Origin of the sequence: Nonomuraea sp. NPDC049637 (genome assembly GCF_040675235.1) — a bacterium.
GTDB lineage: Bacteria > Actinomycetota > Actinomycetes > Streptosporangiales > Streptosporangiaceae > Nonomuraea.
Map to the genome: position 1 here is coordinate 508,036 of NZ_JBFAOM010000001.1, position 51,347 is coordinate 559,382.

General features: G+C 74.1%; 32 protein-coding genes (1 of these 32 running past the window's edge). 19 read left to right on the plus strand and 13 right to left on the minus strand.

Going from position 1 to position 51,347, the window contains the following annotated elements; translation table 11 throughout:
- The 4 genes in view from AB0J71_RS02250 to AB0J71_RS02265 are tightly spaced (at most 35 nt apart) and all read right to left on the minus strand, a layout consistent with a single transcriptional unit that may run on beyond the window.
- Window positions 1-3,289, minus strand: partial view of a DUF5682 family protein gene (locus AB0J71_RS02250; RefSeq protein WP_364412116.1) — the 5' portion only. The gene continues 386 nt to the left of window position 1, outside the view; 3,289 of the gene's 3,675 nt are visible here — the first part of the coding sequence; its start codon is at window positions 3,287-3,289; the stop codon falls past the left edge of the window.
- Window positions 3,286-4,437, minus strand: a complete 1,152-nt coding sequence (locus tag AB0J71_RS02255; protein ID WP_352323711.1) for an AAA family ATPase — start codon at window positions 4,435-4,437, stop codon at window positions 3,286-3,288. Before AB0J71_RS02255 ends, AB0J71_RS02250 begins: the two co-directional genes overlap by 4 nt.
- Window positions 4,438-4,472: 35 nt before the next feature.
- The gene (locus AB0J71_RS02260; protein WP_364412119.1) at window positions 4,473-9,332 is read right to left on the minus strand and encodes a DNA-binding protein; all 4,860 of its coding nucleotides are present in this window, start codon (window positions 9,330-9,332) and stop codon (window positions 4,473-4,475) included.
- Complete coding sequence (locus AB0J71_RS02265) at window positions 9,329-10,228, minus strand: DUF4132 domain-containing protein (RefSeq protein WP_364390873.1); 900 nt, start codon at window positions 10,226-10,228, stop codon at window positions 9,329-9,331. The genes AB0J71_RS02260 and AB0J71_RS02265 overlap by 4 nt, the downstream gene beginning before the upstream one ends.
- A 314-nt stretch (window positions 10,229-10,542) precedes the next feature.
- Between AB0J71_RS02265 and AB0J71_RS02270 the strand changes: the two genes are divergently transcribed.
- The 7 genes from AB0J71_RS02270 (at window position 10,543) to kstD (ending at window position 23,575) form a co-directional block, all read left to right on the plus strand.
- Window positions 10,543-12,138 (plus strand): FAD-dependent oxidoreductase, encoded by a 1,596-nt coding sequence (locus AB0J71_RS02270; RefSeq protein ID WP_364412122.1) that lies wholly within the window; start codon window positions 10,543-10,545, stop codon window positions 12,136-12,138.
- 33 nt (window positions 12,139-12,171) lie between these two features.
- Window positions 12,172-13,383 (plus strand): cytochrome P450, encoded by a 1,212-nt coding sequence (locus AB0J71_RS02275; protein WP_352326854.1) that lies wholly within the window; start codon window positions 12,172-12,174, stop codon window positions 13,381-13,383.
- 79 nt (window positions 13,384-13,462) lie between these two features.
- Window positions 13,463-16,303: an AAA family ATPase gene (locus tag AB0J71_RS02280; protein ID WP_364412125.1), complete on the plus strand. Its 2,841-nt coding sequence runs from the start codon at window positions 13,463-13,465 to the stop codon at window positions 16,301-16,303.
- 73 nt (window positions 16,304-16,376) lie between these two features.
- The gene (locus tag AB0J71_RS02285; RefSeq protein WP_352326856.1) at window positions 16,377-16,499 is read left to right on the plus strand and encodes a hypothetical protein; all 123 of its coding nucleotides are present in this window, start codon (window positions 16,377-16,379) and stop codon (window positions 16,497-16,499) included.
- A gap of 136 nt (window positions 16,500-16,635) precedes the next feature.
- Window positions 16,636-20,685: a S8 family serine peptidase gene (locus tag AB0J71_RS02290; protein ID WP_364412128.1), complete on the plus strand. Its 4,050-nt coding sequence runs from the start codon at window positions 16,636-16,638 to the stop codon at window positions 20,683-20,685.
- A gap of 167 nt (window positions 20,686-20,852) precedes the next feature.
- Complete coding sequence (locus AB0J71_RS02295; RefSeq protein WP_364390878.1) at window positions 20,853-21,743, plus strand: YihY/virulence factor BrkB family protein; 891 nt, start codon at window positions 20,853-20,855, stop codon at window positions 21,741-21,743.
- Window positions 21,744-21,817: 74 nt separating this feature from the next.
- On the plus strand, window positions 21,818-23,575 hold the full coding sequence (gene kstD, locus AB0J71_RS02300; protein WP_364412131.1) for a 3-oxosteroid 1-dehydrogenase: 1,758 nt from the start codon (window positions 21,818-21,820) through the stop codon (window positions 23,573-23,575).
- Between the two features lie 3 nt (window positions 23,576-23,578).
- Here kstD and AB0J71_RS02305 read toward each other — a convergent pair whose 3' ends face one another.
- Window positions 23,579-24,208: a hypothetical protein gene (locus tag AB0J71_RS02305; protein ID WP_352323759.1), complete on the minus strand. Its 630-nt coding sequence runs from the start codon at window positions 24,206-24,208 to the stop codon at window positions 23,579-23,581.
- Between the two features lie 286 nt (window positions 24,209-24,494).
- Between AB0J71_RS02305 and AB0J71_RS02310 the strand changes: the two genes are divergently transcribed.
- Together AB0J71_RS02310 and AB0J71_RS02315 are read left to right on the plus strand one after the other, a co-directional pair.
- On the plus strand, window positions 24,495-25,895 hold the full coding sequence (locus AB0J71_RS02310; RefSeq protein ID WP_352323758.1) for an APC family permease: 1,401 nt from the start codon (window positions 24,495-24,497) through the stop codon (window positions 25,893-25,895).
- A gap of 77 nt (window positions 25,896-25,972) precedes the next feature.
- Entirely contained in the window at window positions 25,973-26,536 is a 564-nt protein-coding gene (locus AB0J71_RS02315; protein ID WP_364412134.1) for a dihydrofolate reductase family protein, read from the plus strand.
- 165 nt (window positions 26,537-26,701) lie between these two features.
- On the opposite strand, the gene AB0J71_RS02320 is transcribed toward AB0J71_RS02315, so the two are convergent.
- The 5 genes from AB0J71_RS02320 to AB0J71_RS02340 all read right to left on the minus strand — a co-directional run bounded on the left by AB0J71_RS02320 (window position 26,702) and on the right by AB0J71_RS02340 (window position 33,188).
- On the minus strand, window positions 26,702-28,654 hold the full coding sequence (locus AB0J71_RS02320) for an ABC transporter ATP-binding protein (protein ID WP_364412136.1): 1,953 nt from the start codon (window positions 28,652-28,654) through the stop codon (window positions 26,702-26,704).
- Window positions 28,651-30,387 (minus strand): ABC transporter ATP-binding protein, encoded by a 1,737-nt coding sequence (locus tag AB0J71_RS02325; protein ID WP_352323755.1) that lies wholly within the window; start codon window positions 30,385-30,387, stop codon window positions 28,651-28,653. The genes AB0J71_RS02320 and AB0J71_RS02325 overlap by 4 nt, the downstream gene beginning before the upstream one ends.
- On the minus strand, window positions 30,387-31,010 hold the full coding sequence (locus tag AB0J71_RS02330; protein ID WP_352323754.1) for a helix-turn-helix domain-containing protein: 624 nt from the start codon (window positions 31,008-31,010) through the stop codon (window positions 30,387-30,389). Before AB0J71_RS02330 ends, AB0J71_RS02325 begins: the two co-directional genes overlap by 1 nt.
- Before the next feature lie 69 nt (window positions 31,011-31,079).
- Window positions 31,080-32,777: an MFS transporter gene (locus AB0J71_RS02335; RefSeq protein WP_364412139.1), complete on the minus strand. Its 1,698-nt coding sequence runs from the start codon at window positions 32,775-32,777 to the stop codon at window positions 31,080-31,082.
- A gap of 108 nt (window positions 32,778-32,885) precedes the next feature.
- Window positions 32,886-33,188, minus strand: coding sequence for a 4a-hydroxytetrahydrobiopterin dehydratase (locus tag AB0J71_RS02340; RefSeq protein WP_364412142.1), 303 nt, complete (start codon window positions 33,186-33,188; stop codon window positions 32,886-32,888).
- A 115-nt stretch (window positions 33,189-33,303) separates the two neighbouring features.
- Between AB0J71_RS02340 and AB0J71_RS02345 the strand changes: the two genes are divergently transcribed.
- The 8 genes from AB0J71_RS02345 (at window position 33,304) to AB0J71_RS02380 (ending at window position 44,499) form a co-directional block, all read left to right on the plus strand.
- Window positions 33,304-34,440, plus strand: coding sequence for an NAD(P)/FAD-dependent oxidoreductase (locus tag AB0J71_RS02345; protein ID WP_352323750.1), 1,137 nt, complete (start codon window positions 33,304-33,306; stop codon window positions 34,438-34,440).
- A gap of 228 nt (window positions 34,441-34,668) precedes the next feature.
- Complete coding sequence (locus AB0J71_RS02350) at window positions 34,669-35,775, plus strand: FAD-binding oxidoreductase (RefSeq protein ID WP_364412145.1); 1,107 nt, start codon at window positions 34,669-34,671, stop codon at window positions 35,773-35,775.
- Window positions 35,776-35,845: 70 nt separating this feature from the next.
- Window positions 35,846-38,884 (plus strand): amino acid adenylation domain-containing protein, encoded by a 3,039-nt coding sequence (locus tag AB0J71_RS02355; RefSeq protein ID WP_352323748.1) that lies wholly within the window; start codon window positions 35,846-35,848, stop codon window positions 38,882-38,884.
- Between the two features lie 16 nt (window positions 38,885-38,900).
- Window positions 38,901-39,884 carry an aldo/keto reductase gene (locus tag AB0J71_RS02360; protein ID WP_352323747.1) on the plus strand — a complete coding sequence of 328 codons (984 nt, stop codon included), beginning with the start codon at window positions 38,901-38,903 and terminating at the stop codon, window positions 39,882-39,884.
- Complete coding sequence (locus tag AB0J71_RS02365; protein ID WP_364412148.1) at window positions 39,869-40,603, plus strand: sulfotransferase family protein; 735 nt, start codon at window positions 39,869-39,871, stop codon at window positions 40,601-40,603. The genes AB0J71_RS02360 and AB0J71_RS02365 overlap by 16 nt, the downstream gene beginning before the upstream one ends.
- Window positions 40,604-40,612: 9 nt before the next feature.
- Window positions 40,613-41,452: a family 3 encapsulin nanocompartment shell protein gene (locus AB0J71_RS02370; RefSeq protein ID WP_352323745.1), complete on the plus strand. Its 840-nt coding sequence runs from the start codon at window positions 40,613-40,615 to the stop codon at window positions 41,450-41,452.
- Between the two features lie 37 nt (window positions 41,453-41,489).
- Window positions 41,490-43,115, plus strand: coding sequence for an AMP-binding protein (locus tag AB0J71_RS02375; RefSeq protein WP_364412151.1), 1,626 nt, complete (start codon window positions 41,490-41,492; stop codon window positions 43,113-43,115).
- A gap of 1 nt (window position 43,116) precedes the next feature.
- Entirely contained in the window at window positions 43,117-44,499 is a 1,383-nt protein-coding gene (locus AB0J71_RS02380) for a DHA2 family efflux MFS transporter permease subunit (RefSeq protein ID WP_352323742.1), read from the plus strand.
- A 34-nt stretch (window positions 44,500-44,533) separates the two neighbouring features.
- Here AB0J71_RS02380 and AB0J71_RS02385 read toward each other — a convergent pair whose 3' ends face one another.
- Entirely contained in the window at window positions 44,534-45,142 is a 609-nt protein-coding gene (locus tag AB0J71_RS02385; protein ID WP_352323740.1) for a GntR family transcriptional regulator, read from the minus strand.
- Window positions 45,143-45,190: 48 nt separating this feature from the next.
- Between AB0J71_RS02385 and aceE the strand changes: the two genes are divergently transcribed.
- Together aceE and AB0J71_RS02395 are read left to right on the plus strand one after the other, a co-directional pair.
- A complete protein-coding gene (aceE, locus tag AB0J71_RS02390; protein WP_364412154.1) occupies window positions 45,191-47,638 on the plus strand; it encodes a pyruvate dehydrogenase (acetyl-transferring), homodimeric type in 2,448 nt (815 codons plus the stop codon).
- A 102-nt stretch (window positions 47,639-47,740) separates the two neighbouring features.
- On the plus strand, window positions 47,741-49,096 hold the full coding sequence (locus AB0J71_RS02395; RefSeq protein ID WP_352323738.1) for a HAMP domain-containing sensor histidine kinase: 1,356 nt from the start codon (window positions 47,741-47,743) through the stop codon (window positions 49,094-49,096).
- Window positions 49,097-49,118: 22 nt separating this feature from the next.
- Here AB0J71_RS02395 and AB0J71_RS02400 read toward each other — a convergent pair whose 3' ends face one another.
- Entirely contained in the window at window positions 49,119-50,741 is a 1,623-nt protein-coding gene (locus AB0J71_RS02400; protein WP_364412157.1) for a protein kinase, read from the minus strand.
- Between the two features lie 96 nt (window positions 50,742-50,837).
- Window positions 50,838-51,347 (minus strand): aldehyde dehydrogenase family protein (locus AB0J71_RS02405; RefSeq protein ID WP_364412160.1); only part of this gene is annotated, 510 nt, incomplete at its 5' end.

Consider the following 51,347-nt stretch of genomic DNA (forward strand, 5'->3'; position numbering starts at 1 on the left):
ACGTCAGGAAGTGCGTCGAGAGCGTCGGCACGCCCGCGAGGACGGCGGCCGTCAGCGCGGACCACACGACCGAGGCCTCCATCGAGCCCGACACGTCGACCACGAGGATCAGCCGCCAGTCGGCCTCCTTCCTGGCCCGCGTGCTGAACACCGGGCGTTCCGGCACCACCACGAGCCGCCCGTCATCGAGACGGCGGGTGTGGGCCAGGTTGGCGCGCAGCGTGCGCGGCAGGTCGAGCCGTCCGCCGGGCCTCCTGGTCGGACGCGGGTTCGCCAGGCCGGTCAGCGCGGGTCTCAGCCGGGTCGCCAGCTCACGGGTCAGCTCGGCGACCAGGCGGCGGACGAGCGGCCTGAGCTTGGCGACCTGCTGCTCGGGCAGCCCGCCGGCCAGCGACAGCACGGACGTCAGCAGCTCGACCGACGGCCGCACGGCGGCGGGGTCCAGCTCGGCGAGCACGTCGTGCCGTCCGGCGTCGGCGGCCCTGGCCAGCACTTCCTCGCGTACGTCGCCGCCGAACAGGGACTCCAGCTCCTCGGCCCATTCGCGGGCCGTGGGGAACGGGTCGCCCTGGCCTCCGGTGTCGCCCTGCTGCCCGAAGTCGTCGGCGCCCTCGCCGCGGCCGGCGCCGTAGAGCTCGTCCAGGGCGCGGGCGTACGGGCGGGCGCCGGCGGGCAGCCGTTCGCGCTCCCGGCCGAGCAGCAGCCGCCACCGGTCGGCGGGGCCGATCCGCGTCCCGCCCTCCGCCCGGCGCGTGGACACCGACGGCGCCGGACCGTCATACGGGGCCGGACCGTCATACGGGGCCGGACCAGCTTGTGAGGGCAGATCTTCCTGCGGGGCCGGGTCGTCGTGCGGGGTGAGGAGGCCGAGGGTGCGCAGGGCCGTCAGGCCGGCCAGGTCGGCGGAGGTCCAGGCGGCCAGCAGGTCGGGCGGCGCGTCCAGCGTCAGGTCCGGACGGTCCCCGAGCCGTTCGGACACCGCCGCCAGCAGCCGGCCGCGCGCCGCCGGGGCGAGCGTGTCGAACCCGCCGCGCAGGGCGGGCAGCCGGTCGAGGAACTCCTTGTCCGCCAGCTCGTCCACCCGGTCCATCAGCGGGCCGAGCGCGGCGGGCGCCGCCTGGAGCAGCGGTCCGGCGGCCGTGAGCACGCCGGTCAGCAGGAGGCTGAGCCGGCGGCGGCCGTCCGGGGTGGTGGCGGTGTCGATCCAGCCGGCCGCCCGCGCGCCCAGGAGCTCGGGGCCGTCCAGGTCGAGCAGCACGCGGGCGGCCAGCGCGGCCCCCTGGACGAGCGGCGCCCCGGTACGCGCGAGCGCGCCCAGCGCGTCGTCCAGCCGCAGGCCCAGCCGCTCGTCCCCGGCCCGCGTGGCGAGCGCGACCAGCGCGACCGCGTCCTCGGGCCGGTCGCTGCCGGCGAGTCCGGGCAGCGACCGGACCGCGGCCTCCAGCAGCGTGACGGCCAGCTCGCCCGCCTGCTCGCGGCCCTCCGGCGTGGTGCCGGGAAGGTGCTCGCGGCGCAGCGCCTCCAGCAGGTCGAGGGCGTCGAGCAGCTCGGGGAGGGTGGCCGTGGCGGGCAGCGTGCCGGCGGCGTCGGCCAGCCGCTGCCCGACCAGGTCCGGCAGGTCGCAGCGGGCGGCGGCGCGCAGCCCGTCGAGGATGGTGCGGCAGGTGGGCCCGCCGTCCGCGGACTCGCGGCGGTAGGTCTCGCGCAGCGTGCCCGCCGCCGCCTGGGCCGCGGTCACGCCCCGGACGCCGGCCAGGTCGAGCAGCGCGGGGACGGCGGGCGTCCAGGACAGGCGCCACTTGGTGGTGAGCGCGGTGGCGTCGCCGGTGCCCGCCACCTGGATCGGCTCGCCGTAGCCGACGCCGCACACGTGCAGCCGCCGCAGCAGCACCTCCCGGCGCGCGTCCAGGTCGGAGCGGAGCGGGTCGAGGCGTACCTCGCGCGGCTCGGGGTCGTCCGGGCAGGGCAGCCTGAGCGCGGCCAGCTCCTCCTCGACGGCGGGGCCGAGCCCCGAGCGGGGGGTGCCGGGGGCGGTGCGGCCCCTGGCCGTCCCGACGAGCACCGTGTCGAGCGCCTTGGCCAGCGCGCGTCCGCGGCCCAGGGGTTCGCCCTGGCCGAGGACGGTCGTCACCGCCTCCAGCAGCTCGCCGCGGCCGGGGGCGGGCAGGCCGCGCAGGCGGGCGAGGTCGCACGCCAGGCGCAGCGTCTCGACGGCCTCGCCGGTGCCCGCCGTGTGCCCGGCGGCCCGCAGCTCCCTGCACAGGTCGGTGATCGCGCGGGCGGCGCCGTCCCTGACCCGGTCCGGTACGCCGTCCGCCTCGAACACCGCCTGCTGCCAGCGCGGGTCGCGGATCCCGGCCGGGTAGCCGGACCGGGAGTCGAGCAGGTCGAAGGCGTACGGCACCAGCGAAGTGACGGCCTGCGCCCCGACGGACGCAGACCCGGCGGGCGCAGAGTCGGAGGCAGAGGGGGCGGGGGCGGGGGCGGGGGTCTCGTCGGTGGTGAGCAGGGCGGGGGCGTGGAAGGCGCCCACGACCGCGGCGACCCGGCGTCCACCGGCCGCGGCGGCGGACACCACGCGCCGCATGTGCGCCTCCCGCGCCAGGTCCCTGGCCGGGACGCCGCCGCCCGTCGCCGCGTCGCGCCGCAGCGCCCAGCCGACGCCGAGCGCGGCCCGGCGGACGGCCTCCGGCTCGCAGCCCGGCGCCAGGACCTCGACGGCCCGGTCCCACATGTCGTCCCCCGCCCGCCCGGTGCCCGAAGCGGCCAGCGCGTCGGCGAAGCGGGGCCCGCCGTCGGCCTCAGCCTGGGGCTCGGGCGCTGGTCCGGGCTCGGGCGCTGGTCCGGCGGCCTGTCGGCTCGGGTCCGACAGCGGGAGGTCGCAGCACAGCACCTCCACGCCGCGCTTGACCGCCCACCGGATCGCCACCAGCTCGGGGGAGAAGTCGGCGAACGGGTAGAAACCGAGCCCGTCCGCGCCGTTCCCGGCCAGGGCGACCGGGGCGACGGTGGCCGGGTCGGCCAGATGGGGCAGCCACTGCTGGAAGTCGGCGGGCAGCTCGACGCACACCGTCTCCGGGTCGGCCGCCTCCAGCAACTCGGGCAGCACCACGGCCAGGGCCGGGCTGTGGTGCCGCACCCCCACCAGGTACGGCCGGGTCGCGGCGGCCAGCCCGGCCACCACCACCCGCGGATCGGCCGGGTCGAGAGACGCCGCCGGGTCGGGCGGGCCCGCTGGGTCGAAGGGGCCTGCCGGGTCCGTCAGGTCGGCCCGCGTGTGGGGTGTCAACGGAGGTTCTCCCGCAGGTCCCAGAGGCGGCGCCACATGGCGGAGCCGTCCTCGGCGCGCCGCCGCACCGGCCCGTCCCAGTAGCCGAGCAGCCGTCCGTGGTCGGCGGGGTCGTCCTTGCGCACGACGCCCAGCAGGTGGCCGGGCACCAGGTCGAGGACGTCGCCGCCCGGCAGGTACGCGGCCGCGACGCCGAGCGAGGCCGCCACCTGCACCGCCTCGGCGGTGGACATCACGGTGCCCGGCCGCTCGACGTCCCAGCCCTCGCCGGACCGTCCGGTGCGCAGGTCGCGGAAGACCGTGACCAGCGCCTCCAGCACCGCGTCGTCCACGGCGAACCCGGCGCCGGCGCGCTGGACGACCGCCGTGGCCTGCCGCCGCACCAGGGACGTCTCGGCCGCGGCGTCGGAGATGGGATCGACGGTCTCGAAGTTGAAGCGCCGCTTGAGCGCGGCCGACATCTCCGACACGCCGCGGTCGCGCAGGTTGGCCGTGGCGATCACCGTGAACCCGGGGACGGCGGCCACCTGCGCGTCGTCGGTGCCGGCCAGCTCGGGGACGCTGACCCGCCGGTCGGACAGGATGGACACCAGCGCGTCCTGCACCTCGGGCAGGCAGCGGGTGATCTCCTCGACCCTGGCCACCCGCCCCGACCGCATGGCGGTCAGCACCGGGGAGTCCACCAGCGCGCCCCGGCTCGGCCCCTGGGCCAGCAGCAGCGCGTAGTTCCAGCCGTAGCGGAAGGCGTCCTCGGTGGTGCCGGCGGTGCCCTGGACGGTGAGCGCGCTGGTGCCGCAGACCGCCGCGGCCAGCAGCTCCGACAACATCGACTTGGCCGTGCCGGGCTCGCCGACCAGCAGCAGGCCGCGCTCGCCGGCGAGCGTCACGACGCAGCGCTCGACCAGCGCGCGTTCGCCGACGAACTTGGGCGCCACCTTGAGCTTGGACGGCAGGCCGTCGCGGGCGGGCAGGGAGAGGGTCTCCTCGCCGCTGCCGCAGATGAAGGTCACGACGGCCCGCGGCGTCAGCAGCCAGCCGGGCGGGCGCGGGCCGTCGTCGTGGGCGGCGAGGAAGGCCAGTTCGGTGGCGTACCGCTGCTCGGCGGAGACCACCTGCGTGGCGGGGGTCGCCTCGTCGGTGAGGGTCATGGGGTTTCGTGTCCTTCGTGTGGTGATGACAGGGGTCAGCGGCGGCGGCCGCGCTTGACGTCGAGCTGCCCGAACCGGGGCACGTCGCCGTCCTGGACGCGCCGCCAGGCCCTGGCGTACAGGTCGGCCGCGGGTTCGCCGGGCACGATGAGGCCGCCGAGGCCCGCGTCCGGGCTGAACATCGGGAGCTTCCACTGCTCCAGCGGGAGCCGCGGCGTGCGCTCCTCCGACCAGCCGCCGGTCAGGAACAACGAGCGTCCGGCACGGGCGCGCACGGCCTGGACGACCAGGTCGGTGCGGGCCAGCTCGGCCCGCGCGGCCTTGAGCCTGGCCGGCTTCCAGCCGGTCCACCGGGCGGTGTTGCGGTCGGTGGGGTCGGGCATGGCCAGCAGCATCAGGTAGACGGCGGCGGCGTCCTCGCCGAGGCCGTGCGCCTTGGCGACGTCCACCACCAGGTCGGGCACCGAGCGGGTCGGGTCCTGCGGCCACCAGGTGCCGTCGGCGTCCCGGGCGCCCTGGACGGGGTCGCCGGGGTCGGCAAGCAGCGCCGCGAAGCGCGGGTCGAGGACGGTGCGCAGCGCGGACACGGCGGGGAACGAGCCGTTGAGCCCGATCAGGGCCCGCAGGTAGGGGTCGTCGCCGGCCGGGTCGAGCAGGTGGGGGCGGAGCGCGGGCGAGGGCTGGCTGTCGTAGGTGGCCATGACGACCGCGCCGTACCGCTCGTAGCCGTCGCCGAGCTCGGTCGGCGTGCCCGCGACCTTCTTGAACGCGGGCAGGCCGACGTACTCGTCGAGGTCGATCAGCAGCCCGGGGTGGGCGAGCCGGTCGCGGACCGCCGACAGGGCGGCGGGCAGCGCGGCGCGCAGCGGATCCCCGGCCGGCAGCCGGTGGGCCAGCCACGCGGCCGTGGCGACGGCCGTGACCAGCGACCGCCCGCCGAACCCGGTGCCCTGGCCGACGGGGTGGACGCGGTCGCCGCGCACCTCCCACTCCAGGTCCACGCTCAGCTCGGGAGCGGCGGCCGGGTCGAGCACCGCGCGCAGGGCGTGCGCCGGGTCGTCCCCGACGGTGCGCAGCGCGCGGGCGGCCTCGCCGAGCAGCCATTCGGGCAGGGCGAGCCGCCGCCCGACGCGCTCGTTCCACACCCGCGCGGCGGCGGCCGCGTCAGGGCCGTCGGTCCACAGGCGGGCCGGGTCGGCGGGCAGCAGGGCCGCCGTGACGGCCCGCCGCACGCCGGCGCCGAGGGCGCGCAGCTCGTCCTTGGCGACGGCGGCCTCGGCCACCTTCACGCCGATCGTCGCGCGGGCCTCCTTGTCGAGGAAGGTCCGCTCGTAGGTGTCCACCTGCGGGAACCCGGCCACGACCAGCCGCGCTGCGGTCCGGGAGACCCCGGTGAGCCGGGCGAACTCCTCGGCGGCGGCGTCGTGCCAGGGGGCCGGGCCGCGCGCGGCCAGCTCGGCGAGGAACGCCGCGAGCCAACTCGCCTCCCGGTCCCCGCCGACGGGCGAGGTGTCGCGGACGGTGTAGGGCGCGGGCACCTCGAACGCCCCGGCGGGATCGTGGCACAGCGCCGTCCATTCGAGGCCGTCGACGTCGGTCTCCCGCAGGTCGAGGAAGGCGACGAACGCGCCGCCGCCCAGCGGCAGCACGCCCGAGAGCGAGCCGTCCGCCGGGGCGCCGTCCGCGCCCACCAGGTGCTCGCGCCTGAGCGTCACCGTCATGCGGCGCCAGCGGGACGAGCCGGCCGCGACCGGCAGGCCGCCGTCGCGCAGCTCGTCCAGCAGCACGCCCAGCGCGTCCCGGTGCTCGGCCGGGGTGGTCGGCGCCGCGCACCGGTACGCCACGGCGGCGCAGTGGTCGAGCAGGCGCTCCCACCGCAGGCCGGAGGCGGGCAGTCCGGGCAGGCGGAGGTGGTTGGCCACCTGCGGGCGGTCCTGCCCGGCGGTGACGGCCCGGCCCACCGCGCGGATCTGCTGGACGGCGGCGTCGGCGTTGTGGCGGTGGTAGCCGCGGCCGTCGCCGATGCCGTTGAGCGCCTCGTCCAGCAGCTGGTCGGCAGGCCCGGACGGCCCCCGCTCGGCGGCCGGGTCGCCGGCCAGCGCGCGGTTGAGGTTGGCCACGACGGTGCGCACCGCGTCCTGCTGGGTGGCGGCGAAGCCGACGATCCCGGCCACGCCCTTGACCAGCGCCTCGTGGGTGATGCCCGGCAGCAGCGCCCGGACGGCCGCCGCCAGGTCGGCGCCCTGGGACGCGGCCGCTTCGAGCAGGGCCGCGGCGGTCTCGCGGTCCGCGCGGCGCAGCGCCGCCGAGCCTTGGAGGTCGCGGGGGCGCAGGCAGTACCAGTAGCGCTCGGGCGGCAGGATGGGCGTGCCCGCGCCGAAGGCGCCCGGCTTGGCGTCGGTCCGGTACTCGGCCAGGACGACGCCGTCGGCGTCCACGAGGCTGATCCGGTAGCTGCCGCGCACGACGGCGCAGGCCCGATCCGTGCCGGGGAACGTCAGCACCCGCACCGGCACTCCGGCGCCCGGCGGCAGCGTCACCGAGATGCCGGACAGGTCCTCGGCGCGGTGGGAGCCGTCGGGCAGCTCGGCCACGCGCAGGCCGTACAGGCCGGCCACGGGGGCGCCGACCGGGGTGGGCTCGTCGGAGGGCGCGGGCAGCAGCCAGCCCTCGCCGGGGCGGACGTCCGGGGTGCCGGCGAGGAAGCCGGGCAGCGACTTCCTGCCGACGCCGCCGCCGGCGGGGTCGAACTCGTACCAGCCGCTGTCGTGCTCCGACCCCGACCAGATCCACGTCCAGAACGACGTGCCGTCGGTGAGCAGGTGCCGCTCGTCGGGGACGGCCGTGTCACCGGCGTGCAGCACGCCGTACCCGGTGGTGCGGCCGCCACCGGGGACGGCCAGGCTGACCGGGTCGTCGCCCTGGTAGTAGTCCAGCCGCGTGCCCCGGCTCCGGTCTGTCCCGTCCAGGTCGCGCACCCGGTCGGCGGAGGTGTGCCAGTAGCCGCGCAGGCCGTTGGCGCGGTCGCGGGAGTCCCAGTAGACGAGCAGCTCGCCGTCCACGTAGTGGAAGCCGGGATCGCTCCAGGTGTCGTCCCTGGGGACGCGCAGGTCGTGGGTGAGCAGGACGCCGTCGGCCGAGAGCACCCGGGCCTGCGCGGTGCCCGCGACGACCAGATGGGGCCAGGCGTCGCAGACGACGAGGTCGTCGATGTCCTTCTCCGGCACGAGCTCGGTGGCGGCCTGCTCGAAGGCGGGCCAGCCCAGCTCGTCGATGACGCCGGAGCGCAGGGAGCGGGCCAGCACCCCGGCCACGTCGGCGTCGCTCACCGCCTGGCGCACCTCGTCCTCGGCCAGGGCCAGGGCCTCGCCGGGCAGCCAGGACAGGCGGCGCAGGGCGTCGGGCAGGTTGGGCAGGCCGGCGGCGGCCGAACGGCGGGCGACCAGGCGTACCCACTCGGTCAGCAGCGGACGCCCGCCCGGCGAGGCGGCCAGGGAGCGGACGGTGGCCCGGCCGACGTCGTCGGCGTCGAGGTAGTCGGCGCCGTGCCGGAAGGCGGTGTGGAAGCGGCCGTCGGCGGCCAGGGCGAGCAGGTCGCGCCGGTCGTCCTGCTCCGCCCAGTGCGTCAGCCGGAGCCGGGCGCCGGGGCCGGGGCCGGCCAGGGGGATGCCGAGGGCGAGCAGCAGGTCGATCAGGTCGGCGTCGTCGTCGACCGCGATCGTCTCGCCGGTCGCGGTCAGCTCGGCGCGCAGCCGGTCGGCCATGCGCTCGATCAGGGCGTGCAGCGCGGGCAGGTGCGGCGCGACGCCCCAGGCCCGCTGCCGCGCGGCGAGGAACCTGCGCAGCCAGCCGGCGGCGCCGTCGGCCGAGCGTTCCGGCTCGGGCACGTCGGTGTGCAGGCCGGCGGTCGCGCCCGCGCTCTGCAGGATGTCGAGCCAGATGCCCGGCAGCTCCCGGTCGCGGCTGTCGGGGATGACGTTCAGCAGCGTGCCCCGCAGCTCGGGCCGCTGCCTGGCCAGCGCCGCGACGGCCGGGGCGTGGGACTTCCACCAGCCGGTCGGGGCCTGCATGGCGGCCGGCAGCGCCAGCACCTCGGCCAGGTAGTCCTGCTCGGCCGCCGCGGCGTCCACGCCGGCGGCTCTGGCGAGCCTGCGGATGTCGGCGGCCATCTGCGCGGAGGGGGCGAGGCCGCCGGCGGTCCTGCGCACGCACAGCCGCGCGTACCTGTTCAGCGCCTCCTCGGCAGGCAGGCGGGCGGTCAGCTCCTTGGCGTACCCGGACAGCGCCTTGACCGGCAGCGCCCCGGCCAGCGCGAACTCCAGGAACACCGCGTCGAGCCGGTCGTCGTCCACGGCGAGGCCGTGCTGGGCCTCGGCCCGGCGGGCGGCGGAGAACAGCTGCCCGGCGTACTGGGCGTTGTCGGCCGCGGCGAACACGCGGGCGGCCTGCTCGTAGAAGGTCGGCAGGAAGTGCGGGACGGCCGCGGCGAGCTGCCCGGCCAGGCGCTGGTAGGCGTCGAGCGCCATCTTGGGCTTGGTCCTGGCCTGCCGGGCGACGCGCTCCAGCTCCGGCACGACGGCCAGGGCGTGGTGCCCGTCCTGCGGGTGGTGGACCAGCACCCATTCGGGGAAGCCGAGCGAGCGCCGCAGGCCCAGGCCGACCACCGCGGCCTCGCCCTCGGGGACCAGTCCGAGGAAGCCGCCCACCGCGTCCTCGGCGGCGCTCAGCTCCTCGGTGACCAGGCGGACGATCACCCGGTCGTCGAGGCCGGGGTGCCGGTAGGCGCGGGCGACCAGCGGCACGGCCCGCTCCCCCGCGCCCTCGGTGCCGGGCGGCAGCACCGCGCCGGCGTCGAGCAGTTCCTGTGCCTCGGCGTTCCGCGAGATGCCGGTCATGCGCCCTTCCCCTCTTCGACCTGGCGGCCGGCGTGCAGCGCGGCGGCCATCCTCATGCCTTCCGACCAGGCGACCGGGCCGACCTCGCGCAGCGTGAGCGTCCTGCCGTCCTGGTCGCGCCAGGTGAGATCGCCCGTGGACGTCTCGCTGTCCCAGTAGGGCTCGCCGATCCAGACGGCGGCCTCGGTGAGCCGGCCGGCGTCGCGCACCTGGCAGGTGGCGAAGCCGCCGGAGACGCGGTAGCCGAGCTGGGTGGCGCGGGCCGCCACGCCGAACCTGGAGGCGTACGTGCCGCCCGCGAAGTCCTTCACCTGGCGCACCCCTTCGCCCTGGTCGGCGGGCTTGCGCCAGATGGCCCGGTGGATCTGCTCGACCTTCTGCGTGATGCCCAGCTCGGCGGCGAACTCGCGCAGGTCGTCGAGGTCGGGCAGGAGCACCGGGTGCGGCAGCGTCACCGTGCGCGGGGCCAGCCTGACGGTCTCGCCGTCGAGGTTGACCATGCGCAGCTCGCCGGAGGCGGTCGCGTCGCGCAGGAAGCCCACCTCGTCGGGGTCGTCGCCGACGACCGCCACGTCACGCAGCGCCGTCTGCCACGCCTCGTCCGGCCACACCCGGGCGATCAGCTCGGTCGGGACGGGCAGCGAGGACACCATCCAGGCGTCCACGTGCGCCACGCAGGACGCGGCGTGCCGGTCGAGCCATTCGGCGAAGCGGCGCAGCCGGTCCGCCTCGGGGTGCTCGCGCACCGCCTTCGGCAGCGTCTTCAGCTGCCGCCCGGCCGAGCGGCCGGACGTGGCCCTGGCCGTGACCCGGCCCTCTATCAGGGCGACCTCGTACGCGTCGCCCGCCGCCAGCCAACCCAATTGCCGCCGCCTCTCCTCGTGCCGCCATGGCATGCGGCCATGCCGTCAGGCCATGGGAATGTGTCGTGGCGCGGATCTCCCGCCGCCACGTTGCGCGGAACGTTATCGGCGATCACTGACAAATGCCTACCGACTGCCCGACGGCCCGGTTACGGCGCCGGGTCTCCCCGGGGATCGGGGATGCGGTGATTTGCGTGCCTACCGCCTAAGGACCGTCCGCACCGCCTAAAGAGCAGGGCAGGATCGCCGCGCGCAGGCTACGGGCGCGGGCGGCGGGGGTAGGCCACTCCGGGCCGGGGCGCCGACCGGGGAGCGGGCGCGCGGCTCGCTCGACGGGGGGATGGCCGGTGAAAGTCGTCGTCGATCTGACGCGTTGCCAGGGGTACGGCCAGTGTGCCTTCCTCGCGCCCGACGTCTTCACCATGCGCGAGGAGTCCCTGCTGTACGACCTCGACCCCGCCGACGAGCGGCGCGAGCACGTGCTGCGCGCGGCGGCGGCCTGCCCCGTCCAGGCCATCCACCTCGACTGGACGGCCACCCGGCTCACGCCCGAGCCGCCCGGCCCGCCGGCGCGCGGGATGACCGACGGCCGCATCGTCATCGTCGGCGCGTCCCTGGCCGGGGCGCGGGCCGCCGGCGTGCTCAGGCGGGAGGGCTTCACCGGGTCGCTGACGGTGATCGGCGACGAACCCGCCGAGCCGTACGACCGGCCGCCGCTGTCCAAGCAGGTGCTCATGGGGCAGGTGGCCCCCGACCACGTCATGCTGCCCCACCTGCGCGAGGTCGAGGCCGAATGGTTGTGGGGCACCCGGGCGACCGGCCTGGACGTGGCCGGCAAGCGCGTCCTGCTGGCCGACGGCCGCGAGGTGGGCTTCGACCGGGTGCTGCTGGCCACCGGCACCCGCGCCCGGCCCTGGCCGCACGAGGACGAGGCCCGGCTGGCGGGCGTCCACACGCTGCGCTCGATACGGGACGCCGCCGGCCTGCGGGAGGCGCTGGCCGCCCGCCCCAACCGGGTGCTCATCCTGGGCGCCGGGTTCACCGGCAGCGAGATCGCCTCGGTCTGCCGCGAGCTGGACCTGCCCGTGACGGTCGTCGAACGCGGCCCGGCCCCGCTCGTCAACGCCCTCGGCGGCGTGATCGGCGACGTCGCCGCGCAGCTCCACCGCGAGCACGGCGTGGACCTGCGATGCGGCACCACGGTCACCTCGCTGGAGGGCGACGGGCAGGGGCGGCTGCGCGCCGCCCATCTGTCGGACGGCAGCACCATCGAGGCCGAGGTCGCCGTCGTCGCGCTCGGCTCGGTGCGCAACGTCGAGTGGCTGCTCGACTCGGGGCTGGCCGCCGGCGTGTGGGGCGTGGCCTGCGACGCCGGCTGCCGCGCCGTGGACACCAACGGCCTGGTGACCGACGACGTCTTCGTCGCCGGCGACATCGCCCGCTTCCCGCACCCGCTGTACCAGTACCAGTTCATGACGCTGGAGCACTGGGGGAACGCCGTCACCCAGGCCGAGATCGCGGCCCACAACATGGTCAGCGACCAGACCCACCGCTGGCCGCACCTGTCGGTGCCGGTGTTCTGGTCCAGCCAGTTCGGGGTCAACATCAAGTCGGTGGGCGTGCCCACCTTCGCCGACGAGCTCGTCGTCACCCAGGGCTCGACGGACGAGCGCCGCTTCGTCGCCGTCTACGGCTACAAGGGCCGGATCACCGCCGCGGTCACCTTCGACCAGGGCATGTGGCTGGAGTTCTACCAGCGGCTGATCGAGCGGGCCACGCCCTTCCCGCCCGCCTTCCGGCACGTGGACATGCGGGGGGAGGCGCGGCCCGTACCGGCCCGGGTGCCCGAGCGGCTGGTCGCGGCCGAGGGGGCGACGGTCGTGGTGACCGGGCACGACCCGGCCGAGCGGCGCGCCTCGCTGCTGCACGCGCCGCAGAGCTGACCCGGCAGGAACCCAAGGACAGGAGTGCAGGAGATGACCTCGGACGCCGCCATGCAGCGCATCCTCGACCCGGCCGGCCGCGCCGACCCCTACCCGTTCCTCGGGGAGCTGCGCCGCAACCCGGTGACGCGGCTGGCGGACGGCTCGTACGTCGTCAGCACGTACCGGGAGATCGTCGAGCTGCTGCACGACCCGCGGGTCAGCTCCGACCGGCGCAACCTGGCCGACGCGCCGGAGGAGCCGGAGCACGCGCCCGCCTTCATCAGGCTCGACCCGCCCGAGCACGACCGGCTGCGCCGCCTGACCATGCGCCACTTCGGCCCGCCGCACTCGCCGGGCGTGGTGGACGGCCTGCGCCCGATGATGCTGGCCACCACCACCGAGCTGATCGACGCCCTGGCCGGCAAGAACCGGGCCGACGTCGTGGACGAGGTCGCCTACCCGCTGCCGATCGCCGTCATCTGCCGGCTGCTCGGCGTGCCGGCCGAGGACGAGCAGCAGTTCCACGCCTGGGCCGACCAGATCGTCGAGACGCTCGGGCCGGGCGAGGAGAACCGCGCCGAGCGGGCCCGCGAGCGCCAGGCGGTGTCGCAGAACCTGGAACGCTACCTCGCCGGGCTGGCCGAGGCGCGGCGGCAGGAGCCGGGCGACGACATGTTGTCCGGGTTCGTCACCTACGAGGGCCCGGACGGCCGCATGACGCCGGAGGAGGTCGTCGCCACGTCCCTGCTGCTGCTCATCGCCGGGCACGAGACCACGATCAACCTCATCGCCAACGGCATGCTCACCGTGCTGCGCGACCCCATGCTGCTGGAACGCCTGCGCGCCGACCCCGACCTCGTCATCACCACGGTCGAGGAGCTGCTGCGCTTCGAGCCGCCCGTGCAGCTCGTCTCCTCCCGGGTCACCCTCGACGACGTGGTCGTCGGCGGCGTGACCATCCCGGCGGGCTCGCCCGTCGTGCTGGCGCTGGCGGCGGGCAGCCGCGACCCGGCCCACGTGCGCGAGCCCGACCGGTTCGACCCGTGCCGCCGGCCGAACGAGCACCTGGGGTTCGGGGGCGGCGTCCACTACTGCTTCGGCGCGCCGCTGGCCCGGCTGGAGGCGCAGGTCGTGCTGGGCGAGCTGGTGCGCCGGGTGCGGAATCCGCGGCTGGTCGCCGACCCGCCGCCGTACCGCCCCAGCCCGGTGCTGCGCGGCCCCCGCCACCTCCTGATCGACTACGACGGCATCGCCCCCGCCTGACCCGGCCGCGTTCCGCCGGGTCCGTGACGTTGATCTGTGACTTCGTGTGCAGTTGAATGAGCGGGTGCGTGCTGGGCGGGTGGTGTCTCCTGTTCTGGTTGGGCGGGAGAAGGAGCTCGCCCGGCTCGTCGCGCTGGTCGCCGGGGCGCCCGCCGTGGCCGTCGTCGAGGGCGAGGCCGGCATCGGCAAGTCCAGGCTGACGGCCGAGCTGCTCGGCGGTCCCGCGGTGGCGGGCCTGCGGGTGCTGAGCGGGGCCTGCGTGCAGATCAGGGAGCCGTTCCCGCTGGGTCCCGTCGTCGAGGCGTTACGCGGACGGGCGGCCGAGCTGGACGGCGCGGCGCTGTCGCCGGTCGCCGGGGCGCTGCGCGAGCTGCTACCCGAGCTGGCCGGGGTGCTGCCGGAGACGCCGCCGCCGCTCGACGACCGGGCGGCCGAGCGCCACCGCGTCTTCCGCGGGCTCGCCGAGGTGCTGACCGCGCTCGGCCCCGCCGTCCTGGCGGTGGAGGACCTGCACTGGGCCGACGGGCAGACGGTCGAGTTCCTGACGTACCTGATGTCCGTGCTGCCGGTGCTGCCCGGCGCGTTGCGGGTGGTGCTGACGTACCGCAGCGAGGAGGCGTCCGGAGCGGTGCGGGCGATCACGGCCCGCGCCCCCGACACGATCACGGCCGAGCACCTGGTGCTGCCGCCGCTCGACGCCGCCCAGACCCGGGTGATGGCCTCGGCGATCCTCGGGGCCGAGGAGGTGACGGCCGAGTTCGCCGAGCACCTGTGCGGGCGGGCGTCCGGCCTGCCGCTGGCCGTGCAGGAGCTGCTGGCGCTGCTGCGCGACCGCGGCACGCTGATCCGGTGGGAGGGCGGCTGGGCGCGGCGAGCGCTGGAGGAGCTGGACGTGCCGAGCGGCGTGCGCGCCTCGGTGCAGGAACGGGTGGCCCGGCTCTCCCCCGGCGCCAAGGAGGCGGCCGAGCGGGCCGCCGTGCTGCAGCTCCCGGTGCCCGTCGCCCTGCTGTCGGGGCCCGACGTCGGGGCGATCGACGAGGTGCTCGGCTCCGGGCTGTTCGCCGACACCGGCGGCCTGGTCGGGTTCCGCCACGTGCTGGCGGCGCAGGCGGTCTACGAGGCGATCCCGCTCGGCCGCCGGCAGGCCCTGCACGCCGCCGCCGCCGACACCGTACGGCAGCTGCGCCCGGTGCCGCTGGGCCGGCTGGCCCACCATCTGCGCCAGGCCGGCCGGGCCGGGCAGTGGGTGGCGGCCGCGATCGAGGCGGCCGAGCAGGCGTCCCGGCTGGGCGACGACGCGGAGGCCGCCCGCCTGCTGGAGGACGTCCTGCGCGGCGCCGACCTGCCCGCCGCCCGGCGGGCCGAGCTGACGGTGAAGCTGGGCTGGGCCGCGCTGGAGCTGCTGCGCCCGCCGCCGGTCGCCGACCTGGTCACCGGCGCGCTGGAGCAGGACGTGCCGCCCCCGGTGCGCGGCCACCTGCGCCTGCTGCTCGCGCTGCACCTGGAACGCACCCGCACCGACGGCGCCCGCATCGGCGAGGCGTTCGCGCGGGCCGCCGACGACCTGGCCGGCGAGCCGGGCCTGGCGGCGTGGGCCATGGCGGGGGTCGGCCGCCCGCCCAGCGGCCTGCCGCCGGAGGAGAGCAGGCAGTGGCTGGAGCGGGCTCTCGCGACCCTGCCCGCGGTCGCCGACCCGGCCATGCGGATGCTGGTGCTCGGCAAGATCGCGATGATCTTCGTGGTGATGGGCGACCCGCGCTGGGCCGTGCTCGCCGACGACCTGCTGCGGGAGACCGGCGGACGGCCGCTGCTGCGCCGCGAGGTCAACGCCTACCGCTCCATCGGGGGCGCGGCCCTGTTCAGCGGGCACCACCGGCGGGGCCGCCGCCTGCTGACCGCGGCGGTCGAGGAGGGCGCCGAGCCCGACCTGCGCGAGCGGCTGGAACTGCGCTGCCTGGTGAACCTGGCCGCGGCCGACTACTTCGAGGGCTCCTGGCAGGGCCTGCCGGCCAGGCTCCAGGAGCTGCGCGACCAGTTCGGCGACGAGCCGCACGAGCGCATCCTCGTCGACATCGTGACCGCCTGCCTGGCCGTGGTGCAGGGCCGCCAGGAGGCCGCGCTGCCGTCGTTGCTCGACGCCGCGGCGGAGGCCCGTACCCGGGGGCAGTACGACGACCTGGTGCTGCCGCTGGCGATGTCGCTGCGGCTGAGCGCGGCGCGGGGCGAGCCGGCGGCGGCGATCGAGGCGGCCGTCGAGGCGGGCCGCCACTGGGAGGCGAGCGAGTTGTGGCCGGTGGCGGTCCGCGCGCTGCCCGCGCTGACCGAGGCGCTGCTCGTGGCGGGCCGTCCCGGGGAGGCCGCCGACGTCGTCGCGCGGCACGCCGCCCGGCTGGCCGGGCGCGACGCGCCGCTGGCCGGGCCCGCGCTCGCGCAGGCCCGCGGCCTGCTGGCGGCCGCCGGCGAGCAGTGGGCGCGGGCCGCGGCCGAGTTCACGGCCGCCGCCGACGCCTACGAGACGGTCCCGGCGCGGTACGAGGCCGCGCAGGCGAGCGAGCAGGCCGCCGCCTGCCTGTTCGCCCTCGACGATCCCGAGGCCGCCGTCCGGCTCGGGCGGGCCGTCGCGGTGTACGCCGGCCTCGGGGCGCGCTGGGACCTCGACCGCGCGACCGGGCTGGGCCGCAGGTGGGGCGTCCGCCCGGCGGCGCAGAGCGCGCCCGCGCAGGCGGGGAACGACCACGCCCTGTCGGCCCGGCAGGAGCAGGTGGCCCGGCTGGCGGCCGAGGGGCTGACCAACCAGGAGATCGCCAGGGAGCTGTTCCTGTCGCCGAAGACGGTGGACAAGCACGTCAGCGCGGCCATGCGCAAGGTGGGGGCGCGGTCGCGGACGGAACTGGCCCGCCACCTCCTCCCCAGCGACTGACCCCCAAAATGGGGATTTTTCCCCATAGGGCACCCCATACCCCACCCCCTACGTCTGCCACGACACTTTCGGCATGTCCGACACCATCCACGACCCCGACCGGCCGGACCCGGACGACCCGGCCCCCGACGTCCCCTCCCCGCACGAGGAGACCCCGGAGCCCCCCCGCCCGCCGGACGGCTTCGAACCCGTCTGACCCTTCCTGACGGCTTCGCACCCGTCTGGCCTCTCCCGGACGGCCATGACCCCGTCCGCACCCCTTACGGACGGTTCCTCCTGCCGGGCCATGAGCCCGCCGCCGTCCGAACCCCTCCCCCGCCAGAAAGGCCACCATGGCACTGCCCCGCCCCCCGCTGGCGCGCCGGACAGGCGTCCTGCTGACCGCGGTCACCGCGCTCGCCGGCGTGCTGACCGCCGGACCGGCGACCGCCGCGACACCGGACACCCCCGCCCCCGGCGCCCCCGCCACCCCGGCCGCCCCCACCGCGCCCGCAGCGCCCGCGCAGGCCGCCAAGGACGTCACCCTGTCCGGGGTGCGCGCCCAGAAGGTCGTCGTCACGCTGATCACGGGTGACAAGGTCCAGCTCACCCGGAACGCCGCCGGCCGCTACCGCGTCGAGCCGGCCCCCGCCACCCGCCAGGACGGCCGCCGCATCAACCTGTTCACCCAGTTCACCCCGGACGGCGTCTTCGTGCTGCCGGACGACGCGGTCTCCGCCGTCCAGGCCGGGCTGGTGGACAGGCGGCTGTTCGACGTCAAGTACCTGGCCGAGAACGGCTACTCCGACGAGGTGGCCAAGCGGCTGCCGGTCATCGTGCAGTACCCCGGCGACCAGGCCGAGGCCGCGGTCAGGCGCTCGGCCGCCGCCGTCCCGGCCAGCGAGCCCACCCGGACGCTGGAGAGCATCCACGCCTCCGCCCTCGACGTCACCAAGGCCGAGGCGGGCGCGTTCTGGGAGGCGGTGCGCGGCGGGCGGCCCGCCGGCGAGGGCCTGGCCAAGCCGCCCGGCACGCTGCGCGGCGGCATCGCCAAGCTGTGGCTGGACGCCAAGGTCAAGGCCGACCTGGACGTCAGCGTCCCGCAGATCGGCGCCCCCAAGGCGTGGGAACGCGGCCAGGACGGGACCGGCGTGAAGATCGCCGTCCTGGACACCGGCGCCGACACCGGCCACCCCGACCTGGCCGGCCGGATCGCCGACAGCAAGTCGTTCGTCCCCGACCAGCCCGTCCAGGACGGGCACGGGCACGGCACCCACGTCGCCTCGACCATCGCCGGCACCGGCGCGGCCTCGGGCGGCAGGTTCAAGGGCGTGGCCCCGGGCGCGCAGCTCGTCGTCGGCAAGGTGCTCGACAACACCGGCTCCGGCCAGGAGTCGTGGATCATCGAGGGCATGGAGTGGGCCGCGCGCAGCGGCGCCAAGGCCGTCAGCATGAGCCTCGGCGGCCCGCCCAGCGACGGCACCGACCCGCTCAGCCAGGCCGTGAACGACCTGACCGCCGAGACCGGCACGCTGTTCGTGGTCGCCGCGGGCAACCTGTACGAGGCCGAGACGATCAGCATGCCCGGCGCGGCCGACGCCGCGCTGACCGTGGCCGCCGTGGACAAGAGCGACAAGCTCGCCGCGTTCTCCAGCCGCGGGCCGCGTCCCGGCGGCGGGCTCAAGCCGGACATCGCCGCGCCCGGCGTGGACATCGTGGCCGCGCGGGCGGCCGGCACCGCCATGGGCTCCCCGGCGGACGACCACTACACCGGCGCCTCCGGCACCTCCATGGCCACGCCGCACGTGGCCGGCGCGGTCGCGATCATGGCGCAGCGGCACCCGGACTGGACGGCCCAGCAGCTCAAGGCCGCCCTGATGTCCACCTCCACGGACGACGGCTTCACCGTCTACGAGCAGGGCGCCGGCCGGGTGGACCTGGACCGCGCGACCCGGCAGCAGGTGTTCGCGACCAGCGGCGGCGTGGACTTCGGTCTGCTGGAGACCGGCAGCGCGGCGAAGACCGGCGAGATCTCCTACCGCAACCTCGGCGACCGGCCCGTCACGCTCACGCTGAAGGCGGCGATGGGCGCCGCGAAGCCGGTCCTCGCCGACGCGACGCTGACCGTCCCCGCCGGCGGCACCGCCGCCACCACCGTCACCCTGGACCCGGCCGAGCTGCCCGTCGGCACCTACAGCGGGGCCGTGACGGCCGAGGCGGACGGCGTCCGGCTGACCACGCCGCTCGGCGCGGTGCGGGACGTCCCCAAGTACGACCTGACCATCCACACCGTCGGCCGGGACGGCAAGCCGCGCACCCCGTCGGCCATGAGCGTCCTGGACGTCGACGGCAACAAGGGCGAGCTCGGCCCCAACCGCATCGACGACGTGGGCCTGGTGGTGAGCCGGGTCCCGGCCGGCACCGTCAGCCTGCTGCAGGTGCTCGACTGGGTGGACGCCGACGACCGCGCCAACCGGGCCTGGCTGTTCGAGCCCGAGCTGACCGTCACCGGCGACACGGAGATCACCCTTGACGCCCGCAAGGCCACCGAGGTCAGCTTCGGCGCGCCGAAGACCGCGCAGCCGCTGAACAACACCTACGACGTCTTCTTCCAGCGCTCCCTGCCCAACGGCAAGGTCTTCGGCGGCACGCTGCTGTCCGGCCGCCCGCTCGGCGGCTGGGAGAAGGTGTGGGCGCTGCCGACGAAGAAGGTCACCAAGGGCGGCTTCCGCTTCGCCGGCCAGTGGGAGCTGGGCGTTCCCGAGGTCACCATGACCATGCGCACGCCGAGGCGCACGACCCTGCACCCGGTCTCCCGGGTCCACACGATCGACTCCGGCGAGATCCACCCGGGGTACGTCCCGTTCGAGGGCACCAAGGACCTGCGGGTGGTCGACGCCGGCAAGGGCCGTCCCGAGGACCTTGTGGGCAAGGACCTGCGCGGCGCGCTCGTGCTGATCGACGCCGAGCCCGCCGAGGGCATCTTCGGGGTGGCGTGCGGCCTGCAGATCGAGCGGGTGGGCCCGATCAGGGACGCGGGCGCCGCGGGCGTCCTGGCCTTCAACGAGAAGGCGTCCCTGTGCCCGATCCCGCTGCCCATCTCGCAGAAGCCGTTCAGCGGCCCGTTCCAGCCGGTCGGCATCCCCGTCGCCTACGTCTCCAACGCCGAGGGCCGCAAGATCCGCGGGGAGGCCGGCCGGGGCGCGGTGACCGTCCGGGTCGAGGGCACGCCGAACACGCCGTACTCGTACGTGTTCCGGCCGTCCGTGGACGGGCGCGTCCCCGCCTCGATGCGGTACGAGGTGACCGAGCGCCGGCTCCACCAGGTCGACCTCGACGTGCACGCCGGGCCGTACACGAAGTACATGAACTGGCGGGCCTCGTGGCGGACCGACGACATCTCCTACACGACGACCAACACCAACATCCTGCAGTGGCCGGTCCCGCTGCCCGAGCGCAGGACGCAGTGGGTCTGGCCGCTCGACCCCGAGCTCGTGAGCGAGGCGGGCCTGTCCGCGCTGGTCGCGTCCGCGCCCGGCGAGGAGGTCCAGGAGACCCGCTACCGGCACGAGGTGTTCGACCGGCCCGGCACCACCGTCCAGAAGTGGTTCGCCACGCCGAGCACGCCGGGCGCCTCGACGGCCTCCGACAAGCTGTACGCGCTCGGCGGCCCCGCGGACGCGCCCCCGCTCAAGCAGCTCGTGATCGGCGTGCCGTGCGCGATCTGCGTGCACGACGGCAACCTGTGGGTGACGCCGTCCATGGTCAACGGGGTCGGGGACCGGCGTGACGACGGCGTCGCGTTCGGCGACCTGATCCCCCAGTACGAGCTGCACCTGTACCGCGACGGCAAGGAGCTGCCGAACGCCCCGCTGCCGGGCTTCGACACGCTGCCGCGCTACCCGCTGCCCAAGGAGCCGGGCGCCTACCGGCTGACGGCCAGGAACGCCCTGTCGGACATCGAGTGGACGTTCACCGCGCCGCCGTCCAAGGAGCAGCTCAGGCCGGGCGCCAACTGCTACGCCTGGTTCGTCGACGGGCTGGTCGAGCAGTGCCGCACCACCCCCGCGGTCTACGTCAGCTACGACCTCGGTGACACCCTGTCGGCCGGCAACACCGTCGCGGCCGGGCGCAGGCACACGTTCGAGCTGGAGGCCTACCACGGGCCGTCGGCGGCGAGGATGCCGGCGATCGCGGGCGTGCGGCTGTGGACCAGCACCGACGACGGCGCCACCTGGCAGCCCGCCGACCTCCGGCGGGGCCGGGACGGTGTCTACACCGCCGGCGCGAAGTACCCGGCCTACCGCGCCACCAAGGGCGCGGTGAGCCTGAAGGTGGAGGCGTGGGACGCGGCGGGCAACCGCCTCAGGCAGACCACCCTGCGCGCCTTCAACCTCCGCTGACCCCGGCGACCGCGGCCGCCGGGTGGGCGGCCGCGGTCTCCTCCCCGCTTCCCGGCAGTACGTACGGCGGTGCGCGGGCCGTTCCCCTGCCGGTGTGCTCATGGCGGTACGGTGAGCACCCGGCGGCGTACGGCCACCGGGACGGAAAGCGAAGGGAACCCCGCGCCATGAACGCCACCGGACGGGACAAGGGCCCGGCGGCGGCCTGGCGGCGGGCCCGCGACCGGCACGGCTGGCTCGACCACCTGTCCCGCGCCGTGCTGCGCTACGACAAGGCCGACGGCGGCCGGTTGTCGGCGGCCCTGACCTACTACTCCTTCTTCGCCACCTTCGCCCTGGCCCTGCTGGCGTTCGGCATCCTCGGCCACGTCATGGACGACCCGACGGTCCTCGCCACGGTCCAGCACTACCTGAGCGAGAACTTCCCGCGCCTCGACGTCCAGGCGTTACGGGAGGCCGGGGGCACGGCCGGCGCGGTGGCCTTCGTCGCGCTGCCGATGACCGGGCTGTTCTGGATGGACACCCTGCGCTCGGCCACCCGGGCGATGTGGGGGCTGGAGGAGTATCCGGGGCGGTTCTTCCTGCGCCAGCTCATCGACCTGGGCGTGATGGCCGGGCTCGGGATGCTGCTCGCCCTGTCGCTGGCCGTCGCCTTCGCCGCCGAGCGGCTGCTGACCTGGCTGGCCGTGCTCACCGTGGGCGTCGAGGCCCTTCCGGCCCAGTGGGTGCTCACCGCGGCCGGGATCGTGCTCGGCCTGGGCGTGAACACGCTGCTGGCGATGGCGCTGCTGACCGCGCCGCCCCGGCTGCGGGTGCCGCTGCGCCGCGTGATCGGCCCGGCGCTGGTGATCACCGCCGGGCTGGAGATCCTCAAGACGATCGGCCAGGTCTACGTCAACCTCACCGCGGCCAATCCCGCCTACCGGGTGGTGGCGGGCGCGGCGGGCATGCTGCTGTTCCTGAAGGTGCTCAACCAGCTCATCCTGTTCGCCACCGCCCTGACGGCGACCGGCACGTCGGGCCACGTCAAGGATCTGGCCGTGCGGCGGGCCCGTTGACAGGGTAACCAACCAAGCGCATGCTCGTTTCGGCGAGGGGGCCGACCGGCTCTCCCCTGTCGAAGGGATCACCGATGCGACCAGCCTCACCGGCCTCCGACGACCTCACCCCCCGCGGCCGCAGCCGCCGTACCCTGCTCATTGCGGGCGGGATCCTGGTCACCGGCGCGGCGCTCGGCCAGGACCCGGCCTACGCCGAGGCCGACTACGACGTGGTGGTGGTCGGCTCCGGGGCCGCCGGGATGACCGCCGCCCTCACCGCCGCCAAGCGCGGCCTGAGCACCGTCGTGCTGGAGAAGGCGCCGACGTTCGGCGGGTCGGCGGCGCGGTCGGGGGCGGGCATCTGGATCCCGTGCAACGAGGTGATCCTGGCCGCCGGGGTGCCGGACACGCCCGCCAAGGCGGCGGCGTACCTGGCACGGGTGGTGGGCGACACCGTCCCGGCCGCGCGGCAGCAGGCGTTCCTGGACGCGGGACCGCAGATGATCTCGTTCGTGACGCGCAACAGCCCGCTGCGCTTCCGGTTCATGGAGGGGTACTCCGACTACTACCCGGAGTTCCCGGGCGGGATGCCGAACGGCCGGTCCATCGAGCCCGACCAGTTCGACGGCAACCTCCTCGGCCCGGAGCTGGCCCGGCTGAACCCGCCGTACATGGCGACCCCGGCGGGCATGGTCGTCTTCAGCGCCGACTACAAGTGGCTGACGCTCGCCCTGGTCAACCCGAAGGGCGCGGAGGTGTCGGCGGCGTGCCTGCTGCGGGGCACGCAGGCGGCGCTGCGCGGCGAGAAGCCGCTGACCATGGGACAGGCGCTGGCCGCCGGGCTGCGCGCCGGGCTGCTGGCCGCCGGGGTGCCGGTGTGGCTGAACACCCCGCTGCTCGGCCTGCACGTCGAGAGCGGCCGGGCGGCCGGCGTCGTCACCCCGGCCGGGGTGGTCAGGGCCAGGCGCGGGGTGATCGTCGCATCGGGCGGGTTCGAGCACAGCGCGGCGATGCGGGCCGAGTTCCAGCGCCAGCCCATCGGGACGAGCTGGACGGTCGGCGCCAAGGAGAACACCGGCGACGGCATCGAGGCCGGCGAGCAGGCCGGCGGCGCGCTGGACCTGATGGACGACGCCTGGTGGGGGCCGGTGATCCCGCTGCCCGGCGAGCCGTACTTCTGCCTGGCCGAGCGGACCCTGCCGGGCTGCGTGATCGTCAACGGCGCCGGCCGGCGCTTCGTCAACGAGGCCGCGCCCTACAGCGACGTCGTGCACGTCATGTACGACCGCAACACCCCGTCCGACCCGCACATCCCCGCCTGGCTGATCATCGACCAGCAGTACCGCAACAAGTACCTGTTCAAGGACATCGCGCCGCTGCTGCCCTTCCCCGACTCCTGGTACGACAGCGGCGCCGTGTTCAGGGCCCCGACGATCGAGCAGCTCGCCCGCAGGATCGGGGTGCCGGAGGCCGCCCTGCGCGCCACGGTCACCCGCTTCAACGGGTTCGCCCTGGCCGGGCGGGACGCCGACTTCCACCGCGGCGACAGCGCCTACGACCACTACTACGCCGACCCGTACGTCCGGCCGAACCCGTGCCTGGCGCCGCTCTGGCTGCCGCCGTTCTACGCCTTCAAGATCGTCCCTGGCGACCTGGGCACCAAGGGCGGCCTGCGCACCGACGCCCGCGCGCGCGTCCTGCGCGCCGACGGCTCGGTGATCCCCGGCCTGTACGCCGCCGGGAATGCCAGCGGCGCCGTCATGGGCCACAGCTACGCGGGCTCGGGCTCGACCATCGGACCGGCCATGACCTTCGGCTACGTGGCCGCGAACGACCTGGCCGGCGGCTGACCGTCAGTCGGCCGTGTAGCTGATCGACCGGACGTCGTAGCCCCTCGCCGCGGAGCCGCGGACGTGCATGAACATCGCGCCGCCCTCGTAGGACCAGGCGCACGCGTAGCCCTTCGGCTCCTTGGCGCAGCCCTGGAAGTGGTGGGTGACGCCGCGCGGGTCGTATGTGACCCGGAACAGCGTCCGCACCGCGCCCTCGGCGCCGACCTCCAGGGCGGCGTACCGGTCGCCGCGCCGCCAGGCGGCGAACAGGCGCCCGGCCGCGTCGGACGGCCGCACGACGTGCCGGGACAGGTAGACCTTGGTGACCTTGGAGCCGGTCACGGTCATCGCGATGCCGTTGAGGCCGCCGGGCACGCGCACGCTGGTGTGCACGTACCGGCACACGCCGCGCGAGCAGCCGTCGAACCGGTCGGGCGCGCGGTAGGCGTAGCCGAAGATCGTGCGCACCGCGGCGGGGGTGGCGACCCCGGCCGCGGCGGCGCGGTCGCCGGCCAGCCACGCGCGGAACAGCTTGCCCGCCACCTTGCCGGGCGCGGGCGCGGCGGCGAGCGCGGGAGCGGCCGGGAGGCCGAGCGTCAGCGTGGCGGTCGCCGCGAGGGCGGCGCCGCCGAGAAGCAGTCGTCTGGACACGCCCCCGACGTTAGGACCCATCCCTTGCGCAGGGATTGCTCCCGACTTGCAACCCTTACCCCCGCACACCGGCGGCGCAGCGGGCGGACGGCCGTCGCGCCGGCCGCGCACCGGGGCGGCTGCTCAGCGTGACGAGCTGTTCACGGATGACAAGCGGGGATCGTACAGTGTCAGGATGACGGTCGAGATCACGTGGTCGCGGCGGCGCGCGGCGACCGGCCGGGGCTCGCCGTCGCCCGCGCACATGACGTAGCCGTCATCCTCACGGACGAGAAGGACCACCCCCATGGCTCAGATCAGTCCCCCCAGCCCGCCCGAGGCCGGCAGCGGCCAGCCCAGCCTGAAGCGCGTGATGGGCCCCGGCCTGTTGCTGCTGTTCATCGTCGGCGACATCCTCGGCACCGGCATCTACGCCCTGACCGGCCAGGTCGCCGGCGAGGTGGGCGGCGCGGCCTGGCTGCCCTTCACGATCGCCTTCGTCGTCGCGCTGATCACCGCCTGCTCCTACCTGGAGCTGGTCACCAAGTATCCGGAGGCCGCGGGCGCCGCCCTCTACGTGCACAAGGCGTTCGGCAAGCACGCGCTGACGTTCCTGGTGTGCTTCGCGGTGATGTGCTCGGGCATCACGTCGGCGTCGGCGGCCTCGCGGGCCTTCGCCGCCAACCTCGCCACCGGGTTCGGCCTCGACGCGGGCAACGGCGTCATCCTGCTGATCGCCGTGGCGTTCATGCTGCTGATCCTGGCCGTCAACCTGCGCGGCGTCGGCGAGAGCGTCAAGCTCAACGTCGTGCTCACCGCGGTCGAGCTGTCGGGGCTGCTGATGGTCATCGTGCTCAGCGGGTACTTCATCTCCGGCGGCCACGCCGACTTCTCCCGCGTCGTCGCCTTCGAGACGCCCGCCGACAAGGGCGTGTTCCTGGCCGTCAGCGCCGCGACGTCGCTGGCCTTCTTCGCCATGGTCGGCTTCGAGGACTCCGTCAACATGGCCGAGGAGACCAAGAACCCGACTCGGATCTTCCCGCGCATGATGTTCGCGGGCATCGGCATCACCGGGGTGATCTACGTCCTCGTGTCGATCTGCGCGGTCGCCGTCGTCCCGGTCGGGCAGCTCGCCGCCAGCGAGACGCCGCTGGTCACGGTGGTCCAGACGGCGGCCCCGGGCGTGCCGATCGCCTCGCTGCTGCCGTTCATCTCGATGTTCGCCGTCGCGAACTCGGCGCTGATCAACATGCTGATGGCCAGCCGGCTGCTGTACGGCATGAGCAAGCAGGGCGTGCTGCCGCCGTTCCTGTCGGCGGTCCACGCCACCCGGCGCACGCCGCACGCGGCGATCCTGTTCACCACGGTGATCGCCGTCGGCCTCATCACGTTCGTCTCGCTGGTCCCCGACAGCCCGGTGGTGGCGCTGCTGGGCGGCACGACCTCGCTGCTGCTGCTGGCCGTCTTCGCGGCGGTCAACGTGGCGGTCCTCGTCCTGCGCCGGGACGTCACCGGCGCCGAGCACTTCAACGCGGGCCGCGTGCTGCCCGTCGTGGGCACGGTAACCTGCCTCTACCTGGTGCTGCCGTGGTCCTCCGGGCGTCCGGCGGGCCAGTACGAGATCGCCGGGATCCTGCTGGTGATCGGCGTGGTCCTCTGGGCGGCGTCCTGGTCGTCGGCCAGGCGCAGGGCGGCCCGGCGACCTTAAGCCCGGCGGAAGCGGACCGTAAGCATGCTCCGGCACGCTGGGAACCACACAGAGCGGAACCGGAAAGGACATCTCACATGCGCAAGGTCAAGCTGCAGCTCCAGATCACCACGGACGGCTTCGTGGGCAGACCCGGCGGCGAGATGGACTGGGTCACGTTCCCCTGGACCGACGACATCAACGCGCACGTCGCGGCGATCTGGGAGCCGGTCGACACGATCGTGCTGGGCCGCAAGCTGGCCGAGGGCTTCATCCCGGCCTGGGAGTCGCGGCCGGCGGGCGAGACCGAGGAGGGCATCGACAAGATGATCAACACTCCGAAGGTCGTCATCTCCCGCAGCCTCACCGAGTCGCCCTGGAAGAACGCCGTCGTGGCGGGCGGCGACCCGGCCGAGACCGTCGGCGAGCTGAAGGCGAAGCCCGGCGGCGACGTGATGGTGGCCGGCGGCGCCTCGATCGGCAGGCAGCTGATCTCGCGGGGGCTGATCGACGAGCTGCACCTGTTCGTCAACCCGGTCGCGATCGGGGCCGGGCTGCCGCTGTTCCCGGCGGGCGAGGGTTACCACCGGCTGCGCCTGGTCGGCGCGCGCGCGTTCGACTGCGGTGTGGTGGGCCTGCACTACGAGCCGGAACGGTCCTGAGCCGTCCGCCCTTCACCGTGGCGGGCCGTGAACCGCGGAAGGCGAAAGAGAGCACGTGCCCGGGAATGGCCTCCCGGGCACTTCGCTTTTTGGTCAGAACGTTCCTGACCAGGAGATAGTCCGTCCGTCAACGACGGCGAAAGCGAAGGCCCGGGAGAATGGCGGTCAGTCCACCTCGACGGCGGCCTGGGCGAACTGGGCGGAGTAGAGGCGGGCGTAGGCGCCGCCCGCCGCCAGGAGGGCCTCGTGGGTGCCCTGCTCGACGATTCGGCCCTCCTCCATGACCAGAATGAGGCTGGCGTCGCGGATCGTGGACAGGCGGTGGGCGATCACGAAGCTGGTCCGGCCCTCGCGCAGCGAGCTCATCGCCCGCTGGATGAGCACCTCGGTACGCGTGTCGACCGAGCTGGTGGCCTCGTCCAGGATGAGGATCGCCGGCTCGGACAGGAACGCGCGGGCGATCGTGATGAGCTGCTTCTCCCCCGCGCTGACCGTGGCGCCCTCCTCGTCGATCACCGTGTCGTAGCCGTCGGGCAGCGTGTGCGCGATGCGGTCGACGTGGGCGGCGCGGGCGGCGGCCTCGATGCGCTCGCGGCTGGCGCCCTCGGCCCCGTAGCCGATGTTCTCGGCGATCGTGCCGCCGAACAGCCAGGTGTCCTGGAGCACCATGCCGATGTCGGCGCGCAGCTCCTCCCTGGACATCTCGGCCGTGTCGACGCCGTCGAGGGTGATGCGGCCGCCGGTCACCTCGTAGAAACGCATGATGAGGTTGACCAGCGTCGTCTTGCCCGCTCCCGTGGGGCCGACGATGGCCACGGTCTGGCCGGGCTCCACGGTCAGCGAGAGGTTCTCGATCAGCGGCCGGTCGGGGGCGTAGCGGAAGGAGACGTTCTCGAACGCCACGCGCCCCCGCAGCTCGGCGGGACGGGCCGGCTCGGCCGGCTCGGCCGACTGCTCGGGCGCCTCCAGCAGCTCGAAGACCCGCTCGGCCGAGGCGACGCCCGACTGGACGAGGTTCGCCATGCCGGCCAGCTGGGTCAGCGGCTGGCTGAACTGCCGGGAGTACTGGATGAACGCCTGCACGTCGCCCAGCGAGATCGACCCCGACGCCACCTTGAACCCGCCGACGACGGCGACCAGCACGTAGTTGACGTTGCCGATGAACATCATCGCCGGCTGGATGACGCCGGAGATGAACTGGGCGCGGAAGCTGGAGGCGTACAGGGCCTGGTTGTGCTCCTCGAAGGTGGCGGCGGCCTCCTGCTGGCGGCCGAAGACCTTGACCAGGGTGTGGCCGCCGTACATCTCCTCGATGTGGCCGTTGAGCTTGCCGGTGGACGACCACTGCTTGACGAACTGCGGCTGCGACCGCTTGCCGACCACGGCGCTGACGTAGACCGAGACGGGCACCGTGACCAGGGCGATGAGCGCCAGGACCGGCGAGATCCAGAACATCACCACCAGCACGCCCACGACGGTCAGCACCGAGGAGATGAGCTGGCTCATGGTCTGCTGGAGGGTCTGGGCGATGTTGTCGGTGTCGTTGGTGGCGCGGCTGAGGATCTCGCCGCGCGGCTGACCGTCGAAGTAGCTGAGCGGCAGCCGCGCCAGCTTGGCCTCGATCCGCTCGCGCAGCCGGGACGCCGCCCGCTGGACGATGGTCGTCGTGAGCCGGAACTGCGCGATGCCGAGCAACGCCGCCACCACGTAGATCGCCAGCACCCAGCCCAGGACGTGGGCCAGGGCGGTGAAGTCGATGCCCTGCCCGGGCACGACGTTCATCGAGGCGACCATGTCGGCGAAGTTGGCCTCGCCCTTGGCCCGCAGGCCCGCCACGGCCTGCTCCTTGGTGAGCCCGGGGGTCAGCCGGGCGCCGATGATGCCGGAGAAGATCAGGTCGGTGGCATGGCCGAGGATCTTGGGCCCGGTGACGGTGAGCGCGACGCTGGCCGTGCCGAGCGCCAGCACGACGCCGAGCATCGCGCGTTCGGGCCGCAGCAGGCGCAGGATCCTGCGCAGCGTGCCGCCGAAGTCGAGCGCCTTCTCGGCCGGCCCGGCCATCATCCTGCCCGGCCCGAAGGCGGGCTGCGGGCGGCGCGCGGGTGCCTGGGCGGTCATGCCGCGGCCTCCTGTTCGGTGAGCTGGGACAGCACGATCTCGCGGTAGGTCGGGCAGGTCTCCATGAGCTCGGCGTGGTCGCCGCTGCCCACCACCCGTCCCTCGTCGAGCACGAGGATGAGGTCGGCGTCGCGGATCGTGTTCACCCGCTGGGCGACGATGACGATCGTGGCGTCGGCGATCTCCTCGGCCAGGGCGGCCCGCAGGCGGGCGTCGGTGGCGTAGTCGAGGGCGGAGAAGGAGTCGTCGAACAGGTAGATCTCGGGCCGGTGCACGAGGGTCCTGGCGATGGCCAGGCGCTGGCGCTGGCCGCCGGAGACGTTCGTGCCTCCCTGGGAGATCGGCTCGTCCAGGCCGCCGGGCATCGCCTCGACGAACTCGCGGGCCTGGGCGATCTCCAGGGCCCGCCACAGCTCCTCGTCGGTGGCGCCGGGCCGGCCGTAGCGCAGGTTGGAGGCCACGGTGCCGGAGAACAGGTAGGGCGACTGCGGGACCAGGCCGACCGCGCGGGACAGCGCCGCCGGGTCGAGGTCGCGGACGTTGACGCCGTCCACCAGCACGTCGCCGGCGGTCGCGTCGAACAGCCGCGGGACGAGGTTGAGCAGCGTGGTCTTGCCGCTGCCGGTGCTGCCGATGATCGCGGTGGTCCGGCCCGGCCGCGCGGCGAAGCTCACCCCGCACAACACCGGGTCCGCCGCGCCCGGGTAGCGGAAGTCGACCGACCGCAGCTCCAGCTCGCCGCGGTGGCCGTCGGGGATGACGGGGTTCGCGGGCGGGTCGACGGTCGAATCGGTGCCGAGCACGTCCTCGATGCGCTCGGCGCAGACCTCGGCGCGCGGGATCATCATGAACATGAACATGGCCATCATCACCGACATCAGGATCTGCATCAGGTAGGAGATGACCGCGGTCAGCGCGCCGACCTGCATGGCGCCGTCGGCGATGCGGTGGCCGCCGAACCAGATGACGGCGACGCTGGAGACGTTCACGACCAGCATGACCGAGGGGAACATCAGCGCCATCAGCCGGCCGACCCGCAGCGAGACGTCGGTGAGCCGGTCGTTGGCCACGCCGAAGCGTTCGCGCTCGTGCCGGTCGCGGACGAACGCCCGGATGACCCGGATGCCGGTGATCTGCTCGCGCAGCACCTGGTTGATCCGGTCGATGCGCTCCTGCATGGTGCGGAACAGCGGCCGCATCCGCCAGACGACCAGGCCGACGATGACGATCATCACCGGCAGCACGACGAGCAGCAGCGACGACAGCGCGGTGTCCTGGCGCAGCGCCAGCACGATGCCGCCGACGCACATGATCGGCGCGGCCACCATCATCGTGAACGTCATCAGCACGAGCAGCTGCACCTGCTGCACGTCGTTGGTGGTCCGGGTGATCAGCGACGGCGCCCCGAACCTGTTCACCTCCTGCGCCGAGAAGCCCTGCACGCGGTGGAAGATCGCGGCGCGCAGGTCGCGGCCGAGGGCCATCGACGTCCTGGCGCCGTAGTAGACGGCGACGATCGAGCAGACGATCTGGACGAACGTCACGCCGAGCATCACCAGCCCGACGCGCATGATGTAACCGGTGTCGCCGGTGATGACGCCGTGGTCGATGATGTCGGCGTTGAGTGTCGGGAGATAGAGCGTGGCCAGTGTCTGCACGAACTGGAAGAGGACCACGAGGGTGATCTCCTTCCCGTACGGCCTGAGCTGGACCCGCAGCAGGCGGAGCAGCATCAACGGACGCTTTCTGTGATGGGGGCGCGGTAGGAGGGCAGCAGCAGTCCGTCGAGCAGCACGGAGACGAGCTCGTCGTCGTCCATGTCGCCGAAGTCGTCGGACAGGCCGAAACCGCGGTGGACGCTCACCGAGACGAGCATGAGCAGCAGTTGCGCGGTGGCCATGGGCGAGCGGCGCAGGTGGTCGCGGTCGGGCTCGACGAGGGCGGCGAGCGCGGCGGTGATGCGGGCGCGGCTGTCCATCATGTGCTCGCGGAACTCGGCGTCCTCGGCCATGTGTTCGCGGGGCACGGCGATGAGGTTGACGTTGGCCTTCATGCCGGCCCGCAGCAGCGACGCCGCCTCACGCAGCCGGGCGCGCAGCCCGCCGGCGACGCCGATGGCGGCGAGCGCCTCCTCGGCCGGACGGGGGTCGAACGCGCTCATCAGGGCCGCGCGCAGCAGCGTGGCCTTGTCGGGGAAGACGCCGAAGATCGTGCCCTCGGCCACGCCCGCGGCCTCGGCGATCTGGCGGGTGCTGACGGCGGTGCCGTGCGCGCGCAGCAGGGGGACGGTGGCCTCGATGAGGGCGGCACGGCGGTCTTCGGGCGCCATCGCGGGCACCCGTCGCCTCTTGGTCATGCGGACGAGCGTAATGAGTGAGTACTCGCTCGTTCAAATCATTATTTGCCGGACATGTGGATCGGCAGGTCAGCCCGTCTTGTCGTCGGCCAGGTTCTTGAGCCAGACGCCGGCGCCGCGCATGAGCACGTCGAGCTCGCGGCGGAGTTCGGCGTTCTCGCGGCGCAGCCAGAGCAGCTCGTCCCGCTCCGCCAGGGAGAGCACGCCGGCCTCCGGCTGGACCAGCGGCGGGGTGTGGCGGCCCTCGGGGGCCGGGTCCTGCGTGCGGAAGGCGTCCTCCCAGGGGCCGAGGACGTCGGCGGCGGCCGGAGCGGGCCCGGCCACCGGGGCCGGGGCGGGGGTCGCGGCGACGACGGGGGCCGGCGCGGCGGCGGCCCTGGTCTTCGGCAGCGTGAGGGTGACCAGCGCGGCGACGACCGCGACGCCGCAGCCGATCAGCAGGGCGGTGCGGAAGCCGGCCTCCGAGGGCAGCGTGTGGCCGCCGACCGTCACGGTGAGCTGGGCCAGGACGACGCCGATCACGGCGGCGCAGACCGAGGTGCCGATGGAGCGCATCAGGGTGTTGAAGCTGTTGGCGGAGGCGGTCTCGCTCCTCGGCACCGCGCCCATGATGAGGGCGGGCATCGCGCCGTACGCCAGGCCGACCCCGGCGCTGCCGACGCAACCGGCGATCATCAGGCCCCAGCTCCAGCCCATGAGGCCGAGAGCGGTGCCGTAGCCGGCCGCGATGACCAGCGCGCCGACGAACAGGCTGGTCCTGGGCCCGCGGGCGGCCGACAGCCGGGCGCCGAGCGAGGAGACCGCCATCATCATCAGCCCGGACGGCGCCATCCAGAGCCCGGCGGCCAGCATCGACTGGCCCAGGCCGTAGCCGAGCGCGGCGGGCAGCTGCAGGATCTGCATGAGGACCAGCGACTGGGCGTACATGGCGAAGCCGACGAGGACCGAGGCCACGTTCGTGAGCAGCACCTGCGGGCGGGCGGTGGTGCGCAGGTCCACGAGGGGGTCGCGGACGCGCAGCTCCCACAGCCCCCACAGCAGGGCGAGCGCCACCGCGCCGCCGAGCAGCCCGAGGGTGGCGCCGCTCGACCAGCCCCAGTCGCCGCCCTTCGACACGCCGAGCAGCAGGCAGACCAGCGCCGCGCCCAGGCCGAACGCGCCGACCAGGTCGAGCCGGCCCCGGACGGCGGCGGCGGGCGTGGCCGGGACCAGCAGCCAGATCAGCACCGCGACCAGCACGCTGAGCGCGGCCGAGCCCCAGAACAGCACCCGCCAGTCGGCGTACTCGGCGACCGCGGCCGAGATCGGCAGCCCGAGCGCGCCGCCGATGCCCATGGACGAGCTCATCAGCGCGATGGCCGGGCCGACCCGCTGGGGCGGCAGCAGGTCGCGCAGCGCGCTGACGCCGAGCGGGATCATGCCGACGCCGAGCCCCTGGAGGCCGCGTCCGGCGATCATGGGGATCAGGGAGCCGGACAGCGCGCACACCACCGATCCGGCGATGAGCGGCACCGAGCAGACGAGCATCATGGTGCGCTTGCCGTACAGGTCGCCGAGCTTGCCGATCACGGGGGTGGCGACGGCGCCGACCAGCAGCGTCACGGTGATCACCCATGACGCGTCGGCGGCACTGGCGTGCAGCAGCCGCGGCAGCCGGCCGATGAGCGGCACCACCAGCGTCTGCATGAGCGAGCCGACGATGCCGGCGACCGCGAGCACGCTGACGATCCCGCCGCCGGAGCGCGGGCTGGGCGCGGAATGCACCATTAATCCCCCTATTGTCCGAATGCACCCTACACAGGATGTGCCCCCTGCACAACCTGTGCACCCTGCACATCGGCCACCGCGGCGAAGGCGCGCCGTCGCACCGGAAGGTCAGCCGCGGTCGCGGGCGCCGCCGTCGAGGACCTGGTCGATGTGGGCGGCGAGCTCGACGTCGCGCTCGGTGACCCCGCCGGCCTCGTGCGTCGAGAGCCGGAAGCGGATGCCCTCCCCCGTGCGCTCGATCTCGGCCTGGCGTCCCAGCGTGGCGCCCTCGTTGTGCACCGCCTCGCTCAGCCAGCCGTAGCTGTCCGGCGTGATCGGCACGTCCTTGACCAGGGCGTCGCCGTCCCGCCGCCAGCCCTCCAGCGCCGCCAGGGCGGTGTCGATGTCCTCGTCGGTCAGGTGCTCGGCCATGTTGCCCCCCAAGTTCGTCGGCTTCCCGAGGCTCGGCTACCACCGATGGGCCTCTTCACACCCGGCATTTCTCTCTATAGCGTGTAGTACTACGACTCGTAGAGGAGGCTGTCGCATGCGGGTGCTGGTGGCGGGGGCGGGGATCAGCGGGCTGGCGGTCGCGCGCGGCCTGGTCGCGGACGGCCACGAGGTCGTCGTGCTGGAGGAGGCGGACGGGCTGCGCCTCGGCGGCGGCGCGATCACGCTGTGGTGCAACGGGACGGCGATCCTCGGCGACCTCGGCGTGGACCTGGCCGCGACGGGCCAGCGGCTGTCCACGTTATCCCTGCGCACGGCCCGGGGCCGCCGGATCATGGAGGTGGACCTGGAGTCCCTGACGGCCCGCTTCGGCTCGGCCCCCAGGGTGGTCCCGCGCGGCTCGCTGATCAGGCTGCTGGCCGCCGGCCTCCCGGCGGGCGCCGTACGGTTCGGCGCGGGCGTACGGGACGTGCGGGCCGGCCGCGACGGCGTGCGCGTGCGCACCGCGGCGGGCACGGAGCACGAGGCGGACCTCCTGGTCGGCGCCGACGGCGTGCGCTCGCGGGTACGCGCGCACGTGCTGGGCGACGCCCCCGCGACCCCGACGGGCGCGGCGATCTGGCAGGGCCTGACCCCCGCCCCCTTCGACCCCGGCCCGACCACGACGCTGATGATCGGGCGGCAGGGCGACTTCGGCTTCATGGGCGCGGGCGACGGGCTCATGCAGTGGTTCTTCGAGCAGTCCTGGTCGCCGGGCGACCCGTCGGCGGACAAGCCGGTGGCGATGTTGCGCCGCCGGTTCGCCGGCTGGGGCGCGCCGGTCGCGCGGGTGCTGGACTCGCTGGCCGACGGCGACGTCGAGCTGTTCCCGCACGCCCGGCACCGGGTCCCGCGTCGCTGGGGCGCGGGCCGGTGCGTGCTGCTCGGCGACGCGGCGCACGCGATGCCGCCGGTCGGCGCGCACGGGACGAACCAGGCACTTGAGGACGTGGCCGCGCTGACCGCCTGCCTGCGGGCCGCGCCGGACCCGGCGGCGGTCGTGGACGCGTACTCGGCGCGGCGCAGGCGGCGGGCGGCCCGCGCCTCGGCGGTCGCCGCGAACCTGCTCGCGGTGTCGGGCCCGCGGACGCTCATGCAGAGCGAGCCCCTGATGCGGCTGATGGCCGCCGTCCCGCCGGGCCTGGCGGCGCCGGGTTTCGGGCGTCTGCTGCGCGCGCTCAGCGACCGGATCTGACACTCGGAGCGCACGTCTGCGCCGTTTCTGACATAGGGGTTGACGCCGCCGGGACGCCCGGCCACCGCCGCCGAGCCCCTGACAGGCCGGTAATCACAAGATCGTTTATATAAATGCTTGAATTACAGCATTTGCGACCTGACTTACCACCTATTTCGGGCAAGTCATTTCTGTCAGGACGTACAAACTGTTTGCCGAAACCCGGTGAAATGTGATCAGTTTACGGACGTGAGAGATTTTCTCATTGTCGGGGGCGGCGTCGCGGGCGCCTGTGCGGGGTTCTTCCTCGCCAGGTCAGGCACCGTGACCCTGCTCGAAGCCGAGCAGGTCACCGGCCACCACTCGACCGGACGGTCGGCGGCGCTCTTCTCCGAGTACTTCGGCAACCGGGCCGTCCGGGCTCTCACCGCGGCGAGCAGGAACTTCCTCGCCGCGCCCCCGCCGGGTTTCGCCGACGTCCCGCTGCTGAGCCCGCGCGGCGTGCTCGCGCTGTGCCCGCACGGCGGCGAGCAGCTGTTCGACGAGATGCTGGCCGAAGGACGGCAGGCCCCGGCGCCGGCCGTGGAGATCGACCCCGCCGAGGCCCCGGCGCACTGCCCGGTCCTGCGTCCGGGCCGGTTCAGCAGGGCGATGCTCAAGCCCGGCGCGATGGACATCGACGTCGACGCCCTCCACCAGGGCTTCCTGCGCGGCATCAGGGCCCGCGGCGGCCAGGTGCTCACCTCCGCCCGGGTCCGGGCGCTGTCGCGCGCGGGCGGCGTCTGGCGGGCGGTCACCGACGCGGGCGAGCACGCCGCGCCGATCCTGGTCAACGCGGCCGGGGCGTGGGCCGACGAGGTCGCCGGGCTGGCCGGGGTGCGGCCGGTGGGCCTGCGCCCGCTGCGCAGGACCGCGTTCCTGGTCGACCTGCCCGAGGGGACGGACGCGCGGTCCTGGCCGATGGTCACCGACGTGGCCGACACGTTCTACTTCAAGCCCGAGTCCGGGCGGCTGCTGGTCTCCCCCGCCGACGCCACGCCCGTCCCGCCCTGCGACGCCCGTCCGGACGACCTGGACGTCGCGGTGGGCGTGCGGCGCGTGCAGGAGGCCACGACGCTGGAGATCCGCAGCGTCCGGCACGCCTGGGCGGGGCTGCGCAGCGAGGTGGCCGACGGGACGCCGGTGATCGGGCCGGACCCCGGCGCGCCGGGGTTCGTCTGGCTGGCCGCCCTGGGCGGCTACGGGGTCCAGACCTCGCCCGAGGCGGGCCGGATCGCCGCCGCCGCGGCGACGGACGGGGCCGCCGAACCGGCGTACGCGCCGGGCCGGCTCCGGAACGACTTGGAACGCCTATGAGGAAGGCGACGGGGGCGTGTGGGGCAAGGGGGCCGGTCGCCGTTCGTACATTCCTGACAGAGAGGTGGAGATGACCGGCAACACCCGCGGCTTCACCGGCCGGGCGGTCGACTTCGGCCCGTTCCGTCCCGTCCCGGCGTTGATCGAGGAGCAGACCGACCGGTGCCCCGAGCGGCCGGCGGTCACCTTCGACGGCAGGACCCTCACCTACAGGCAACTGGACGACCTGGTCAACGGCCTGGCGGCGACGCTGGCCGGGCACGGCGTGGGCAAGGGCGACGTGGTCGCGGCCCTGCTGGTCAACTCGCTGGAACTGCCGGTCGCGTACCTGGCGCTGATGAAGCTGGGCGCGGCGTTCGTGCCGCTCGACCCGTCCTGGCCGGTCGAGCGCGTGCGCGACACGCTGGACGTGCTGCCGGACGGGCCGATCCTGTGCGCGGGCGGCGAGCCGCTGCCGCCGGGCGCGGCCGATCGGGCGGTGATCGTCAGGATCGACACGATCGTCCCGACCTGCGAACGTCCGGCGGTCGAGCTGGGCCCGGACGACCTGGCGTACGGCTACTTCACCTCCGGCACCACCGGCACCCCCAAGTGCGCGATGAACCGGCACGGCGGCCTGGCCAACCGGCTGCGCTTCATGACCCGCTACTTCGCCGCGACCGGCGACGACGTCGTGCTGCAGAACAGCAGGCACACCTCCGACTCCGCGCTGTGGCAGCTGTTCTGGCCGCTGACCACCGGCGGGCGCACGGTGCTGCCCGTGCAGGGCGACTTCCTCAACCTCCGGCACACCATCGACCTGATCGCCCGGTACGGCATCACCACCGCCGACTTCGTCTCCAGCGTCTTCAACGCCCTGGTCGCCATCGTGGACGGCGACGCCGCCGCCCTGCGCGCGCTGTCGTCCCTGCGCCGGCTCGTCGTCGGCAGCGAGGCGGTCAGCCCGCGCGCGGTGCACCGCCTGATGGCCCTGCTGCCCGGCCTCGACCTGACCAACGGCTACGGCCCGACCGAGGCGTCGATCGGGATGGTCTTCCACCGGGTGTCGGCGGCCGACGGCGACGCGGTCCCGCTGGGCCGCCCGATCGACAACTGCTACGCGGTCGTGGTGGACGACGACCTGCGCCCGGTCCCGCCCGGCACGACCGGCGAGATCGCGATCGGCGGCGTCTGCCTGGGCGCGGGCTACCTGGGCGACCCGGCCGCGACGGCCAGGGCGTTCGTCGGCAACCCGTTCCCGGCCGAGATCCCCGGCGAGCGCCTCTACCTCACGGGCGACCTCGGCCACCTGGACGACGACGGCCGCCTGTTCTTCGCCGGCCGCAAGGACTTCCAGGTCAAGATCCACGGCGTGCGCATCGAGCTGGGCGAGATCGCCGCGGCGGCCCAGCGCTGCCCCGGCGTGCTGCAGGCCGAGGTCCTGGTGGCCGAGCAGGCGGGCGTCAAGGCGCTGGCGCTGTTCGCCTCCGGCAGGGGCGTGACCGAGGCCGCGCTGGCCGCCGAGCTGCGCCGCACGCTGCCGCGGACCAGCGTCCCCCGCTACTTCTTCCCGCTGGCCGAGATGCCGCTGCACGACAACGGCAAGGTGGACCGCGGCCGCCTCCAGGAGATCCTCGACGGCCGGCTGGCCGAGGACACCGCGCTGCTGGCCGAGAGCGCGCCGACCGCGTGCCTGGACGACCAGGTGCTGCGGGCGATGCGCTCGGCGCTGGGCTGGCCGGGCCTGACCGCCGAGACGCACTTCGCCGAGTCGGGCGGCGACTCCATCCAGGCCCTGTCGGTGGTCCACATGATCACCGCCGAGACCGGCGTGCGCGTGGACGTCAAGGACCTGTACGACCACCCGACGGCCGGCGCGCTGGCCCGGCTGATCGAGCGGCGGCGGCACGACCACGAGGCCATCGAGGAGGAGTCGGTGCTGATGGCGCGCGACTCCGTGGTGCCCGACGGGGAGCCCATCCGGCGGGCGTCCAGGCCGGAGCGGCTGCGTACGGTGCTGGTCACCGGGGGCACCGGGTTCGTCGGCAGCCGCCTGGTGCACGAGCTGCTGAGCCGCGGCGGGCTGCGGGTGTGCTGCCTGGCGCGGGCGGCCGACGACGAGGCGGCCACGGCCCGGGTCGTGGCGGCGCTCGCCGAACGGGGGTTGTGGGAGCCGCGCTTCGCCGACCGGCTGGAGGGCTACGCGGGCGACCTGTCCTTACCCGGCCTCGGACTGGACGGCTCCACCTGGGAGCATCTGGCCCGAGCCTGCGACCTGGTGCTGCACAACGGCGCGATGGTGAACTTCCTGTTCGACTACCGCGCCCACCGTCAGGCCAACGTGCGCGGCACGATCGAGCTGGTGCGGCTGGCGATGGCCCACCACCCGGTGCCGTTGCACTACGTCTCGACGCTGGGCGCGCTGCAGACGGAGGCGCTCCACAGGGGCGAGCGCGTCCCGGAGGACTGCGACCCGGCGCTGGCCAGGGCGCCGGGCGGCGGGTACAGCCGGTCGAAGTGGATCGCCGAGCGCTACCTGGCCGAGGCCCGGCGCCGGGGCGCGCTGGTGACCGTGCTGCGGCTGGGCGAGATCATGCCGAGCGCCGACAACGGCTACCCGAACCCGGTCGCCTTCACCCACCTGCTGCTGTCGGCGTTCGTGCGGCTCGGCGTGCGTCCGGACGTCGCCACGCGCACCGACTACACCCCGGTCGACTACGTCGCCGCGCGGGTCGGGGCGGCCGTGGCCGATCCCGAGGTCTGGGGCCGTACGCTGCACGTCTTCCGCGCCGAGAGCGTCCGCATCGACGACGTGCCGGCCCGGGCGGGCGTGCCGGTCACGCCGATCCCGTGCGGCGACTTCGCGCGGCTCGTCCGCGAGACCGGCCGGGCGAGCGGGGACCGCGAGCTGATCACGCTCGCCTCGCTGCTGCCCGCCGCGGCGGACGAGGAGGAGCTGCGCCGGGCGTTCGGCGGGCTGCTCACCGACAATCCCGCGCTGTTCCGCAAGGACGAGTGCCACAGGCTCGAACAGCGATGGCGGCTCGGCGAGGGCACCCTCGACGGCCCGATCGCCGCCTACCACGCCCGCCTGGCGGGCACGGCCGGGCAGCGGGTGCCCACCGGTTGATCAGGAAAGGTCAGGAATGCGCTACCGCAAGATGGGAAACCTCGGCTGGGAGGTCAGCGAGGTCGGCTACGGCATGTGGGGCATCGGCGGCGGCCCCGGCGGCTTCACCGGCTGGGACTACGACGTCGCACCCCAATGCCTCGACGAGGCCGTCGAACTGGGCTGCACCTTCTTCGACACCGCCTGGGTCTACGGCCGCGGCGTCAGCGAGCAGCTGCTCGGCGCGCTGCTGCGCCGCCACTCCGGCCACCGGCTGTACGTGGCCACGAAGATCCCGCCGAAGAACCGCGAATGGCCGCCGAAACCGGACGACACCCTCGACGACGCCTACCCCGCCGAGCACATCCGCGAGTACACCCACCGCAGCCTGGACAACCTGGGCGTCTCGCGCATCGACCTCATGCAGTTCCACACCTGGGAGGACCGCTGGGCCCGGGACGAGCGGTGGCAGGAGGCGATCAGGGACCTCAAGAGCGAGGGCCTGATCGACGCGGTCGGCATCAGCGTCAACCGGTGGGAGCCGGCCAACTGCTTCGCCGCGCTCGACACCGGCCTGATCGACGTCATCCAGGTGATCTACAACATCTTCGACCAGGCGCCCGAGGACGAGCTGTTCGACCGGGCGCTGCGCGAGGGCGTGGGCATCATCGCCCGGGTGCCGTTCGACGAGGGCACGCTCACGGGCACGCTGACCGCGGACAGCACGTGGCCGCCGGAGGACTGGCGCAGCACGTACTTCGGGCCGGAGAACCTGGGGCCGAGCGTCGAGCGGGCCGAACGGCTCAAGGCGGCGCTCCCGGAGGGGCTCTCGCTGCCGGAGGTCGCGCTGCGGTTCGTGCTGCACCACCCGGCGGTCAGCACGGTGATCCCGGGGATGCGCAGGCCGGCGCACGTGCGGGCCAACCTCGGCGTCTCCGACGGGCGGCCGCTCGACCCGGACCTGCTGAGCGAGCTGCGGCGGCACCGCTGGGACCGGGTGCCGGCGTGGTGGTCGGGGTGAGCGGGCCGCTGGTCGCCATGTGGGCGCACTCGCGCTCGGCCTCGACGGCGTTCCTGCGCATGATGATCGAGCGGGGCGACGTGGCCGTCCTGCACGAGCCGTTCCTGGCGCTGACCGAGGAGGGCTCGCTGACGCTGCCCTCGCCGGACGGCGGCCAGGTGACGGCCCGCTCGGAGAAGGAGCTGCTGGTGCGGCTGGCCGAGCTGGCGCGGGCGCGGCCGGTGTTCGTCAAGGAGGTGCTCGACTACGAGTACCCGCACCTGTTCAAGCATCCGGAGGACCTGGCGGGGATCGTCCACACGTTCATCGTGCGCGACCCGCGGCCGACCATCGCCTCGCACTACGCGATCAAACCGGCGGTGACCTGCGACGAGATCGGCTACGAGCGGCTGTTCCTGCTGCACGAGCTGGTCCGGGAGGCCACCGGCCGGCGGCCGCTGGTGATCCGCACCGAACGGCTGATCCGCGAGCCGGCGGCGGTCGTCGAGGAGTTCTGCGCCTACACCGGCCTGCCCTTCCTGCCCGGCTCGCTCACCTGGGCCGCCGGCGACCGCCCGGAGTGGGGACGGACCCGCCGCTGGCACCTGGACGCGAGCGGCAGCGCCGGGTTCGAGGACCGCGGCAACGTCTACGCCGCGACCGTGGACAACCATCCGGGCCTGCGGGCCTTCTACGACCACCACCTCCCCTTCTACCAGCGCCTCGTCCAGGACGAATAGGGAGTATCCATGTCAGAGTCACCGGGCCGGCTGTTCGCGCGGGCCTACGCCGAGGACCCCGGCCACGCGGAAGTGACCTTCGACTACACCATCACCGAGGCGCACGAGCCGACCAAGGACCGGCCCCGCCTGACCGTGCGCAACCTGCTCAAGGTCGTCCCCGTCGAGGGCGACCGGGCCCGGTTCTGGACGGAGTCGCCGCCCGGCGAGGAGGAGCGGCGCTCGGTGCGCGACGCGGACGTGCGCCGCGAGGCGGCCTTCAGGTTCGGCATGTCGGAGGCCAAGGTGCATCCGATCCGGGCCTGGGTGCAGATCCCCGACGGCCTGGCCGCCGACCCGGACGCCCTGGCCACCTTCCTCGACTACCGCCTGCTGGTCCGGCTGGCCACGGCCGAGAACCTGGCCCTGACCACCGCCCTGCTCGGCCATCCGGAGATCGCCCGCCTGCCGTACGACGACTACGTCCACGGCGTGTTGTCGGCCTGCGACGAGGTCGAGCAGTCGGGCGCGACCCCGCACGCGATGATCGTCAACCCGCGCGACTACTACCACCGGCTGATCGGCCGGGGCGGGCTGCTGGCCGAGCTGGCCGAGGGCAACGGCATGAAGGTCAGCCGCAACCGGTGGGTCGCGCCCGGGGACGCCCTGGTCGGCGACATCTCCGTGGCGGCCAGGCTGCTGGACGCCCGCCGCTCGGTGATCCGGGTGGCCGAGCCGCCGCCCGGCACGTTCGCCCGGCCGGGCGTGGCCGTCTGCGCGGAGGTGTACGAGGGCGTCGCGGTGCATCTGCCGGGGTTGTTCTACCTGGTCACCCCTGCCGGGGAAAACACCGTATTTCCCACTTCATAGCAATCGAGTAGAACGAGAACGACGAAAGGCGGTGACCGTGTCGGACACGAGCCAGGAATACCGGCGCAATGGTTGGTGGCGCGACGAGACCTTCCTCGACGACTTACGCCGCAACATCGGTGCGTCCCCCGACAAGGCGGCACTGATCAGCCGGCGCGTCGCCGACGGTGTCACCGACGTCGTCACGTACGCCGAGCTGGGCGCGATGACCGACCGCATCGCGCACGGCCTGGTCCGGCTGGGCGTGCGGCCGGGCGACTTCGTCGCCATCCAGCTGCCCAACCGCAGGGAGACGCTGCCCCTCGCGCTGGCGTGCATGAAGGTCGGCGCGCGCATCGCCCCGCAGATGCCCATCTACCGGCACCGCGAGCTGGACTTCATGATCCGGCTGACCGAGGCGAAGCTGTTCGTCACCACGAGCCGGATCGGCCACCTGGACACGGCGGAGACGGGGATGACCCTGGCCCAGGAGATCCCGAGCCTGGAGCACGTGATCGTCGTCGGCGGCGACGGCCCGCCCGGCTCGCTCGACTTCGACGAGCTGCTGCTCAACCCGGAACCGGGCGACCCGGCCGACATCGAGGGCCGTGAGCTGGGCCCCGACGACCCGTTCCTCATCCTGTTCACCTCGGGCACCACCGGCGAGCCCAAGGGCGCCCTGCACAGCCAGAACACCCTGTACGCCGACATCAAGGGCTATGGAGAGGCGTTCGGGCTGGACCAGAGCCTGGTCATCATGACCGCCCAGACGTCGATGCACTACGTCGGGCTGGTGATGGCGTACCTGACGGCGCTGACGCTGGGCGGCACCGCGGTCACGGCCGACGCCTGGGATCCCGGCGTCTATCTCGACCTGATGGCCGACCACGACGTCACCATGTACTACGGCTCGCCGCCGTTCGCCCGGGAGATCAGCGAGGAGCAGGCGGCCCGGCCGCGCGAGCTGCCCAGCCTGAGCGTCTTCGTCTCCGGCTCGGCCCCCGTCCCGCCGCACCTGGTGGAACGGGTCACCGAGACGCTGGGCGTGCGCGTGTACGCGCTGTGGGGCATGACCGAGAACGGCGGCGTCACCATGACCAGGCCGCAGGACCCGCCCGAGCGGGCCGGCGAGAGCGACGGCACGGTCATCTCCGGCATGGAGGTGCGCATCGTCGACGAGGAGAACAAGCCGGTCGAGAAGGGCGAGATCGGCGCGCTCCAGGTACGCGGCGCGGCCCAGTGCCTCGGCTACTACCTGCGCGACGAGATCTACGCCAAGTCGATCACCCCGGACGGCTGGTTCGACACCGGCGACCTGGCCCGCGACGACGGCTACGGCGGCGTGCGCATCTCCGGCAGGACCAAGGACGTCATCATCGCCAACATGTGCCTCAAGCTGCCGGTCAGCGACATCGAGGCGCTGCTCGGCCGGCATCCGGCGATCCGCGACATCGCCCTCATCGGCATCCCGGACCCGGCGCTGGTCGAGCAGGTGTGCGCCGTCGTCACGCCGTCGGGCGAGCCGCCCACGCTGGAGGAGCTGCGCGCCTACCTCAAGGAGGCCGGCGTGAACGACTGGTTCTGGCCCGAACGGCTGGAGATCGTCGAGGAGATGCCGCGGACCGTCACCGGCAAGATCCGCAAGGTCGAGCTGCGGGAGCGGTTCGGCGCGGCGTCGGACTGAGGTGGCCGGTTCACGGGCGCTCCCGCTCGCCGTCCTGTGCGGGAGCGCCTTCCTCGGCGCGATCGACGTGCAGCTCGCGAACATCGCCTTCCCCGACATCCTGCGCAGCTTCCCCGGCAGCAGCCTGCCGGAGCTGTCGTGGGTGTTCAACGGCTACGCGATCGTGTTCACCGCCGCGTTGCTGCCGGCGGGCGGCCTGGCCGACCGGTTCGGCGCCCGGCGGGTGTTCCTGACCGGCCTCGCGGTGTTCGTGGTCGGCGCCGCCCTGTGCGCGGTCGCGCCGTCGGCCGGCGCGCTGATCGCCGCCCGGGTCGTGCAGGGCGTGGGCGGCGGGGTGATCACGCCGCTGACGCTCGCGCTGATCCTGCCGTACTACCCGCCGGAACGCCGGGGCACGGCGATCGGGCTGTGGAGCGCGGCGCAGTCGGTGGCGACGGCGTCGGGGCCGTCGCTGGGCGGCATGCTGGTCGGCGTCTGGGACTGGCGGACGGTGTTCTTCCTGCACCTGCCGGTCGGCGCGGCCGTGCTGGCGGGCGCCTGGCGGATCGTGCCCAGGGGGACGGGCGAGGCGGCCACGTCCAGGCTGCCGGACATCGCCGGGCTGCTGCTGCTGGTGGGGGCCATCGGGCTGCCCTCGCTGGCGATCGTGCAGAGCGACGCGTGGGGGCCGGGGAGCCCCGGCACGATCGCGGCGCTGGTCGCGGGCGTCGTCGTGGCCGTGCTGTTCGTCCGGCGGGCGCGCACGCATCCCGCGCCGATCGTGGACCTGGGCGCGCTGCGGGCGCGCGGCACGCAACGGGCCAACCTCGCGATGTTCCTGGTCGGGCTGGTGATGTTCGCGCTGCCGCTGGCCAACATCCTGTTCCTGACCGGGATCTGGGGGTACTCCGTGGCCGCCGCGGGGCTCGCCGTCACGCCGGGCGCGCTCGCCCAGGTGCTGACCGCGCCGCTGGCCGGGCGGCTGGCCGCCAGGACCGGCCACCGCCTGCTCGCCCTGTGCGGGGTGGCGCTGCTGGCCCTGTCCACGGCGTACCTGGCGTTCGCGGCGGGGGGCGAGCCGGCGTACCTGGCGGTGGTGCTGCCCGCGGTGGTGCTGTCGGGGGTCGCGGTGGCCGTGCTGATCACGTCGCTGAGCGGCGCGGCGGTGGCCGAGATCCCGCCCGCGCGGCTGGCCACCGGCACCGCCCTGTCGGTGACCTCGCGGGCCGTCGGGGCCGTCATCGGCGTCTCGGCGCTGGTGCTGGTGCTGTCGGGCGACCGGCTCGGGGCGGTCGGGGCCTACCACGGGGTGTGGCTGACGATGCTGGGGCTGTGCGCGCTGATCGCCGTCGCCGCCGCCGGCCTGCGCGCCCCGCGGGCCGAGCCCGCCGCGCAACGCGCCTGACCGGCGTACGCCTTCACGGGACGGGCCTGCCGGGTCAGCCGGGGGCGTAGGCCAGGACGTGGTCGTGCAGCAGGCGTCCGGCCTGCGGGTCGTCCCGCTCGAACGCCTCCACCAGGGGCTCGTGGTCGGCCGCGTTCTCGTGCGGCCGCATCCTGAACAGCCGGATCGACACGTGCGTCCACACCTCGACGCCGAGCGACTCCCACACCGACACCAGCAGCGCGTTCCCGGAGGCCGCGACGATCTCCCGGTGGAAGGCGACGCCGTGGCGCACCTGGTCATCGAGGGAGCCGGCGGCCGCGGCGGCGTGCAGGCGGGCCACGTGGACGCGCAGCGCCGCCGCCGGCGGCCGGCCGAGACGGGTGGCGGTCTCCTCCAGGCCGGCCCGCACCTGGTAGACCTCGCGCAGATCGTCGAGGGTGAAGCCGCGCACCCGGGCGCCGCGGTTGGGGGCCGACTCGACCAGCCGCAGCGCCTCCAGCTCGCGCAGCGCCTCGCGGACGGGGGCCTGGCTGACCTGGAGCTCGGCGGCCAGGCGGCGCTCGACGATGCGCTCGCCGGGCTCCCAGCGGCCGCTGATCAGGCCGTCGAGCAGCACTTTCCTGATCTCCTCGCGCAACGGCGGCCGCACCACGGGCTCCACAGATAATCCTTTCATCGGATGATCGATCATATGGTGTTTAATGGAAGCATGGAGAAAGACCTGGATCCACAGGAGACCGCCGAATGGCTCGAATCGCTTGAGGCGGTCCGGCGGGCGGCCGGTCCCGATCGGGCCGATTACCTGCTGCGCAGGCTCGCCACGAGCACGCGCTATCTCAACACGGTGCCCGCCGCCGAGGAACCCGCCTACCCCGGCGACCTGGAGCTCGAAGAACGCGTCGCGGCCTACGACCGGTGGAACGCCGCCGTCATGGTCAGCCGGGGCAGCAAGCTCGGCCTCGGCGGCCACCTGGCCACCTACGCCTCGGCCGCCTGGCTGTACGAGGTCGGCTTCAACCACTTCTTCCACGGCACGGACGACCAGGTCTTCTTCCAGGGGCACGCCTCCCCCGGCGTCTACGCGCGGGCCTTCCTCGAAGGTCGTCTGAGCGAGGAGCAGCTCGACCTGTTCCGGCGCGAGACGCTGGGCGGGCTGCCGTCGTACCCGCACCCGAGGGCGATGTCGGGCTTCTGGCAGTTCCCGACCGTGTCGATGGGCATCGGCCCGCTCAACGCGGTCTACCAGGCGCGCTTCAACCGCTACCTGCACAACCGCGGCATCAAGGACACCTCGCACAGCCATGTCTGGGCCTTCCTGGGTGACGGCGAGATGGACGAGCCGGAGTCCACCGCGGCGCTGACGCTGGCCGCCAGGGAGGGGCTGGACAACCTCACCTTCGTGATCAACTGTAACCTCCAGCGGCTCGACGGCCCGGTACGCGGCAACACCCGGATCGTGCAGGAGCTGGAGAGCGTCTTCCGGGGCGCGGGCTGGCACGTCGTCAAGGCGCTGTGGGGCGCCGAGTGGGACGGCCTGCTCGGCTCCGACGAGCTCGTGGCCCGGCTCGGCGAGGTGCCGGACGGCCAGTTCCAGACGTTCGCCGCCGCCGACGGCGCCTACATCAGGCAGCACCTGTTCCAGGGGCTCGACGTGCCGTACTCCGACGACGACCTGCGGCGCATCGTCGGCGGCTCGCGGGCCGGGCACGAGCCGCGCAAGGTGTACGCCGCCTACCACCGGGCGCTGCAGAACCGGGGCGCGCCCACGGTGGTCCTCGTCCAGACGGTCAAGGGCTGGACGCTGGGGGCGGGCGTCGAGGCGCGCAACGCCAACCACCAGATGAAGAAGCTCACCCTCGACGAGTTCCGCGTCATGCGCGACCGGCTCGGCCTGCCGGTCCCCGACTCGGCGCTGGCCGGGGAGCTGCCGCCGTACCTGCACCCGGGGCCCGGCTCGGCCGAGGCCGAGTACGTCGCCGAGCGCCGCCGGGAGCTGGGCGGCCCGATCCCCCGCCGCACGGTGGCCGCCCGGACGCTGCCGCAGCCGGGCGAGCGGCCGTTCGCGGCCCTGGCCAAGGGCTCAACGCAGCCGATCGCCACCACGATGGCGTTCGTCCGGCTGGTCAAGGACCTGATGAAGGAGCCGGAGACCGGGCGGCGCTGGGTGCCGATCGTGCCCGACGAGGCCAGGACGTTCGGCATGGAGTCGCTGTTCCCCACGGCGAAGATCTACTCGCCGCTCGGCCAGCGGTACGAGTCCGTCGACCGGGAGCTGCTGCTGGCGTACAAGGAGGCGGTGGACGGGCAGATCCTCATCGAGGGCATCACCGAGGCCGGGTCGATGGCCTCCTTCACCGCGGCGGCCACCAGCTACGCCACCCACGGCGAGCCGATGGTGCCGTTCTACATCTTCTACTCGATGTTCGGCTGGCAGCGGACCGGCGACCAGATGTGGGCCCTGGCCGACCAGCTCGGCCGCGGCTTCCTGGTCGGCGCGACCGCCGGCCGCACCACCATGACGGGCGAGGGCCTGCAGCACGCCGACGGCCACTCCCAGCTCCTGGCCTCCGCCAACCCCGCCTGCCTGGCCTACGACCCGGCCTTCGCCTACGAGGTCGGCGTCATCGTCCGCGACGGGCTCAGGCGCATGTACGGCGAGGCCGCCGAGGACGTGTTCTACTACCTGACCGTCTACAACGAGCCGCTGCCCCAGCCGGCGATGCCCGAGGGCGTCGAGGAGGGCATCGTCAAGGGCATCTACCGCTACTCCGCCGGCGGCGGCGCCGCGCACCTGCTGGCCAGCGGCACCGCGATCCACTGGGCGCTGGAGGCCCAGCGGCTGCTGGCCGAGGAGTACGGGCTGGGCGTGGACGTCTGGTCGGTCACCTCGTGGAGCGAGCTGCGGCGCGAGGCCATGTCGGCGACCGGGGTGCCGTACCTGCGGCGGGCGCTGGCCGGGACCGAGGGGCCGGTGATCGCGGTCAGCGACTGGATGCGGGCCGTGCCCGACCAGATCAGGCCGTGGATCGACCGGCCGTGGACGTCGCTCGGCACCGACGGGTTCGGGCTCTCCGACACCCGGGAGGCCGTGCGCAGGCACTTCGGGGTCGATCCGCGGTCGATCGCGGACGCCGTGCTGAAGGCGGTGGAGGAGTAGCAGCGAGGCGACTCGTCCCGGCGTAACCGTATTTATCGAGGAATCTCCCTAAGTTAGGGCCTGGTGCACCAACCGTGTTCTGCTGATCCCGGGGGGAGACGGGTGAGAACACGGTTGCGCCGGTCGCTGCGTACGCGCCTGGCACTGCTCGCCGGCATCGCCATGCTGCTGCTGAACGTCGTCGTCAGCGGCTTCGTCATGTTCGGCATCCACGACGACGTCGCCGACGTGCGCGCCAGCGACGTGTCCGCGCGGGCCCTGCGCGTGCTCCTCATGGTCAAGCGCAACCAGCTCCCCCAGGTGCTGGAACCCCTCGGCCTCGACGGCATCCAGGTCGTCGACCCGGCCGGACGGGCCGTCGCCTGGACGCCCAACCTGGCCGGCGCCCCCCGCCAGACGGCCCACATCCCCCGCGACCAGGCCAACTACGTCAGCAGGAGCTGCGACCTGCCGGCCTTCCCCGGCCGGTGCGAGCTCGTGGTCGCCCTGCGCGCCTTCCAGCCCGAGGGCACCTGGATCATCTACGCCTTCGACCCCGCGGTCCCCTGGTTCGTCAGCCCGCAGGTCGTGCTGTTCCAGATCGTGGTGTCGGCGCTGCTGGTCGGGCTGACCTTCTTCGGGGTGTCGCGGGTCGTGGCCAGGACGCTCGCCCCCGTCAGCAGCATCACCAAGCGGCTCGCCGAGATCACCGCGGACGGCGGCGGCCTGCGGGTGCCCGTCCCGGACACCGACGACGAGATCAGAGCCCTGGCCGAGACCGCCAACCAGACGCTGGAACGGCTGGAGACGGCGCGGGCCCGCCTGGAGGCCGCGATGGAGCAGCAGCGCAGGTTCGCCGGCGACGCCTCGCACGACCTGCGCAGCCCGATCACCGCCATGCGCGCGCAGGTCGAGGAGGCCATGCTGCATCCGGAGGAGACCGACTGGCGGGAGACCAGCACCCAGGTGCTGGCCAGCCTCGACCGGCTGCAGGCCATCGTCACCGACCTGCTCACGCTGACCAAGCTGGACGCCGGTGCCCCGAGCGACCGCGAGCCGGTGGACCTGGGCGACCTGGTCACCGCCGAGACCGCCCGGCCGCGGGCCAAGCGCGTGGTCACCCACCCGGACGAGGGCGTGGTCGTCATGGGCGACCGGCTGCAGCTCACCCGGCTGCTGACGAACCTGCTGGACAACGCCGAGCGGCACGCCGAGACGCAGGTCACCGTGACGGTCCTGGAGGAGGACGGCCGGGCCGTGCTGGAGGTCCTGGACGACGGCGCAGGCATCGAACCGGCCCAGCGCGAGCTCGTCTTCCAGCGCTTCACCCGCCTGGACGACTCCCGCAACCGCGACGCCGGCGGCACCGGCCTCGGGCTGCCGATCGCCCGGGAGATCGCGACCGCGCACCACGGCACGCTGACCATCGAGGACTCCCCCAAGGGCGCCCGCTTCGTCCTCCGCCTCCCCCTCGCCTGACGGGTGCGGGGCCGCCGGGTTCCTAGTGCTTGCCGTGGCCGCGGGCCAGGCCCTTGCCGTGCTTGGCCTTGGCGGCCTGATGGCCGACCTTCCGCCCCTTGCCCGAGGTGGCCGCGGAAGTGGCGCCGGACCTGGCGCCGGTCCTCGCGCCGGTCACGGCGGGCCGCTGGGCCGGCGGCTGGGCGAGGGGCTGTGCGGACGGACGGCGGCGGGAGCCGCTCTGCTCGCCCGCGCGGTCGGCGGCCTCCTGCGAGGCGCGGTCGCGCGCGACGGCCACGGCGTGCATGATGCCCTCCTGCTCGGGGGCCTGGTTCGGCGCCGGGTCGGCGTGGGAGGGCGTGCGGGTGGCGGCGGGCGGGCCGCCGTCGCCGTTCCAGGACGTCGTGAGGAGCACGCTGGTGACGAGCGCGGCCAGGGCGGTGAGCTGCCGCCAGCGCTGCGGCCTGCCCGGATGCGGGATCGACACCGAGAACGGCAGCAGCTCGCGGTGCGCGCGAAGCCCTCGCGCGGCGCCGGGCATGGTCCGGCGGACCACGTGGTTGCGCTCGCCGGTCCTGCGTCCCGCGCGGTCCCACCCTGGGATCCGCCGCCTGGCGTCCGGCCGCGCCCCGGCGACGGCCCCCGCGTCCTGGACACCTGCCGGGACACCCGCCGGGACGGCGACGCTCTCCGGGACGGGGGCGGGAGCGGTTTCCGGGGTGGGGAGGGAGACCTCCGGGGCGGGGGCCGGGGGGAAGAGGGTGGGGGCCAGGAGGTCGCCGGTGTTGGGCAGCGGGGTGGCCAGGGGGATGGCGGCGGTGTCGTGGGGTTCCTCGTCGCGCAGCGCGGCCACCCGGGTCAGGCGCCGCCGGGCCTCCTCGCCGTCGATCCGGCGGGCGGGGTCCTTGACCAGGAGACCGGCGATGACCGGCGCGAGCGGCCCGGCCAGGTGGAACGGCGCGGGCTCGGAGGTGAGCACCGCGGTCAGGGCGGCCAGGTGGCCGCTGTGCGGGAAGGGCGACTGGCCTTCGACGGCCGCGTACAGGGTGGCGCCGAGGGACCACAGGTCGGCCTGCGGGGTCGCCTGGCCGCCGCGCAGGCGTTCCGGGGCGATGTAGGCGGGCGTGCCCACCACCATGCCCGACTGGGTGATGTTGGCCTGGTCGTCGAGGGTGGTGGCCAGGCCGAAGTCGGTGAGCAGGGCGTGCCGGTCGCCGTTCAGCAGGATGTTGCCGGGCTTGACGTCGCGGTGCACGATGCCGTCGGCGTGCGCCGCGCCCAGCGCCTCCAGCACCTGCAGCCCGAGGCGCGCGGCCTCGGGCGGGGACAGCGGCCCGCGCTCGGCGATCACGTCGGCGAGGCTGCGCGAGGGCACGAGCTGGAGCACGATCCACGGCCGTTCGTCGGCCACCACCACGTCGTAGACTGCGGCGATGTGCGGGTGGCTCAGCCGGGCGGCCAGCCGCGCCTCCCGCATCGTCCGGCCGAGCAGCCGCTCCCGCTCGGCCCCCAGCGTGTGCCCGAGGGTGACCTCCTTGACCGCGACCTGCCGGTCGAGCAGCTCGTCGTGGGCTCGCCAGACGCGGCCCATGCCACCGCGGCCCAGTTCGGACAGCAGCCGGTAGCGTCCGGCCAGCAACCAGCCCGCACAGTGGGAAAGTGACATGCCGCCCTGCCTACCCGATCATCCCGCCCTCATGCAACGGCCGCACAAGCTTCGAGTCGTTCCTGTGAGGAGGGCGGGCCGGGCGGGGGGCGCGGGTCACCCGTTGGTGGGGAAGCCGAGGTTCACGCCGCCGTGGGACGGGTCCAGCCAGCGCGAGGTCACCACCTTGCCCCGCGTGTAGAAATGCACCCCCTCCGTGCCGTGCACATGCGTGTCACCGAACAACGACGACTTCCACCCGCCGAAACTGTAGAACGCCATCGGCACCGGGATCGGCACGTTGATCCCGACCATCCCCACCTCGACCTCGTTCTGGAACCGCCGCGCCGCACCGCCGTCGTTGGTGAAGATCGCCGTGCCGTTGCCGTACACACCCTCGTTGATCACCCGCAGGCCCTCCTCGTACGAGGACACCCGCACCACCGACAACACCGGCCCGAAAATCTCCTCGGTATGCGTCCGCGACCCCACCGGCACCTGATCCAGCACCGTCGGCCCCAGCCAGAACCCACCGCCCCGGCCGCCCAGCACCTCGGTCTCCCGCCCGTCCACCACGAGCTTGGCCCCCTCCGCAACCCCCAGGTCCAGGTAGGAGGCCACCTTGTC

What these genes read in the sequence shown, in the direction of transcription:
- AB0J71_RS02345 (WP_352323750.1), top strand. Translation starts at nt 33,304, where the DNA reads ATGCGGGTGCTGGTGGCGGGGGCGGGGATCAGCGGGCTGGCGGTCGCG.
- AB0J71_RS02315 (WP_364412134.1), top strand. Translation starts at nt 25,973, where the DNA reads ATGCGCAAGGTCAAGCTGCAGCTCCAGATCACCACGGACGGCTTCGTG.
- AB0J71_RS02265 (WP_364390873.1), bottom strand. Translation starts at nt 10,228, where the DNA reads ATGCCATGGCGGCACGAGGAGAGGCGGCGGCAATTGGGTTGGCTGGCG.
- AB0J71_RS02310 (WP_352323758.1), top strand. Translation starts at nt 24,495, where the DNA reads ATGGCTCAGATCAGTCCCCCCAGCCCGCCCGAGGCCGGCAGCGGCCAG.
- AB0J71_RS02360 (WP_352323747.1), top strand. Translation starts at nt 38,901, where the DNA reads ATGCGCTACCGCAAGATGGGAAACCTCGGCTGGGAGGTCAGCGAGGTC.
- AB0J71_RS02340 (WP_364412142.1), bottom strand. Translation starts at nt 33,188, where the DNA reads ATGGCCGAGCACCTGACCGACGAGGACATCGACACCGCCCTGGCGGCG.
- AB0J71_RS02400 (WP_364412157.1), bottom strand. Translation starts at nt 50,741, where the DNA reads ATGTCACTTTCCCACTGTGCGGGCTGGTTGCTGGCCGGACGCTACCGG.
- AB0J71_RS02295 (WP_364390878.1), top strand. Translation starts at nt 20,853, where the DNA reads ATGAACGCCACCGGACGGGACAAGGGCCCGGCGGCGGCCTGGCGGCGG.
- AB0J71_RS02260 (WP_364412119.1), bottom strand. Translation starts at nt 9,332, where the DNA reads ATGACCGGCATCTCGCGGAACGCCGAGGCACAGGAACTGCTCGACGCC.
- AB0J71_RS02330 (WP_352323754.1), bottom strand. Translation starts at nt 31,010, where the DNA reads ATGACCAAGAGGCGACGGGTGCCCGCGATGGCGCCCGAAGACCGCCGT.
- AB0J71_RS02255 (WP_352323711.1), bottom strand. Translation starts at nt 4,437, where the DNA reads ATGACCCTCACCGACGAGGCGACCCCCGCCACGCAGGTGGTCTCCGCC.
- kstD (WP_364412131.1), top strand. Translation starts at nt 21,818, where the DNA reads ATGCGACCAGCCTCACCGGCCTCCGACGACCTCACCCCCCGCGGCCGC.
- AB0J71_RS02325 (WP_352323755.1), bottom strand. Translation starts at nt 30,387, where the DNA reads ATGCTGCTCCGCCTGCTGCGGGTCCAGCTCAGGCCGTACGGGAAGGAG.
- AB0J71_RS02370 (WP_352323745.1), top strand. Translation starts at nt 40,613, where the DNA reads ATGTCAGAGTCACCGGGCCGGCTGTTCGCGCGGGCCTACGCCGAGGAC.
- AB0J71_RS02355 (WP_352323748.1), top strand. Translation starts at nt 35,846, where the DNA reads ATGACCGGCAACACCCGCGGCTTCACCGGCCGGGCGGTCGACTTCGGC.
- AB0J71_RS02285 (WP_352326856.1), top strand. Translation starts at nt 16,377, where the DNA reads ATGTCCGACACCATCCACGACCCCGACCGGCCGGACCCGGACGACCCG.
- aceE (WP_364412154.1), top strand. Translation starts at nt 45,191, where the DNA reads ATGGAGAAAGACCTGGATCCACAGGAGACCGCCGAATGGCTCGAATCG.
- AB0J71_RS02320 (WP_364412136.1), bottom strand. Translation starts at nt 28,654, where the DNA reads ATGACCGCCCAGGCACCCGCGCGCCGCCCGCAGCCCGCCTTCGGGCCG.
- AB0J71_RS02335 (WP_364412139.1), bottom strand. Translation starts at nt 32,777, where the DNA reads ATGGTGCATTCCGCGCCCAGCCCGCGCTCCGGCGGCGGGATCGTCAGC.
- AB0J71_RS02275 (WP_352326854.1), top strand. Translation starts at nt 12,172, where the DNA reads ATGACCTCGGACGCCGCCATGCAGCGCATCCTCGACCCGGCCGGCCGC.
- AB0J71_RS02290 (WP_364412128.1), top strand. Translation starts at nt 16,636, where the DNA reads ATGGCACTGCCCCGCCCCCCGCTGGCGCGCCGGACAGGCGTCCTGCTG.